This window comes from Confluentibacter citreus (assembly GCF_002807055.1).
In the GTDB taxonomy this organism is placed as follows: Bacteria; Bacteroidota; Bacteroidia; order Flavobacteriales; family Flavobacteriaceae; genus Confluentibacter; species Confluentibacter citreus.
On sequence record NZ_NIXN01000001.1, the window covers coordinates 346,029 to 403,699 of the forward strand.

56 protein-coding genes and 2 tRNA genes (1 of these 58 only partly in view) are annotated in these 57,671 nt (G+C 33.9%); 27 read left to right on the forward strand and 31 right to left on the reverse strand.

Annotation, left to right across the window (positions count from 1 at the left end; all coding sequences use genetic code 11):
• Together CDH49_RS01470 and CDH49_RS01475 are read left to right on the forward strand one after the other, a co-directional pair.
• Positions 1 to 72 carry the end of a THC0290_0291 family protein gene (locus CDH49_RS01470; RefSeq protein ID WP_100613536.1) on the forward strand. It extends 759 nt beyond the left edge of the window, so only the last 72 of its 831 coding nucleotides appear in the window; its start codon lies beyond the left edge, outside the window; its stop codon occupies positions 70 to 72.
• Positions 73 to 268: 196 nt separating this feature from the next.
• Positions 269 to 877 carry a DUF3298 and DUF4163 domain-containing protein gene (locus tag CDH49_RS01475; RefSeq protein WP_239970538.1) on the forward strand — a complete coding sequence of 203 codons (609 nt, stop codon included), beginning with the start codon at positions 269 to 271 and terminating at the stop codon, positions 875 to 877.
• Here CDH49_RS01475 and CDH49_RS01480 read toward each other — a convergent pair.
• A complete protein-coding gene (locus CDH49_RS01480) occupies positions 854 to 1,318 on the reverse strand; it encodes a DinB family protein (RefSeq protein WP_100613538.1) in 465 nt (154 codons plus the stop codon). The genes CDH49_RS01475 and CDH49_RS01480 overlap by 24 nt on opposite strands.
• Before the next feature lie 110 nt (positions 1,319 to 1,428).
• On the opposite strand from CDH49_RS01480, the gene CDH49_RS01485 reads away from it, so the two are divergent.
• Positions 1,429 to 1,782 (forward strand): arsenate reductase family protein, encoded by a 354-nt coding sequence (locus CDH49_RS01485; protein ID WP_100613539.1) that lies wholly within the window; start codon positions 1,429 to 1,431, stop codon positions 1,780 to 1,782.
• Here the strand turns inward: CDH49_RS01485 and CDH49_RS01490 are convergent.
• From CDH49_RS01490 to CDH49_RS01505, 4 genes are all read right to left on the reverse strand, one after another.
• Positions 1,779 to 1,925 (reverse strand): FeoB-associated Cys-rich membrane protein, encoded by a 147-nt coding sequence (locus CDH49_RS01490; RefSeq protein WP_317044362.1) that lies wholly within the window; start codon positions 1,923 to 1,925, stop codon positions 1,779 to 1,781. The two genes, CDH49_RS01485 and CDH49_RS01490, sit on opposite strands and share 4 nt — an antisense overlap.
• 26 nt (positions 1,926 to 1,951) lie before the next feature.
• Complete coding sequence (gene feoB, locus CDH49_RS01495; RefSeq protein ID WP_100613540.1) at positions 1,952 to 4,051, reverse strand: ferrous iron transport protein B; 2,100 nt, start codon at positions 4,049 to 4,051, stop codon at positions 1,952 to 1,954.
• Complete coding sequence (locus tag CDH49_RS01500; RefSeq protein WP_100613541.1) at positions 4,048 to 4,281, reverse strand: FeoA family protein; 234 nt, start codon at positions 4,279 to 4,281, stop codon at positions 4,048 to 4,050. The genes feoB and CDH49_RS01500 overlap by 4 nt, the downstream gene beginning before the upstream one ends.
• A 149-nt stretch (positions 4,282 to 4,430) precedes the next feature.
• The gene (locus CDH49_RS01505; RefSeq protein WP_100613542.1) at positions 4,431 to 5,099 is read right to left on the reverse strand and encodes an SCO family protein; all 669 of its coding nucleotides are present in this window, start codon (positions 5,097 to 5,099) and stop codon (positions 4,431 to 4,433) included.
• Between the two features lie 168 nt (positions 5,100 to 5,267).
• On the opposite strand from CDH49_RS01505, the gene rseP reads away from it, so the two are divergent.
• Both rseP and CDH49_RS01515 read left to right on the forward strand, forming a co-directional pair.
• Entirely contained in the window at positions 5,268 to 6,608 is a 1,341-nt protein-coding gene (gene rseP / locus CDH49_RS01510) for an RIP metalloprotease RseP (protein WP_100613543.1), read from the forward strand.
• A gap of 74 nt (positions 6,609 to 6,682) precedes the next feature.
• Positions 6,683 to 6,756 (forward strand) — tRNA-Asn (locus CDH49_RS01515).
• 268 nt (positions 6,757 to 7,024) lie between these two features.
• On the opposite strand, the gene CDH49_RS01520 is transcribed toward CDH49_RS01515, so the two are convergent.
• Entirely contained in the window at positions 7,025 to 9,097 is a 2,073-nt protein-coding gene (locus CDH49_RS01520; protein WP_100613544.1) for an HAD family hydrolase, read from the reverse strand.
• A gap of 472 nt (positions 9,098 to 9,569) precedes the next feature.
• Here CDH49_RS01520 and CDH49_RS01525 point away from each other — a divergent pair, with 472 nt between their 5' ends.
• Together CDH49_RS01525 and CDH49_RS01530 are read left to right on the forward strand one after the other, a co-directional pair.
• Entirely contained in the window at positions 9,570 to 11,090 is a 1,521-nt protein-coding gene (locus CDH49_RS01525; protein ID WP_100613545.1) for a DUF2271 domain-containing protein, read from the forward strand.
• A 1-nt stretch (position 11,091) separates the two neighbouring features.
• The gene (locus tag CDH49_RS01530) at positions 11,092 to 11,682 is read left to right on the forward strand and encodes a PepSY-associated TM helix domain-containing protein (protein WP_100613546.1); all 591 of its coding nucleotides are present in this window, start codon (positions 11,092 to 11,094) and stop codon (positions 11,680 to 11,682) included.
• A 114-nt stretch (positions 11,683 to 11,796) separates the two neighbouring features.
• On the opposite strand, the gene CDH49_RS01535 is transcribed toward CDH49_RS01530, so the two are convergent.
• The 5 genes from CDH49_RS01535 to CDH49_RS01555 form a co-directional block, all read right to left on the reverse strand.
• On the reverse strand, positions 11,797 to 13,884 hold the full coding sequence (locus CDH49_RS01535) for a prolyl oligopeptidase family serine peptidase (protein ID WP_394344559.1): 2,088 nt from the start codon (positions 13,882 to 13,884) through the stop codon (positions 11,797 to 11,799).
• A 160-nt stretch (positions 13,885 to 14,044) separates the two neighbouring features.
• Positions 14,045 to 15,034 carry an aspartate-semialdehyde dehydrogenase gene (locus CDH49_RS01540; RefSeq protein ID WP_100613547.1) on the reverse strand — a complete coding sequence of 330 codons (990 nt, stop codon included), beginning with the start codon at positions 15,032 to 15,034 and terminating at the stop codon, positions 14,045 to 14,047.
• 134 nt (positions 15,035 to 15,168) lie between these two features.
• Complete coding sequence (gene mscL / locus CDH49_RS01545; protein ID WP_198513441.1) at positions 15,169 to 15,576, reverse strand: large-conductance mechanosensitive channel protein MscL; 408 nt, start codon at positions 15,574 to 15,576, stop codon at positions 15,169 to 15,171.
• 75 nt (positions 15,577 to 15,651) lie between these two features.
• Complete coding sequence (alr, locus tag CDH49_RS01550; RefSeq protein WP_100613548.1) at positions 15,652 to 16,761, reverse strand: alanine racemase; 1,110 nt, start codon at positions 16,759 to 16,761, stop codon at positions 15,652 to 15,654.
• A complete protein-coding gene (locus CDH49_RS01555) occupies positions 16,754 to 17,401 on the reverse strand; it encodes a thymidine kinase (protein ID WP_100613549.1) in 648 nt (215 codons plus the stop codon). The genes alr and CDH49_RS01555 overlap by 8 nt, the downstream gene beginning before the upstream one ends.
• Positions 17,402 to 17,588: 187 nt before the next feature.
• On the opposite strand from CDH49_RS01555, the gene CDH49_RS01560 reads away from it, so the two are divergent.
• The 3 genes from CDH49_RS01560 to CDH49_RS01570 are packed head-to-tail and all read left to right on the forward strand — an operon-like array spanning position 17,589 to position 19,360.
• Positions 17,589 to 18,323: a hypothetical protein gene (locus CDH49_RS01560; RefSeq protein ID WP_100613550.1), complete on the forward strand. Its 735-nt coding sequence runs from the start codon at positions 17,589 to 17,591 to the stop codon at positions 18,321 to 18,323.
• A 3-nt stretch (positions 18,324 to 18,326) separates the two neighbouring features.
• Positions 18,327 to 19,001, forward strand: a complete 675-nt coding sequence (gene rsmI / locus CDH49_RS01565) for a 16S rRNA (cytidine(1402)-2'-O)-methyltransferase (protein WP_100613551.1) — start codon at positions 18,327 to 18,329, stop codon at positions 18,999 to 19,001.
• 2 nt (positions 19,002 to 19,003) lie between these two features.
• Positions 19,004 to 19,360 carry a HopJ type III effector protein gene (locus CDH49_RS01570; RefSeq protein WP_100613552.1) on the forward strand — a complete coding sequence of 119 codons (357 nt, stop codon included), beginning with the start codon at positions 19,004 to 19,006 and terminating at the stop codon, positions 19,358 to 19,360.
• 49 nt (positions 19,361 to 19,409) lie between these two features.
• Here CDH49_RS01570 and CDH49_RS01575 read toward each other — a convergent pair whose 3' ends face one another.
• Positions 19,410 to 20,198 carry a toxin-antitoxin system YwqK family antitoxin gene (locus tag CDH49_RS01575; protein ID WP_100613553.1) on the reverse strand — a complete coding sequence of 263 codons (789 nt, stop codon included), beginning with the start codon at positions 20,196 to 20,198 and terminating at the stop codon, positions 19,410 to 19,412.
• Positions 20,199 to 20,257: 59 nt separating this feature from the next.
• On the opposite strand from CDH49_RS01575, the gene CDH49_RS01580 reads away from it, so the two are divergent.
• Genes CDH49_RS01580 through CDH49_RS01595 form a run of 4 tightly spaced genes read left to right on the forward strand, consistent with a single transcriptional unit; the run spans position 20,258 to position 24,269 of the window.
• Complete coding sequence (locus CDH49_RS01580) at positions 20,258 to 20,680, forward strand: OsmC family protein (RefSeq protein ID WP_100613554.1); 423 nt, start codon at positions 20,258 to 20,260, stop codon at positions 20,678 to 20,680.
• Between the two features lie 3 nt (positions 20,681 to 20,683).
• Positions 20,684 to 21,289, forward strand: coding sequence for a GNAT family N-acetyltransferase (locus CDH49_RS01585; RefSeq protein ID WP_100613555.1), 606 nt, complete (start codon positions 20,684 to 20,686; stop codon positions 21,287 to 21,289).
• Positions 21,290 to 21,306: 17 nt separating this feature from the next.
• Positions 21,307 to 22,998 carry a single-stranded-DNA-specific exonuclease RecJ gene (gene recJ, locus CDH49_RS01590; RefSeq protein WP_100613556.1) on the forward strand — a complete coding sequence of 564 codons (1,692 nt, stop codon included), beginning with the start codon at positions 21,307 to 21,309 and terminating at the stop codon, positions 22,996 to 22,998.
• A gap of 2 nt (positions 22,999 to 23,000) precedes the next feature.
• Positions 23,001 to 24,269 carry an MFS transporter gene (locus CDH49_RS01595; RefSeq protein WP_100613557.1) on the forward strand — a complete coding sequence of 423 codons (1,269 nt, stop codon included), beginning with the start codon at positions 23,001 to 23,003 and terminating at the stop codon, positions 24,267 to 24,269.
• A 16-nt stretch (positions 24,270 to 24,285) separates the two neighbouring features.
• Here CDH49_RS01595 and CDH49_RS01600 read toward each other — a convergent pair whose 3' ends face one another.
• The 3 genes from CDH49_RS01600 to CDH49_RS01610 form a co-directional block, all read right to left on the reverse strand.
• Entirely contained in the window at positions 24,286 to 24,753 is a 468-nt protein-coding gene (locus CDH49_RS01600) for a hypothetical protein (protein ID WP_100613558.1), read from the reverse strand.
• A 131-nt stretch (positions 24,754 to 24,884) separates the two neighbouring features.
• Positions 24,885 to 25,637 (reverse strand): UDP-2,3-diacylglucosamine diphosphatase, encoded by a 753-nt coding sequence (locus CDH49_RS01605; RefSeq protein ID WP_100613559.1) that lies wholly within the window; start codon positions 25,635 to 25,637, stop codon positions 24,885 to 24,887.
• Between the two features lie 29 nt (positions 25,638 to 25,666).
• A complete protein-coding gene (locus tag CDH49_RS01610; protein ID WP_100613560.1) occupies positions 25,667 to 26,119 on the reverse strand; it encodes a 6-pyruvoyl trahydropterin synthase family protein in 453 nt (150 codons plus the stop codon).
• 91 nt (positions 26,120 to 26,210) lie between these two features.
• Here CDH49_RS01610 and CDH49_RS01615 point away from each other — a divergent pair, with 91 nt between their 5' ends.
• On the forward strand, positions 26,211 to 26,852 hold the full coding sequence (locus CDH49_RS01615; protein WP_100613561.1) for a 2OG-Fe(II) oxygenase: 642 nt from the start codon (positions 26,211 to 26,213) through the stop codon (positions 26,850 to 26,852).
• 128 nt (positions 26,853 to 26,980) lie between these two features.
• Here CDH49_RS01615 and CDH49_RS01620 read toward each other — a convergent pair whose 3' ends face one another.
• From CDH49_RS01620 to CDH49_RS01650, 7 genes are all read right to left on the reverse strand, one after another.
• The gene (locus CDH49_RS01620; RefSeq protein WP_100613562.1) at positions 26,981 to 27,916 is read right to left on the reverse strand and encodes a 2-hydroxyacid dehydrogenase; all 936 of its coding nucleotides are present in this window, start codon (positions 27,914 to 27,916) and stop codon (positions 26,981 to 26,983) included.
• 35 nt (positions 27,917 to 27,951) lie between these two features.
• Positions 27,952 to 29,325, reverse strand: a complete 1,374-nt coding sequence (gene mgtE / locus CDH49_RS01625) for a magnesium transporter (protein WP_100613563.1) — start codon at positions 29,323 to 29,325, stop codon at positions 27,952 to 27,954.
• 57 nt (positions 29,326 to 29,382) lie between these two features.
• A complete protein-coding gene (rsmA, locus tag CDH49_RS01630; protein ID WP_100613564.1) occupies positions 29,383 to 30,180 on the reverse strand; it encodes a 16S rRNA (adenine(1518)-N(6)/adenine(1519)-N(6))-dimethyltransferase RsmA in 798 nt (265 codons plus the stop codon).
• 68 nt (positions 30,181 to 30,248) lie between these two features.
• Positions 30,249 to 30,572, reverse strand: coding sequence for a DUF4286 family protein (locus tag CDH49_RS01635; protein ID WP_100613565.1), 324 nt, complete (start codon positions 30,570 to 30,572; stop codon positions 30,249 to 30,251).
• Between the two features lie 102 nt (positions 30,573 to 30,674).
• Positions 30,675 to 32,453, reverse strand: coding sequence for a tetratricopeptide repeat protein (locus tag CDH49_RS01640; RefSeq protein WP_100613566.1), 1,779 nt, complete (start codon positions 32,451 to 32,453; stop codon positions 30,675 to 30,677).
• A 459-nt stretch (positions 32,454 to 32,912) separates the two neighbouring features.
• The gene (serS, locus tag CDH49_RS01645; protein ID WP_100613567.1) at positions 32,913 to 34,184 is read right to left on the reverse strand and encodes a serine--tRNA ligase; all 1,272 of its coding nucleotides are present in this window, start codon (positions 34,182 to 34,184) and stop codon (positions 32,913 to 32,915) included.
• Positions 34,185 to 34,268: 84 nt separating this feature from the next.
• Positions 34,269 to 35,204 carry a bifunctional riboflavin kinase/FAD synthetase gene (locus CDH49_RS01650; protein WP_100613568.1) on the reverse strand — a complete coding sequence of 312 codons (936 nt, stop codon included), beginning with the start codon at positions 35,202 to 35,204 and terminating at the stop codon, positions 34,269 to 34,271.
• A gap of 167 nt (positions 35,205 to 35,371) precedes the next feature.
• On the opposite strand from CDH49_RS01650, the gene CDH49_RS01655 reads away from it, so the two are divergent.
• Positions 35,372 to 38,122 (forward strand): zinc-dependent metalloprotease, encoded by a 2,751-nt coding sequence (locus tag CDH49_RS01655; protein WP_100613569.1) that lies wholly within the window; start codon positions 35,372 to 35,374, stop codon positions 38,120 to 38,122.
• Positions 38,123 to 38,124: 2 nt separating this feature from the next.
• Here the strand turns inward: CDH49_RS01655 and pth are convergent, their stop codons facing one another.
• The 3 genes from pth to CDH49_RS01670 form a co-directional block, all read right to left on the reverse strand.
• Entirely contained in the window at positions 38,125 to 38,691 is a 567-nt protein-coding gene (gene pth / locus CDH49_RS01660) for an aminoacyl-tRNA hydrolase (protein ID WP_100614445.1), read from the reverse strand.
• Positions 38,692 to 38,827: 136 nt separating this feature from the next.
• Positions 38,828 to 39,451 carry a 50S ribosomal protein L25/general stress protein Ctc gene (locus tag CDH49_RS01665; RefSeq protein WP_100613570.1) on the reverse strand — a complete coding sequence of 208 codons (624 nt, stop codon included), beginning with the start codon at positions 39,449 to 39,451 and terminating at the stop codon, positions 38,828 to 38,830.
• A 69-nt stretch (positions 39,452 to 39,520) separates the two neighbouring features.
• Positions 39,521 to 40,462, reverse strand: a complete 942-nt coding sequence (locus CDH49_RS01670) for a ribose-phosphate pyrophosphokinase (RefSeq protein ID WP_100613571.1) — start codon at positions 40,460 to 40,462, stop codon at positions 39,521 to 39,523.
• 146 nt (positions 40,463 to 40,608) lie between these two features.
• Here CDH49_RS01670 and CDH49_RS01675 point away from each other — a divergent pair.
• Positions 40,609 to 40,688 (forward strand) — tRNA-Leu (locus CDH49_RS01675).
• A gap of 123 nt (positions 40,689 to 40,811) precedes the next feature.
• Here CDH49_RS01675 and CDH49_RS01680 read toward each other — a convergent pair.
• Positions 40,812 to 41,507, reverse strand: coding sequence for a winged helix-turn-helix domain-containing protein (locus CDH49_RS01680; protein ID WP_239970539.1), 696 nt, complete (start codon positions 41,505 to 41,507; stop codon positions 40,812 to 40,814).
• A gap of 376 nt (positions 41,508 to 41,883) precedes the next feature.
• On the opposite strand from CDH49_RS01680, the gene CDH49_RS01685 reads away from it, so the two are divergent.
• The 3 genes from CDH49_RS01685 to CDH49_RS01695 are packed head-to-tail and all read left to right on the forward strand — an operon-like array spanning position 41,884 to position 44,206.
• On the forward strand, positions 41,884 to 42,411 hold the full coding sequence (locus CDH49_RS01685) for a hypothetical protein (RefSeq protein ID WP_100613573.1): 528 nt from the start codon (positions 41,884 to 41,886) through the stop codon (positions 42,409 to 42,411).
• A gap of 11 nt (positions 42,412 to 42,422) precedes the next feature.
• Positions 42,423 to 43,460, forward strand: coding sequence for a ligand-binding sensor domain-containing protein (locus tag CDH49_RS01690; protein WP_100613574.1), 1,038 nt, complete (start codon positions 42,423 to 42,425; stop codon positions 43,458 to 43,460).
• A gap of 53 nt (positions 43,461 to 43,513) precedes the next feature.
• On the forward strand, positions 43,514 to 44,206 hold the full coding sequence (locus tag CDH49_RS01695) for a YceI family protein (RefSeq protein ID WP_157805257.1): 693 nt from the start codon (positions 43,514 to 43,516) through the stop codon (positions 44,204 to 44,206).
• Between the two features lie 138 nt (positions 44,207 to 44,344).
• On the opposite strand, the gene pyk is transcribed toward CDH49_RS01695, so the two are convergent.
• From pyk to CDH49_RS01720, 5 genes are all read right to left on the reverse strand, one after another.
• Complete coding sequence (gene pyk / locus CDH49_RS01700; protein WP_100613576.1) at positions 44,345 to 45,787, reverse strand: pyruvate kinase; 1,443 nt, start codon at positions 45,785 to 45,787, stop codon at positions 44,345 to 44,347.
• Complete coding sequence (locus tag CDH49_RS01705) at positions 45,787 to 46,272, reverse strand: IPExxxVDY family protein (RefSeq protein WP_100613577.1); 486 nt, start codon at positions 46,270 to 46,272, stop codon at positions 45,787 to 45,789. Before CDH49_RS01705 ends, pyk begins: the two co-directional genes overlap by 1 nt.
• Positions 46,273 to 46,392: 120 nt before the next feature.
• Positions 46,393 to 47,133 (reverse strand): ribonuclease III, encoded by a 741-nt coding sequence (rnc, locus tag CDH49_RS01710; RefSeq protein ID WP_100613578.1) that lies wholly within the window; start codon positions 47,131 to 47,133, stop codon positions 46,393 to 46,395.
• Between the two features lie 7 nt (positions 47,134 to 47,140).
• Complete coding sequence (fabF, locus tag CDH49_RS01715; protein WP_100613579.1) at positions 47,141 to 48,391, reverse strand: beta-ketoacyl-ACP synthase II; 1,251 nt, start codon at positions 48,389 to 48,391, stop codon at positions 47,141 to 47,143.
• A 12-nt stretch (positions 48,392 to 48,403) separates the two neighbouring features.
• The gene (locus CDH49_RS01720) at positions 48,404 to 48,637 is read right to left on the reverse strand and encodes an acyl carrier protein (protein ID WP_007647141.1); all 234 of its coding nucleotides are present in this window, start codon (positions 48,635 to 48,637) and stop codon (positions 48,404 to 48,406) included.
• Positions 48,638 to 48,909: 272 nt separating this feature from the next.
• On the opposite strand from CDH49_RS01720, the gene purN reads away from it, so the two are divergent.
• The 7 genes from purN (at position 48,910) to CDH49_RS01755 (ending at position 57,326) form a co-directional block, all read left to right on the forward strand.
• Complete coding sequence (purN, locus tag CDH49_RS01725; RefSeq protein WP_100613580.1) at positions 48,910 to 49,488, forward strand: phosphoribosylglycinamide formyltransferase; 579 nt, start codon at positions 48,910 to 48,912, stop codon at positions 49,486 to 49,488.
• Between the two features lie 34 nt (positions 49,489 to 49,522).
• Positions 49,523 to 50,164, forward strand: coding sequence for a ribonuclease H1 domain-containing protein (locus CDH49_RS01730; protein ID WP_100613581.1), 642 nt, complete (start codon positions 49,523 to 49,525; stop codon positions 50,162 to 50,164).
• 306 nt (positions 50,165 to 50,470) lie between these two features.
• The gene (locus tag CDH49_RS01735; protein ID WP_157805258.1) at positions 50,471 to 50,755 is read left to right on the forward strand and encodes a hypothetical protein; all 285 of its coding nucleotides are present in this window, start codon (positions 50,471 to 50,473) and stop codon (positions 50,753 to 50,755) included.
• Between the two features lie 72 nt (positions 50,756 to 50,827).
• On the forward strand, positions 50,828 to 51,649 hold the full coding sequence (locus CDH49_RS01740; protein ID WP_100613583.1) for a GLPGLI family protein: 822 nt from the start codon (positions 50,828 to 50,830) through the stop codon (positions 51,647 to 51,649).
• A 26-nt stretch (positions 51,650 to 51,675) separates the two neighbouring features.
• Positions 51,676 to 54,336, forward strand: a complete 2,661-nt coding sequence (locus CDH49_RS01745) for a hypothetical protein (protein WP_100613584.1) — start codon at positions 51,676 to 51,678, stop codon at positions 54,334 to 54,336.
• Between the two features lie 99 nt (positions 54,337 to 54,435).
• Positions 54,436 to 55,362 carry a PfkB family carbohydrate kinase gene (locus CDH49_RS01750; protein ID WP_100613585.1) on the forward strand — a complete coding sequence of 309 codons (927 nt, stop codon included), beginning with the start codon at positions 54,436 to 54,438 and terminating at the stop codon, positions 55,360 to 55,362.
• A gap of 65 nt (positions 55,363 to 55,427) precedes the next feature.
• Complete coding sequence (locus CDH49_RS01755) at positions 55,428 to 57,326, forward strand: amidophosphoribosyltransferase (protein WP_100613586.1); 1,899 nt, start codon at positions 55,428 to 55,430, stop codon at positions 57,324 to 57,326.
• Positions 57,327 to 57,671 lie beyond the last annotated feature (345 nt).

The following is a 57,671-nucleotide window of genomic DNA, read 5'->3' on the forward strand; positions in this document are numbered from 1 at the left end:
GAATTTAAAGACTATAATAAATATAACGATTGGCTTATTTGGCTTAATTTCGGATATATTCTTTACCTCTAGAGCCTAAGTATTCTTTTATTAGCAAAAATTCCACTTAATTTTAATAGTGCTCAAGAGTAATATTCATACCTTTAAGGTTATCATGTACAACACAAAATTTATTTTAACACTACTTTGTTTTTTGTTGCTTTTTTCTTGCAAAAAAGACCCTAAGCTGGTTTTTAAAGAATCTAGTTTTACTACAGACAAAAATAAAATGGTTGAAGTTATAATCCCTGTCGCAACTGGGGATTTAAGTATTATTGACAACATAAATTCGGTTGTTAACAATCATGTTATAAAAATGCTCCGTTTGGACCCTTCTGAACCTGTATCGATAAAAACCATTGAAGAAGGTATTGATGCTTTTAATGAAGAATACAATCGTTTTGATGCCGATTTTCCGGATACCACCCAAGATTGGGAGGCACAAATAGATGGCGAGGTTATGTACCAATCGCCCGAATTAATAAGTATATCCCTTACCTCCTATTTATATACAGGGGGCGCCCATGGAAACTTAACCATCTCCTTTTTAAATTTTGACACCAAAACAGGTAAGCTTATTAAAAACTCAGATTTATTTAAAAATATGGATGAGTTTAATGCTTTGGCAAACCGCTATTTTGAAAATACCATTGAAGACAAAGATGTTCTCTTTGATCCTCAATCATTCCAATTACCTGAGAACATAGGGTTTAATGACGAAGGCGCCGTATTACTTTATAATGCTTATGAAATAGCAGCTTACTCAGAAGGTATCATTGAGTTTATCATCCCTTTTGAAAGTATAAATGCCCTTTTAAATTTTAATAGCACGCAATAAAGCCATGATGTAACCAATGTGCAATCCTTCATGAAAAGCAGTAAATTGAAGGGCATCTTCAACATTTTTAAGCGTATTACCTGTTGTAACAACCATATATTCTTGATATTCTTTAAACACCCCTTTAAAATAATCCTCTTGGGTCTTTTGAATTGGAGTAAATAACAATCCTTTAATTTCTTCAACTTCAGATGGTGTTACTGGAGCTTCTGGTTTAGAACCTTTTCTATATTTTTCAACAAACTCATCACTCACCATAAGTGGTAATCCAGATAATTTATAAACAAGAATTTGCTGAGACACTATAAGGTGCGCAACGTTCCAAATAATGTTATTATTAAATCCTTGGGGAATTTTGTTTAAATCTTCTAACGAATTATTTTCTAATACGTCTTTTAAATATTTTCTAGTATTTGGTAAAACTTCAAATATAAAATCCATGAATTTTTGTTTATTAATTTTCGATAAATATACTTTTTTATGGAATCATTTCTTTTATATTGTGGTTAAATTTTCTAGATTTCAATCTTGAAAAATGATAAAATCATACAATGAAAAAGGTATACTATTTAAAAACTTGTAGTACATGCATTCGGATATTAAAGGAATTAAATCTTCCAGCAGACTATATTTTACAGGATATTAAAAATGAAGAGATTACAGTGAAGCAACTAGAAGACATGAAAGCATTAGCAGGCAGTTATGAAGCGCTTTTCAGTAAACGGTCGAATCTTTACAAAGAAATGGATTTAAAAAACCAGGATTTAACCGAACGCGATTATAAACATTATATTTTGGAACATTATACGTTTTTAAGCAGACCGGTCATTATTAGTGATGATGACATTTTTATTGGGAATTCTAAAAATGTTGTCAATGCTGCTAAAAAGAAACTCAACAATTAGTGACAGCCACAACCATCATCGCCTCCACAAGCCTTTTTTGATTTGGTTGGTTTCCAAATAAACTTTCTAACTATAAAGATTATAGCGAAAACTAATGCAATAACAACTAATATGTTTTGTATTAAAGTATTCATAGTTACCATTTAGTCGTAAACCTTTTAGTTCATTACTATTTTAATAATTGAAACGCCAATAATGCTACTACATAAGCAAAACTACTCATAATTATCAATTGCAACGTAGGCCATTTCCAACTGTTTGTTTCACGTTTAACAATGGCCAAAGTACTCATGCACTGCATCGCAAATGCATAAAACAGCAGTAGCGAAACGCCGGATGCAAACGTAAATAAGGGTCCGCCTAGAATAGGGTTTACTTCACCAGCCATCCTATTTTTAATGGTCTCTTCTTCATCACTTCCTACACTATAAATAGTTGCTAATGTACCCACAAATACTTCCCGAGCAGCAAAACTACTCACGATGGCAATACCTATTTTCCAATCGTAACCCAAGGGTCTTATCGCAGGTTCTATCGCACGCCCAGTGATACCAATAAACGAATATTCCAATTTTTGCGACGAAATTTTACGTTGCAATTCATCTTCACTTAAATTTTGGGAAGCGTATTCTTTTTTCACAATGGCCTCTGCATCATTGAATTCGGGACCTGGACCATAGGACGCCAACACCCAAAGTAAAATGGAAATCGCTAAAATTATTTTCCCTGCACCAAAAACAAATGATTTCGTTTTTTCAACAACTGTTAACACCACATTTTTAAATAACGGCAGCTTGTAATTAGGCATCTCAATAACAAAAAATGTTTTGCTTTTAATCTTCAATATTTTGTTTAAGATGTAAGCAGAAATTATAGCTGCACCAAATCCAATCAAATACAAAAGCATGAGTGTTAGTGCTTGATAGCCCAACCCGAAAAAGCGTCCTTCTGGAATCACTAAAGAAATAATAATTAAATATACTGGAAGCCTAGCAGAACACGTTGTAAAAGGTGTTACCAAAATGGTGATTAAACGTTCTTTCCAGCTTTCAATATTTCTCGTTGCCATAATAGCCGGGATAGCACAAGCTGTACCTGAAATAAGTGGCACTACGCTTTTTCCGCTTAGTCCAAAACGTCTCATAATTCTATCCATTAAAAAGACAACGCGACTCATATAGCCACTCTCCTCAAGAACAGAAATAAATAAAAACAAAAATGCTATCTGTGGAATAAAAATCACAATACCTCCAAGACCTGGAATGATACCTTCTGCTAATAAATTAGTAAAAACGCCTGATGGCAATGTATCTTTCACCCATTCACTTAAAGAAGCAAAAATGCTATCAATAAAATCCATAGGCACACTGGACCAATCGTAAATAGCTTGAAAAATGGTAAGTAAAATGATAAAGAAAATAAAATAACCCCATACTTTATGGGTTAAAACCCTATCTAATTTTGTTCGTAAATCCTTAGCTTGCGAAGCATCTATAGTTTGTCCGTTTTTAAGAACACTATTTATAAATTGGTATCTTTTAATAGTTTCCTTTTGCTGTAATCGTTTTAAATCGGCTTTACTTTTTGTTTTAAAATTAGCTATGGCATCAATTTCATTTCTGTCTATTTTTCCGAAGTTAACATCTTGCGTAATAACCAACCAAAGCTTATAAACAAGTTGATTAGGGAAAGCTTTTCGTAAATTATCAAAGTATTCTTTATCAATTTCAGACGTATCTAAACAAGGCGTTACAGATATGTCTTTATAATTGGTTATTAAATTTTTTAAATGATCAATGCCTTCATTTTTCCGAGTACTTATTAAAGCCACTCTAGTGTTAAGGCGCTCTTCTAAATGATCAATATCCAAAGAAATACCTTTATATCGCATTCTATCTGCCATGTTAATGACAAGAATCGTTGGTATCTCTAAATCTTTAATTTGAGTAAAAAGTAATAGGTTTCGTTTTAAATTTTCTACATCACTAACCACAACCGCAACATCAGGAAAATCTTTATCGTTTTTATTAAGCAATAACTCAATCACTACACTTTCGTCAAGTGAAGACGCATTTAAACTGTATGTTCCAGGTAAATCGATAATATGGGCCTTAACGCCACGAGGTAATTTACAAACACCTTGTTTTTTTTCGACCGTAATGCCCGGGTAATTACCAACTTTTTGATTAAGCCCTGTTAAGGAGTTAAAAACAGATGTTTTCCCCGTATTTGGGTTACCAATTAAGGCCACATTTATTTGCTTACTCATAGTTCAATTTTATCGATTAGGATATGAGAAGCCGTTTCCTTTCTGATGGCTAAATGGGTGCCATTTATATTTAAATACATGGGATCTTTAAACGGTGCCAACTGAACGAGTTCTACATAATTACCTGGTAAGCAACCCATTTCAAGTAACTTTAAAGGTATGTGAATTGAAGAAACATCAGTAATAATACCGCGTTCGCCACGTTTAAGATGTGCTATTGTAATTTGCAAGCTTATTTAGATTGATTTTAAAGAAGCAAAAGTAAGGTAAAAGTTTATAGTTACAAAGTTTAAGAGTTGCAAAGTTTCTAAGCCTAAAAATCGCCTATAAGAAAATTTACAACTTGACGAATAAACAACATACAACTAAACAACAAACCTTACTTTTCTTCCTTAAGAATTTTAATATCGTCAAGCAAGCGTTCAATATCTTCAGATTTTGTGCCATCATAAAAGCCTCTTATTTGTTTCTTTTTATCGATTAGCATAAAATTTTCGGTGTGAATCATATCAAAAGCACCCCCATCACCATTGTCTTTTACTGCTAAATAGCTTTTCCTTGCCAGCTCATAAATCTGTTTTTTATCACCAGTCACTAAATTCCACTTCGCATCATCAACTCCTTTTTCCTTTGCATAGCGTTTTAATTGCTCCACAGTATCTATTTCTGGTGTAACGGTGTGTGATAATAACATGACTTCACTATCATTTATAATTTCTTTTTGAATATCGGCCATATTATTGGTCATTATAGGGCAAATGGTTTGGCAAGTGGTAAAAAAGAAATCGGCCACATAGATTTTATCTTTATAATTGTCTTGAGTAATGGTTTTACCGTTTTGATTAATAAGCGAAAAATCAGCTATTTTATGATATTTTCTTTGGCTTTGAATGGTACTGTCTACTAATTCCGGAGTAACCATTTCAGGTTGATACACAGGTAAAGGCCTATAAACATTAAGCGTGTTATAAATTATGGTCACAATTATGATTGAAATAACCCCAAAAACAATAGCAAAAATTTTATAATCTTTAAAAAACGATAACATTTAAGATGGATAAAATTAAATTAATGCAAAAATACAATGAAATTGAAAGATGCACTATTCTATAATAGCTTAATTTCTTGTTAAAACACCTCACTATTTATAATTCGCTTTTTAAAGTTGGTTTAAAAGATTACTTTTGTGCGGTTATAAAAAATCGATTGCAGATATATGGAATTTGTTATTAAAATATCACAGTTTTTATTAAGTCTTTCTTTGCTGATTGTCCTTCATGAATTGGGACATTTTATCCCTGCAAAATTGTTTAAAACAAGGGTAGAAAAATTCTATTTGTTTTTTGATGTTAAGTTTTCTTTGTTTAAAAAGAAAATAGGCGAAACCGTTTATGGCATTGGCTGGTTACCATTAGGCGGCTATGTGAAAATATCCGGGATGATCGATGAAAGTATGGACACCGAGCAAATGGCACAACCAGCACAACCTTGGGAATTTCGTTCTAAACCTACATGGCAGCGTTTAATTATTATGTTGGGCGGTGTTAGTGTTAATTTTGTATTGGCGCTCATTATTTACATTTTTATGGCCTATGGTTATGGAGATGAAGATATTTCTGCCGCAAGTATTAAGGATGGTTATTGGGTTGAAAACCCATTACTTATTGATTTAGGATTTAAAACTGGCGATAAAGTAGTTGCTGTTGGAGGCGTTAAGGTAGTTAATGAATCTGATATAAAATCTAATTTTTTAGCTGCTAAATCAATAACAATAGAGCGAGATGGTGTAGAAAAAACCATTGATTTGCCACAAGACTTTTTGGGCCAACTTTCTACAAGTAAAGACCGTAGTTTATTTGAACTTAGGGTTCCCTTTATGGTAGGCCAAGTTATTGACAGTTCGAAAAACAAAAGTGTAGATTTAAAACAAAGAGACGTTATAACGGCTGTTAATGGGAATGAGATAAAATATTTTGATCAATTTTCTACTGTTTTAGCTTCACTAAAAGGACAAACCGTTACTGTCACGGTTTTACGCGATAATGAAACGCTATCCAGAGAATTGTATGTAGATAAAAATGGTAAGTTAGGTATTTTCCCCGCTAACAGCCCAAGACGTTTTAGTGAATTAGGCTATTTTGATATTGTGAAAAAAGAATATTCGTTTGCTGAAAGTTTTGGTGTTGGATATGATAAATTTATTGGTCAGATTACCTCTTATTTCGGACAATTGAAATTAATTTTTAGTCCAAGTACAGGAGCTTATAAAGGGGTAGGTGGTTTTAAAGCCATTTTTGATATTTTTCCCGATACTTGGAGCTGGCAGGCATTTTGGTCTATTACAGCTTTCTTATCTATCATGCTTGCTGTTTTAAATCTATTGCCAATTCCGGCTTTAGATGGCGGACACGTTATGTTTTTATTATATGAAATGATATCAGGTAGAAAACCTGGAGACAAGTTTATGGAATATGCACAAATGGTTGGTTTCTTTATACTTATAGCCCTGGTCCTTTTTGCTAACGGAAACGATATTTTTAAAGCTATTTTTAATTAATATTTTTTTGATTTTTCTATTGCAAAGTATAAAAATATATATATATTTGCGCTCGCAAAAGCGAAAAGTAACACTCCTCCTTAGCTCAGTTGGTTAGAGCATTTGACTGTTAATCAAAGGGTCCTTGGTTCGAGCCCAAGAGGGGGAGCAAAAAAAGAAAAGACTTTACAGAAATGTAAGGTCTTTTTTGGTTTAAAGCTTATTATTAGTGAATTATCTGCTCTCTTGATTTTCTCCTAAAACTCAACTTGACACGTTTTTTCTATGAAAAAGGCACACTTTTCGGTAAGCTCCAATCGGAGCGGGTATTTATTTTTATCAACAAATCGTCTAAAACAGTATGCCTATTATAATTAAAGGACATTTTATTTATTCTAAACAATATTGAAAAAGAACTTGCTGTTTTAAAGTTGGCGCTATTGAAAATAATTGAATTTTAATAGAAAATGTGATTTTAATATTTTGAATCTCACCCATTTATTGAACTTGAAATATACATATATAAGGTATGAAGGAAACAAATAGGCTAAAACTTTGTTCTTACTATATAGGGTTGGCTTTATTTTTACTAAGTATCTAAAAAAGCGCTCTGGTCTTAATAAAAAACCAATAGTATATTTTATTGGACTCCCCAATTTTGTCGGTTGATAAGAGATCCCCACTTTATTTTCTCCTATATTTTGATAAAAACCAGAACTTAATGTTTGTAAAAAAGCTAGTTTTCTGTGATTTTGTAGAAGGCCAGTTTTTAAAGCAAAATCATTAAGAGCGTCATTTAGCATTTGGTCTGAATAGCAAATGGGGGCCATCGTTTTTAAGAGTTCTTGATGTATTGTAAACATTTGCTCTTGATGCAATTTAATATAATTATCGTAAAGCCACTTTTCTTCTGCTTTATGAACTTCTATTGTGAAGTCTTTTGCTTCTTCACTATATCCTAAAACGCATCCATGACTAGCCGCTGAAAATTGTTCGTACAACTGTGTATTTGCCATGAGTATATGATCTGAATAGGTGGCATAAGGTAATATTGAAAATAATAATCCAGATCGTTTGGTTTTCTCTTCGATTGTGTAAATTTCTTTTAAACCTAAATAATATCCAGAAATAGCTTTCTCTTTCTTGTAAAATTCATAAATTGACTCTTGCATGGTACCTCCCCAGCCAACATCTACCAAAACCATTTCATCATGTGTATTACCATCTAACAAACTATTAACATAGTTGTTGAATACTTCCTTATTAGAAGTCCTATTAGTATCGTAAAATATTTGAAATTTACTATTACCCTTCAAAAGCTCGAAGGCTTGAGAATTAAAGAAATCTTGAATCGTTTTATCAATATCCAATTGAAGCTCTTGAGCTATATCCATTTTAAAATTTTCAGTACAATTAAATGTGTCTAGAAAACGACTAACGGATAAATCTTGATAGTTCTTTTTTAAGTAATTAAAATTTTCTTCTTCTAAAGGTTTAAATGAAATTTGTAAAGATGCCTGTCTGGAAATTTTAAGATAGTGTGTTTTAATAGCATTATCTTTTGATAACAATATGGAATCTTGATAAGAATCGAATAACTTCTTTAAAAATTGACCTTCACGAGATAGAAAAAAGAGGTTTTTAATACCTTCTTTAGAGCAGTTCTCGAACAGCCGCATAATGAAAACATGATAAAAAATAATGTATTCCGTAAATGGCATATATTGCTCTTCCCTAGTTTTCTTTCTAATGGACTCTATGGCGTTATTAAGATTTGTTTTATCGCTGCCTAAATTGTTGATTTTATTCTTTAACAAATATTTTTTATGAGGCAATCTATAGGCACTCATGCCTGCTTCTTTGGCTTTTAAAAAATCGCTACGCTTGTTGTCCCCAACCATCATCGTTTTATGGGGCTCTAAACCCAAACGATTCAAAATATCTAGATAAATGTTCCCACGGTGCTTACTTTTTCCTAGTTGAGAAGACGTGTAAATATCTTCAAATAAGTGCTTTATACCATGATGTTCTAAAAGATTCTCAAAAAGTGATTTTGGCCCATAAAAATCAGATATTAAAACAATTTTGATTCCTTGGGATTTAAGGGTTTTTAGGAACTCAAGGGTATTTGGATTAAGATATTGAACCATTTGTTCCGATTTTAAATCGGCAAGCTCAAAAATCCGTAAAAAAGAATCCCTTTTACTAGGAGGTAATAAATTAGAATTAATCAGTCGTAGTGCGATTTCATTTTTTAAAACCTCATAAGACAGTTCTACATCATCTAAACCATATTTTTTTGCAAGGTATTCTGAACTTGAAATCCTTGTGAAATAGAGATTTTCTATTGTTGTATTTAAGCCAAGCTCTGTAATAATGAGTTTGGACCAAATCCTTAAGGCTTGGTTTGGGTGCACTTTTCTGTGGACTATGGTGTCGTAATAGTCTGTAAAAAGTGTTGTAATGTTTTTCTCTTTAACCTCAGAGAGTATGTTATCAAATGATGCCAATGGTCATGATATTAGGTTGATCTTTTAAAATTCGTATCATTTATTCCAAACAATTGTTAAATTAAATCTTTCTGCCTTTGCTAAAACTTTTTCTGACAATAACAACTCCCGTACGAAAATTAAAAGCGAATTTACAATCCCACACAAAATGTATGAATTTTATTTCTTCAAAAATAACCAAAAAACCATCATCAAACATTAAGTTCTCGTTAAACTAAGATATTTAAACGTTTACATAAATTTTATCTGTTAAATATTCTACCATTTGAATAGCATTGGTGAAGATGCCATTTTTCATGCTTAAATCAGGCTCCTGTGAAATATAAAGTAAGAAAATACTTTTTAAAAGTATAAAGCTTTTTTGTTGCCTATAACTCTATCAAAATCTTAAAAAAAAGATTATAATAATATATGGCATTCCCTTTAAACCTTTGTTCTAAATCTTTATCTAAGTGTTATAATCATTAAGGATATGTATACTACTCTAAAAAATAAGACATTGTTTTTATTGTTCTTATTTGCAATTATCACATTATCTAGTTGGAAAATTCCAATTAAAAATAAAGAAAAAAATAGCACTGTTTTTATTTCCCATTTTGAAAATATATTGGGAACCTCTTTTGAGATGAAAATAAAAACAACGTCTAACAAACAAGCCCTCATTGCAGAAAAAATTGCTTTAAATGAAATAAATAGACTTTCTCAAATATTAAGTGCATATGATGCACAAAGTGAATTCAGCATTTGGATGCGTACCCAAAACACTCCTGTAAAAGTATCCAAAGAAATTATAGAGGTTTTGAGTTTATTTGACACCTGGAAAAACAACACCGATGGTACCATAAATCCTGCTTTTGAAGTGGTAAGCGATGTATGGAAAACTGCCGAAAACACACAAATTTTACCTTCAAAAAACGATTTGCAAACGGCTACAAATACGGCCAATCAAACACACTGGAGTATTGATTATAAAAACGGTACCATTACACATCTTACAAATGTGCCCTTAAAGCTAAATACCTTTGTGAAAAGTTATATTATAGATCACGCTACAAAAAAAGTAATGGCAAATACCGATGTGGAAGGTATTGTTATGAATATAGGAGGTGATATTTTTGTTTCAGGCAATCAAACTGAAACGATTGAAATTGCCAACCCAAAGGCTAGCGCCATTAACGATGCTGCTTTAGATGTTGTTAAAATTCAAAATAAATTTATTGCAACCAGTGGAAATTATAAAAGAGGCCATCTCATTAAAAATCATTGGTATTCACATATCATTAATCCAACAACTGGTATGCCGGCAGATAACATTATTTCGGCCAGTGTTATTGCCAATAATGCCACGGATGCCGGGGCATTAGCCACTGCTTTTAATATCATGACCCTTGAGGAAAGCATGCAACTGGCTAAACAGTTTCCCGATGTAGCATATCTGATCATTAACAAAGATGGTAACCGAATTGAAAGTGATAATTGGGAATCGGTTGAAGCAATAAAACAAAATAATACTGATATCACTGTTGTCAAAGATGGTCAGTGGAATCCAGCATACGAGTTAACCATCAATCTAGAATTGGCTCAATTTAATGGCCCTTATAGAAGACCATTTGTTGCTATTTGGATTGAAGATCAAGACAAAACCCCTATAAGAAACCTACTGGTTTGGTATAACAAACCCAAATGGCTGAGGGATTTGAAAGCTTGGTACAGAGCTAATTATGCAACATTTAATGTGGAATCTCAAACCATTAATTCCATATCGAGTGCCACAAGACCTCCCGGTAACTATGCTATTAAATGGGATGGCAAAAACGATAAAGGCGAATACGTAAAAGAAGGTACGTACATCGTAAATATTGAAGTTGTTAGAGAACATGGAACTTACCAATTAATAACCCAAGATATTAAGATAAATAATAAAGCGAATAAAATAGAATTGGCTAAAAATCCTGAAGTAGCTTCTGCTTCTTTAGAAATTAAAAAGAAATAAAATGCCTAAGAAGTTTATAGCCAAATATTCAAGATGGCTACATATTTACCTTTCGATGATTAGCTTTATAATTGTATTGTTTTTTTCAATTACAGGGCTAACGTTGAACCATGCCGATTTTTTTCAAAAAAATACTTCCATTACACAACATAAAGGCACATTAGAACCTAGTTGGGTAAATGCTCCGGACACATTAAAAATTAAAAAATTAGACATTGTAGAACACTTCAGAAATACATATAAAGTAAAAGGTGCCGTTGCCGATTTTAGTATATATGATAGTGAAATTAGTGTTACTTTTAAAGCACCGGGTTATGCTGCGGATGTGTTTATAAATCGCTCTGATGCTAGTTATTCTTTAATGGAAACCAATCAAGGATTGATGGGTTTTATTAATGATTTACATAAAGGAAGGGATACTGGTAAAGCATGGCTTTGGGTCATTGATATATCTGCTATTTTAATGACCATAATTTCGCTATCCGGTCTCATCCTATTGTTATACATTAAGAAAAAAAGGTTGGCTGGAATTGTATTGCTTTTTACTGGATTGGTTATAATTTATGTCATCTATCATTTTTGGGGGCAATAAAAGCCTTATAAATAAGACTCAAAAAATGTAAACAACATGACATAAACACTAAATCTGGTAAAGCTATAGTGTTTTTTGCTATTTAATATTCCTTAGAATATCTTGGTTTACTTTTTAATTATCCTTTAATTTTTCATTTACTTTACTAGGCAATACTTTGAAACCCATATTGAAAAGTGTAAATCCAAAAACATCGGCATATTCCTCAATGATTTTGCTTACAGGCGTTCCAGCCCCATGACCTGCATCGGTTTCAATACGTATTAATGTTGGATTATTACCCGATTGTTTGCTTTGTAATTCAGCCGCAAATTTAAAACTATGCGCTGGTACCACACGGTCATCATGGTCTCCGGTTGTAATTAAAGTCGCAGGATATGCTACACCAGCTTTCACATTATGAACTGGGGAATAGCCTTTTATATATTCAAACATCTCTTTGCTTTGTTCGGCTGTACCATAATCGTAAGCCCAACCTGCTCCTGCGGTAAATGTATGATAACGCAACATATCTAAAACCCCAACGGCTGGCAGTGCCACTTTTGCTAAATCAGGACGCTGAGTCATAACGGCGCCAACCAACAAACCGCCATTGGAACCACCTCTTAAAGCCAAATAATTTGAAGATGTGTATTTGTTTGTTATTAAATATTCTGCCGCGGCAATAAAATCATCAAACACATTTTGCCTTTTCAATTGTGTTCCTTCATCATGCCACTTACGACCATATTCGCCACCGCCTCGTAAATTTGGTATGGCCAGTATGCCCCCTTGTTCCATCCAAACAGCATTTGATATACTAAAGGTTGGTGTTAAACTGATATTGAAACCTCCATATCCATAAAGGATTGTTGGGTTTTTTCCATTAAGTTCTAAGCCTTTTTTATAAGTTATCATCATAGGGATTTTTGTCCCATCTTTTGAATTATAAAAAACCTGTTTGCTTTCATAATCATTACTGTCAAAATCTATTTTTGGCGACCAATGTAAAGTGGCTTTACCTGTTTGCGTATTTAACGAATAAATTCTAGAAGGTGTGTTGTAATTGGTAAATGAATAGTATAATGTAACATCTTCTTTTTTTCCATAAAAACCAGACGCTGTTCCTAATCCCGGTAACTCTATATCTCTTATCAATTTACCATTGTAATCGTATTGTTTTACTTTAGAGATGGCATCTACCATATATTCAGCAAAAAAATAACCCCCTCCAACGGAAGCATTCAATACATGTTCTGTTTCAGCTATGACATCAACCCAATGTTCTGGCGTTGGATTCGAAGCATCGACTTTAACAATCCTTTTATTGGGCACATTTAAGTTTGTTACCAAATATAATGTGCTGCCATGGTTTTCAATGATGGAAGTATCGCTCTCTGTATCATTCAAAATGGTTATAAACGGACTATTATTAACTGATAAATCTTTAATTAAAAGTTTATTACCTGATGTTGAAATTCTAGGTGTTATAATTAAATACTTATCGTCTTCAGTAACATGAGCATATATATAACGATGTTTCTCTTCTGGAGTGCCTCCAAAAATCAATGTATCTTCTTTTTGGGGTGTTCCTAATTTATGGTAATATACTTTGTGTTGATCTGTTTTTGCTGAAAGCTCACTACCCATAGGTTTATCATAACTAGAATAGTAAAAGCCTTCGTTCTTGTACCAAGATATCTGGGTGAATTTTACATCAATAAGTGTGTCTTCTATAATCTTTTTAGTTTCAGCATCCATGACTAGAATTTTTCTCCAATCACTACCCCCTTCAGAAATAGAATAAGCGACAATATTGCCATCTTTTGAAAAGCTTAAAGTATCTAAAGAGGTTGTCCCATCTTTCGAAAACGTGTTTGGGTCTAAAAATAGTTCTTCATCTTCACTACCTATTTTTTTCCTATAAACCACATATTGATTTTGTAAGCCATCATTTTTGGAAAAATACATGTAGTTTCCTTCTTTAAAAGGGGCGCCGATTTTTTCGTAATTCCATAAATTAGAAAGACGTTCTTTAAGTTCTTTTCTAAATGGAATATTATCAAGGTAACTATTGGTAACCACATTTTGGGCTTTTACCCAAGCTTCAGTTTCTTTGCTTCTGTCGTCTTCCAACCAACGGTAAGGATCGTTAACTTTAACATCAAAATAGATATCAATACTGTCTACGGTTTTAGTTAGAGGGTAGTTTATTTCAATCACTTTTTCGTTTGATATTTCTTTATTACAATCTAATAATATTATAAGGGCAAAAAAACAGATAGGATTATCTTTTTCATATAAGTAGGTTAACAACAAAAATAGGCAAAAAAAAGCTCCTATGTAACATAGAAGCTTTGGTTTAACTAAGATAAATAAAGGTTTACACTAATTTTTTAGCAATTAAATATTCTGCAATTTGAATGGCGTTGGTTGCGGCACCTTTTCTCAAATTATCGGCAACAATCCACATATTTAATGTATTGGGTTGCGATTCATCCCGACGCAAACGTCCCACAAAAACCTCATCTTTATCATGCGCGAACATAGGCATAGGATAGGTGTTGGTTGCTGTGTTATCTTGTAAAACAACACCAGGCGTTTCACTGATGATTTGTCTCACATCTGCTAAATCAAAATCGTTTTCAAATTGAACGTTAACAGATTCTGAATGTCCTCCAGACGTAGGGACACGAACAGCCGTAGCGGTTACCGAAAATGTTTTGTCGTTAAATATTTTTTGAGGCTCTCTAGCCAATTTCATTTCTTCTTTAGTGTAGCCATTTTCTAAAAATACATCGCAATGCGGTAACACATTTCTACTAATTGGATACGGATAAGCCATATCTCCTTCTATACCTGCAATCTCGTTTTCTAATTGTTTTACGGCTTTAACACCAGTTCCTGAAACGGATTGGTAAGTTGAAACCACAATACGTTTCATTTTATATTTTTTATGAAGTTGGGATAATGCCAACACCATTTGTATCGTTGAACAATTTGGGTTTGCAATAATCTTATCGTCTTTGGTCAATTCATTGGCGTTAATTTCTGGAACTATTAATTTTTTAGTTGGATCCATGCGCCATGCAGACGAATTATCAACCACAGTAGTTCCTGCTTCGGCAAACTTAGGCGCCCATTCCAAAGAGGTATCGCCACCAGCAGAAAAAATAGCAATTTGAGGTTTTGCCGCCACAGCATCAGCCAACCCAATAATGGTGTACTCTTTATTTTTATAGGTCAATTTTTTTCCAACTGAACGCTCTGAAGCTACCAACAATAATTCAGTAACAGGGAAATTACGTTCTTCCAATACTTTTAACATCACTTCGCCCACCATTCCAGTGGCGCCAACAACAGCTACTTTCATTTCTTTACTTTTTAATAAATTACTCGGCAAAACTAATTATTAATTCTGTTTTAAAATCAAAAAAAAGCCCCTGTTTTCAATAAACAAAGGCTTTTTAACAAAAAATAACACGTTGTTATATATTTAACATATTGTTATTTTTTTAACAAATCTCTGATTTGAATTAATAATTCTTCTTGGGTTGGACCCGCTGGAGGTGCAGGAGCAGCCTCCTCTTTCTTTTTCATTTTGTTAATCGCTTTTATAATCATAAACATGACAAATGCCACAATAATAAAATCTATTAAACTGGTTATGAAACTTCCATATAAAACAGCTATTTCACCCGTCACATTTCCTGCTTCATCAAGAGTTCCTGGGGTAATGACGTATTTTAAATCGTTGAAATCGGATTGGAAAATCAATCCAACAAGTGGTGACACAATTCCTCCTGTAAATGTTGTGACCACTTTATTAAAAGCGGCACCCATTACAAAAGCAACGGCAATATCTACCAAGTTGCCTTTCATTGCAAATTCCTTAAATTCTTTTAGCATTCCCATAATAAAATTGGTTTTATAGTTAGTGAACTACTAAAATAGTTAAAAATCGGCAAATGTTAATATCTACTAATGTTATTATTTTAACAAAACACGTTTAACTCTTTGAGATATGGAGGTTATGAGTTCGTACGAAATAGTGCTAGCAGATTCGGCTAAAGTTTCAGCTGAAGTATATTCGGGTCCGAAAACAATCACCTCATCACCTTCTTGACAATCAATATTGGTGATGTTCACCATAATCATGTCCATACACACATTCCCAACAATAGGTGCTTTTTTTCCATTGATGGTAACAAATCCTTTTCCGTTGCCATAAATTCTATTAATACCATCGGCATGACCAATTGGAAGCGTTGCCGTTTTTAGTGAAGACTCACTTTTAAACGCCCGATTATAACCAACAGACTCCCCTTTTTCAATCGTATGAATTTGTGAAATAATGGTCTTTAAAGTCGCTATAGGCTTCAGGTTTCTACTTTCCTTTTCAGAATTTCCAAAACCATACAATCCAATGCCTGTTCTAACCATATCAAAATGTGCTTCCGGATAATTTAAAATTCCCGAAGTGTTACACATATGGCGAATAGGGGCATATCCTATTAAATTAATAAGCTTTTCTGAATAGGTTTTAAATTTATTAATTTGGTTTACCGTAAATTCCCTTTCGTTTAAATCTTCGCTAGCGGCTAAATGTGAGAACAAAGATTTGACTTTTACAACTGATGTTTCCTTTAATGTTTTGGCAATAAAATCAATATCGTTTTCATCAAAACCCAATCGGTTCAATCCAGTGTTGAATTTTATATGTACAGGATAATTGGTTTGATTTTCTTGAGTAGCAACTTCAATAAATGTTTCTAAAATTTTGGAACTATATAAATTTGGCTCAAGACAATATTTAATCAACGTTTTAAAATTAACCGCTATGGGGTGTAGCACCAATATAGGTTTTGTAACACCAGCTTCTCTTAAAGCAACCCCTTCATTTGCATAGGCTACCGCAAAATAATCAACGTCTAGGGTTTCTAAATATGTAGCTATTTCGCAAGAGTCACTTCCGTAAGCAAAAGCCTTAACAACCGCTAAAATTTTGGTGTGATTTTTAAGTTTGGATTTAAGGTGCTCAAAATTATGTTTTAGGGCGTTTAAATCTATTTCTAAAACGGTTTCTTGTGCTTTAGGCATTCGTATCTTTTGGTTTATTTGGGATTTCTTCTGGATCGTTCACTTTCATGTTTCTAACTTTGTCGAGCGTCATGGCTTTATAAAAAGCGGCTCTGCTTAAAGGCTCATATTCATCGGTTTCGCCTAAAAGCACCAAATTGTCGTTTTTAGATTTTCTATAACTATACTGTGCCAAATTGCCAGTTCTGGTGCAAACCGCATGCACTTTGGTAACATAATCGGCTGTAGCCATTAAATTAGGCATGGGGCCAAACGGATTGCCTTTAAAATCCATGTCCAATCCTGCCACAATAACGCGTACGCCTTTATTGGCCAAATCGTTGCAAATGCGAACAATTTCATCATCAAAAAACTGGGCTTCATCAATGCCAACTACATCACAACCATCGGCTAGGATAGGAATGTTAGCTGCTGCTGGAACGGCCGTAGAACGTATTTCATTGGCATCATGCGAAACCACTTTGTCTTCGTTGTAACGCACATCAATAGCTGGTTTAAAAATCTCAACTTTTTGTTTTGCAAATTGTGCACGCTTAAGCCTGCGGATTAATTCTTCCGTTTTTCCAGAAAACATGGAACCACAGATAACTTCAATCCACCCAAATTGTTCTTTATGATTTACCGTATTTTCAAGAAACATTTCGTAATTTTAACACTAAAATAAAGCCTTTTTTCGTTCGTATAAAGGTGACATAAATTTATTAAAAATCAAAAGCCCAAATAGTATTAATTTGAAAATAAACATCCATTGCTAAAAACAGCATATCACTTGCAAAAGATTATATGGATGTAGCCTGTGACCATTAAAAAACAATAAATAAAAACACATGAAAAAGAAGCTAGAATCTGAGCTTGTTAGTATTGCACACAGAATTCTTAAATTAAAAGGAAAGGAAGATGTTATTAAAATGCATGATGAAGCCAAAGTGCTTTTTGAAAAACTGTCGGTTTTAAAGTTTGCCTATGAAAATTTTGAAAATAGCATGCCAACTATTGGTAGTGATACCTCATTTTTTGGTATGTTGGATGAATCTTTTAACAATAAAATAAGTGACTCTATTGAAATAGAAGATAAAATATATATCAATTTGGATGAGATTGAAGACGATAACATTATGGAACGAGGCATGGAAACCATTAAAGACATGGTATCGCAAATGCCCGATAAACCAGAACATGTTGATGCTGTACTAGAATCCCTTACTGAAAAAAAAGATCCTTTAAAAAACGATTTTGATGATATTACGGCCGACTTTAGAAATATGCCCATTTTTGAGCCTGTTTCAAAAATCCAAAACGGCACAGAAAAAAAATCTTTAAACGATAAGCTAAAAATTGGCGGCATACATATTGGACTGAATGATAAAATTGCCTTTATTAAGCATTTATTTAATGGCAAACATGAAGATTATGAGCGCGTATTATCACAATTGAACACCTTTAATTCTTTAGATGAAGCTTCGAATTTCATTCGTAATATTGTAAAACCCGATTATAATAATTGGACAGGCAAAGAAGAATTTGAAGAACGTTTTATGGGCATTATTGAGCGTAAGTTTTAAATAATGGGTAAACTTTACATTGTACCAACGCCAATTGGAAATTTAAAAGACATCACGCTTCGGGCCTTAGATGTTTTAAAAGAGGTTGATTTAATTCTTGCGGAAGATACCCGAACCTCTGGAAAACTTTTAAAGCATTTTGAAATTTCCACACACATGCAATCACACCATATGCACAACGAGCATAAAACGATTGAAAATTTAATTAATAAATTAAAAGCTGGAACTACCGTTGCATTAATCAGCGATGCTGGAACACCCGCTATTTCCGATCCTGGATTTTTATTAACCCGGGCTTGTATTGAGCATGGTATTGAAGTCGATTGTTTGCCAGGCGCGACAGCCTTTGTACCTGCATTGGTAAATTCAGGATTGTCAAACGATAAGTTTGTTTTTGAAGGCTTTTTGCCTGTTAAGAAAGGGCGACAAACCCGATTGCAATTCCTTGCTGAAGAAACTAGAACCATTATTTTTTACGAAAGTCCGCATAAACTAGTCAAAACGTTAGCCCATTTTTGTGAGTATTTTGGTGAAGATAGGCAAGTGTCTGTATCCAGAGAACTTACCAAATTGTATGAAGAAACCATCCGCGGCACAGCCAAAGAAGTTTTAGATTATTATACCAATAAGCCACCCAAAGGAGAGATTGTTATTTGTGTTGGTGGAAAAAATAAATAATTATGACATTAGAAGCATTTTTAAATAAATTAAAAACAGCTCCAAAAGACATTGACTTTACAGACACCATAAGTGTTATTGAATCAAACTACATGTTTAAACCTACCGCTTTTAAAAATGGTGAGTTATATAATAAAGTTGGTGAAAATTCAGGTTCCTGCAAATTATTGGCATTTGCAAAACTACAAGGATTTACTAAAAATGAGACTTTAGCATGTTTTGGCAAATACTATTTTGAAGAAGTTTTAAATAATTTAAATGGCACAGGACACCAAAATATTAGAAACTTTATGAAAACGGGGTTTGAAGGATTGGTGTTTGATAGTATGCCTCTTAGAGAGAAGCAACAATGTGTTTGATGTGTTGCTTAATAACATAATGAACTTTAAAACAGTATCACAGTAGAATTTAGAAACTTTTAAGGTATTCTTGATATTTTAAAGCTTCTTGTGGATTCGTTTTTAAGTTTATTCTATTCATCTCATTACCGATATTATCCATCTCTATTAAGTAGAAATTATCTTCTTCTTCAAGCATTCTTAAATAAGCTTTAACACTGCCACTATCATTATAAAACTTTATAGCTTCAAAATTATCATAATTAGAAGAAATCCGCTCAGTCAAAATTTTTCCATTTAAAATACTTTGTGTAATTGTTTTACCATCTTTAATAAATGTTTGAGCATTAATTTGTCCTATGTTATTATAGATTATAGACTCCACTACCTTTCCATATTCAATTTTAAACTCTCCCATTACGTTTCCATTTTCAAAGTACTCCATGCTTTTGCCATAAAGAACATTGTTATTATAAAAATTAACCCTCTTTAATTTTCCAGATAAATAATTTGTTTTTTCCTCTCCATGTAATTTTCCCATTTGATAAACGGAATGGGTAAAAATTTCTCCGTTTGAATGAAACACAATATAATCACCATTTAAAATTCCTTTTTCTACTCTAAATTCTTCCCATTTAGAAAACTTATCCCCTACAACATAATAGCCATCCATTAACTCTCTTGTTTTGTCTAGTCTATAAATACCAATTCCGTTATAAGAATCAATTGTATAGGAGTTTTTGGAGATTAAAACAAAATTTGAACCGCTTTTTTCCGTTTTTTCAGCACAACTAAGCACTAAAAAAATGAAACAGAAAATATAATTAAAAGGGTTTTTAGGATGTATATTCATAACCATAATTAGTGAATTAATACGTAATTTTGTGTTACAAGTAACGAAAAAAAATTCAGAAAATAATGACAAATCATATTACAACAACCTGGTTGGGCAACATGAAGTTTGAAAGTACAAACCCTTCAGGAAACAAATTATATATTGAAGCAACTCCAGAAAATGGTGAACAAGCGGAAGGCTACAGACCAAAAGCCTTGATGCTTTCTGCATTGGCGGGCTGTTCTGGATTGGATGTGGCATCGCTTATAAAAAAAATGAAATTGGAGGTTGCTGATTTTAAAATTGAAATCGATGCCAATCTAACCGAAGAAGACCCAAAATATTACGACAAAGTTGCTATGCATTTTCACTTTTTTGGAAGTGATTTGAATGAGAAAAAATTGCAGCGCGCTGTCGATTTATCGGTAGAAAAATATTGTGGCGTTATGGAAATGTTTAGACAATTTTCTGAGTTGAAAGTAGAAACACATTTTCACAAAAAATAACAAATGAGTGCTTTCGATTTTTCCAAAGACTATATTCTTGAAGATCATATTGTAAGTTTAAGACCTTTGCAAATGGAAGACGTCTCCAACCTATTACAAATTGCGAATGAATCAGGAATTTGGAAATATTCCTTCATAAAAGGAGATGGTGTTGAAAATTTGACCAAATATATTCAAGAAACTATTCAAAATAGAGAAAACAAAAAAGAATATCCCTTTATAGTTATTGACAGGAGGACTAACGAATTTGCAGGTTGCACAAGACTTTCGGATATTAACTTTAGTCTTCAGGCAACCCGATTGGGTTATACTTGGTATGGTAAAAAATTTCAAGGCACAGGATTGAATAAACATTGTAAATATTTATTATTTGAATTTGCTTTTAACCAAATGGGAATGGAACGAATTGGATTAGCGGCTTATGCTGAAAATAGTAGAAGTATTAATGCCATGAAAAGCGTAGGTTGTGTTGAAGAAGGTAAATTTAGAGGAATCTTCCCTTCAGAAGACAATAAAAAGAGAAGTGACGCCGTATTATTTAGTATCTTGAAAGAAGAATGGACTGCTTCAAAGAAAGACATTTTAAAATCTAAATTAATTTCCTTTTAGGGCAATAAAAAAGGATTATGCGTTGGACACTTAAACCAAAACCAGATGCCACAAAACTGGCAGATTTAAAAAAATCGCTTCAAGTCGATGATGTGATTGCTACGCTATTATTACAGCGAGGCATTGAAACTTATGAAGATGCTAAACGATTTTTCCGACCGAGTTTAAGTGATTTACACGATCCATTCTTAATGAAAGATATGGACAAAGCTGTTGAACGCATTGAAAAAGCCATCGCCAATAAAGAAAATATTTTGGTGTATGGCGATTATGATGTCGATGGCACCACAGCCGTAGCCTTAATGTCTTCGTATTTAAAAACAATCCATCCCTTAATTTACACCTATATTCCCAACAGATATGATGAAGGTTACGGTGTTTCATATAAAGGCATCGACTTTGCTTTGGAAAATGATTTTACGCTTATTATTGCACTGGATTGCGGTATAAAAGCCATTGAAAAAGTGGATTATGCTAAAAATTTAGGAATCGACTTTATTATTTGTGATCACCATAGACCATCGGCTGAACTCCCAAATGCCGTTGCTGTTTTAGACCCAAAACGAGACGATTGCAACTATCCTTATAAAGAGTTATGTGGTTGTGGTGTTGGTTTTAAACTCATTCAAGCATTGATTTTAAAAGAAGGTAAAACCGCTGAGGATTTAACCGAATATTTAGATTTGGTTGCCACTGCCATTGGTGCCGATATTGTCCCAATTACCGGAGAAAACAGAACCTTGGCTTATTTTGGTTTGGAAGTAATCAATACAAATCCGAGACCTGGGATTAAAGCTATTTTAAATCAGATTGAAAAAACAGAACTTACAATAACCGATGTTGTTTTTATTGTGGCACCAAGAATCAATGCGGCCGGCCGTATGGAACATGGTAATTTTGCCGTGGCTTTATTAACTGAAAAAGATGATACATTAGCCGCCCAACAAGCCTCAGGAATTAACACTTATAATTTAGACCGCCGTGAAGCAGATAAACTTATTACACAAGAAGCTCTTAAACAAATTGAAGAACAAAAAGAACAGGAACGCCTTACTACTGTTGTTTATAACGAAAACTGGCATAAAGGTGTTATTGGTATTGTGGCTTCTAGATTAACAGAAACTTACTACCGCCCTACGTTGGTCTTCACCAAAAGTGGCGATAAACTGGCTGCTTCGGCACGGTCAGTAAGGGATTTTGATATATACAATGCCTTGGAAAATTGTAGCGAATATCTTGAACAATTTGGTGGTCATAAATATGCTGCTGGGTTAACCCTTAAGAAAGAAAACTACGAAGCCTTTAAACAAGCTTTTGAAGATGAGGTTTTTAAAACCATCGATAGAAACTTACTGATTCCCGAAATCAAAATAGATGCCCAAATAAATCTAGAAGATATCACACCTAAATTTTATAGGGTTTTAAAACAATTTGCGCCTTTTGGTCCAGAAAATATGACGCCTGTTTTTATGACCGAAAACTTGAAAGACACCGGTTATGGGAAATGTGTGGGCGAAGACAAAACCCATTTAAGAATGACGGTCACTCAACCACAATCCAATAGTTTTGTCGCCATTGGTTTTGGCATGGGAGATAAAATGGATATCATCTGTGATAAAAAAACATTTAAAGCCGTTTATTCCATTGATGAAAATACATGGCAGGGCAATGTCTCTCTTCAACTTAAATTAAGGGATATTAGAGAGTAAATATGTCAAAAATAGATCCTTACGCTGCACTGCGCTTTAAAGAATTCAATATTTTTTTATTGGTCCGATTTGTTCTAATATTTGGATGGTCTATGCAGTTTATAGTTATAGAATGGCAAGTATATTCTTTAACTAAAGATCCTCTATCTTTAGGTATGATTGGTTTAATGGAAATAATCCCCGCATTTACCATGGCATTATTTGCTGGTCATATTGTAGATCAAAAAGAAAAACGAAATCTGTTGGCCTTGTGCATTGCTGCTTTTTCATTAATCAGTTTGGGGTTGTTTTTACTTACTTGGCCTAAAATAGTAGCAGATTGGTCTACAAAAACCATTTTATACAGCATTTACGCACTCGTTTTTTTTGGCGGTTTTTTGCGTTCCTTTTTTGGCCCGACGATTTTCTCTCTAATCGCTTTAATTGTTCCAAAAAAAGCCTATCCAAATGCCGCCACATGGAACAGTTCTACATGGCAAATGGCATCGGTTTTAGGCCCAGCTTTTGGAGGCTTCTCTATTGGATGGATGGGTGTGCACTGGTCGCTTTGCATTATTTTCGGGTTGGTTGTTTTATCCTTAATCATATTGCTTCAAATAAAACGCAAACCTATTTTAAATCCCAAAATTGGAGAACCTGTGATTGAAAGTTTAAAAGAAGGTGTGCGTTTTGTTTTTAAATCTAAAGCCATTTTGGGGGCGATGACTTTGGATATGATAGCCGTTTTATTTGGAGGAGCCATTGCTCTTTTGCCCATATTTGCCCAAGATATTTTGAAAGTCGGCAGTGAAGGTTTTGGTATATTACGAGCCGCTCCTGCAGTTGGTGCTTTTATAACCTTAATGATTACGGCGCATATTCCGATTAGCAAAAATGCTGGCATGAAATTATTGGTCGCCGTTTTTGGGTTCGGACTTAGCATTATTGTATTTGGGTTGTCCTCTATATTTTGGATTTCGGTAGTTGCCTTGTTTTTTAGTGGTGTCACCGATGGCGTGTCTATGGTGGTGCGACAAACCATTCTGCAAATTAAAACGCCAGACCACATGCGCGGACGTGTATCATCTGTAAATTCTATGTTTGTGGGGTCTTCAAACGAATTAGGTGCTTTTGAAAGTGGCTTAACCGCCAAACTTTTTGGAACTGTCAATGCCGTGGTTTTTGGTGGTACGATGACGCTAATCACCGTTTTAACAACAGGCATTGTATCGCCTTCCTTTAGAAAATTGGATTTAACAAAAGATATTGAGGAACATCAAAGAGAAGCTTAATCTTTGTGATATCACATCACTTAACCTTAGTTAATACCTTTTTAGTCTCTATTGGAGAATCCGCTGGATATGTTGTATAAGTTAATTCTAGGGTGTCATTTATTATTTTATAAGTACAATTCTCAAATACTTGGGCATTTGATGCCTCCGATATTGGTGTCATATCATAAAAATCATCCCACCAACTATATTCTCCCGCTTTTAAAATTAAAGTATTAGGGGGTTTTTGTTCAAAAGTTCCCGAAAACTCGGTCCAAGCTGATATGTCTTGATTGCTTTGGGTTGGATAAATACCAAATTGATTTATTTTTAATATGAATGTAGAATTGGTATTTAAAGTAAGCTCATAAATTAAGAGCCCTTGAGGCTTTGCTTCAATAATTTCTGTCCATTTTCCAATTAAACTTACATCTTCAATTGGATTAATATCTTCCTTTTGACAAGAAAGAAAAAGAAGAATAAAAACACAGTATATTACTTTCATAATTATTGAATTAGATATTAATACTATTCCACTAACTAATAGATGTTAATAAATTAAAAAGGTTGCGTCATCAATTGCAGATTAATGTATGCTGTTTTGAAAAAAGCTATGCTAAATGAGTAAACGAATACTTAATATTGCTTTAGCAAAAATTCTTCCCCATCAAAAACACCGTACGTATAATACGTAATCCAATCCCCAAGATTGATGTATTTAGAAGTGTCATTTAATTGAATTTCCAAAGGTAAATGACGGTGACCAAACACAAAATAATCGCGATGTTTGCTTTCTAATTTCTTTTTGCTGTACTGTACCAACCATTCTTTATCCTCGCCTAAAAAAGTAGCATCATCTTCACCCGAAATCAGTTTGTTTTTTACAGATAAGTATTGTGCGATTCGCATACCAATATCGGGATGGCCCCACATAAACACCCATTTAAAAAACGGATTGGTAAATACTTTTTTCATGCGCTTGTACCCTTTGTCCCCAGGGCCTAAACCATCACCATGACCAATAAAAAAAACCTTGTCATTAAACGTGAATTCTTGTGGTTTATGGTAAACGGGAATGTTAAGTTCTTCTTCAAAATAGCCGTGCATCCATAAATCATGGTTGCCGACAAAATAGTAGATTGGGATTCCTAAATCGCTAATTTCTGCCAATTTGCCTAAGGTTCTTGTAAAACCTTTTGGCACGACTTTTTTATATTCAAACCAAAAATCGAATAGATCCCCTAAAAGGAAAATAGCTGCTGCATCTTGTTTTATGGTGTCTAACCAAGCGACAAACTTTTTTTCACGTGGTCGTGAAGCTTCTATAGTTGGAGCTCCTAAATGATTATCGGATGCGAAGTATATTTTCTTGCCTTCAGGTATTTGCATGATGTAAATATAGAAAATGTTTTTTTGCGTTAAGCATTATCTGACGCATACCATTCGGCAAACGATGTTTCGGTTTCTTGAAGCTTTAATGAATGTAATTTTATATGATTTGGTAATCGTTTGGTTATTTTATTTGAAAAATCAATCACCATCATTTCGCTGGTTGGCTGATAATTTACCAATAGTACGTTGTGCCCCCTATTTTCCAATTCTTTGGCGAGTTCTACGTGGGGCGTGTTTTTATTAAAAACAGTGGCATGATCAAACACATCTACAATCTCTTCCTTCACGATTTTTTTTAAATCGCTAAAATCAATCACCATTCCAAACTTAACGTGATTAGTGTCTGTAATGGGTGTTCCAATAACAGTTACCGAAAGCTTATAACTATGCCCATGCACGTTTTTACACTTACCATCGTAACCATAAAGGGCATGCCCCGTTTCAAAAGAAAATTGTTTTGTAATGCGTATGTTACTCATCAAAGTTGTATTTGTTTTGCAAAGATATTCATTTTGTAAAAGCAATTTGTTTTTAGATTACTTTTGACTACTAATTGATATTTATTATTGGATGAGTCATCTTTTTGAGAATATTGAGTTTGTTGAAAATCCGCTTTACGAAGCTATTATTACTGATATTTTATCTAAGAAATATAGTATTGTGGAGGATTTTTTCTCTGCGGAAGACGTTGCTATTTTAAGGCAATCGTTGCTTAAAAAACATGAAGAGAATGCTTTTAAAAAAGCCGCTATTGGTAATCGTTTTGAAGAAACCATTGTAAAATCTATTAGAGGCGATGTGATTTTATGGATGGATGAAACTCAAGCAGATGCTTCTGAACTCTTGTTTTTCAACAACATAAATAATCTAATAAACTATCTTAATAGAACTTGCTTTTTAGGTATTTTACACAAAGAATTCCATTATGCTTTATACCCAAAAGGGACTTTTTACAAACGGCATATTGATACGTTTCAAAATGATGACCGACGCAAACTATCGTTTGTATGTTATTTGAATGAAGATGGATGGCTACCTGAAAATGGTGGTGAATTGGTGTTGTATCTAGATGAGAACGGCGAACAAACCGAAAAAATTATTTATCCACTTCCTGGTCGCGTTGTTATTTTTGAAAGCCAAATTATTGAACACGAGGTAAGACCTGTCAATAAGGAGCGATTAAGTATTACTGGTTGGCTAAAAACCCGATAATTATCTTCTTTTTCTACGGTTTATAAAGTAAACCACAATTAGTACAATTCCTAATAAAAGAAAAAGACCGTTTCCACTTATAAAACTTAAAATATCCATAGTTTATTTTTTTGATTTAGTTGGCAAAGTTAACAAAACTTAGCTTTGATTTTATCTACAATAGTTTGCGCCAATTTTTCTTTGCTTTCAACAGTCCAACCCGCTACATGAGGTGATAAAATAACATTTTTTGCGTTTATTAAATATTGGAAAGCTTCTGGCATTTCAGAAGAAAACAGGGCTTCAAACGATGTTTTTTCATATTCCAACACATCCAATCCGGCACCAAGAATTTTTCCAGATTTTAATGCCGAAACCAAATCGGCCGTCACCACACTTTTACCACGCGCTGTATTAATAAACCAAAAGGGGTTTTTAAATTGATTTATTAATACAGTATTTATCATATTCAGCGTTAACACTGTTTGTGGAGTGTGTAAACTGACCACGTCTGCTTGTTCTTGTAATTCTTGAAGCGACACTTGCTTGGCATTTTCATCGGCTACGTCGTCTAAAATATCATAACACAATACTTCAACATCAAACCCTTTTAATTTTTTCGCGAAGGATTTTCCTGTATTTCCATAACCAATAATGCCAACGGTTTTTCCATCCAATTCCACGCCACGATTGGCTTCCCGCAACCATTTACCTTGTCGCACTTCGGCATCAGCCTTATTTAGTTTATTAAAAAGAGACAACAACATACCTAGAGCATGTTCACCAACGGCATTTCTATTGCCTTCCGGTGCTGCAATCAACTCCACGCCTTTGACTTTTGCGTATTCAACGTCTATATTTTCTAATCCGGCACCAACACGTCCAATGAATTTTAGGTTTTTAGCTGCATCCAGAAATGATTTGTCTATTGTGAATCTGCTTCTTAAAATAATACCATCATAATCTGAAATTCTAGCTTCAATAGTTTCTTTTGAAGACGTGTAATCTTCATGATTAGTGAACCCTAAATCGTTTAACTGATTTATTAAAAGTTCATGATTGGTATCTAGGTGAAGGATTTTCATGTGATGCTGAAACAAGTTTTGATTGACAAAGAATATTAAAACCCTAAAATAAGTTTAGCAATTAAAAAGTACATTAATATACCAAATACATCGTTGCTTGTCGTAATAAATGGCCCTGTGGCTACGGCGGCATCTATCCCGCGTTTGTCTAAAAATATTGGGATAAAGGTACCTACTAATGCTGCCATAATAATAACCGAAATAAGGGCTACACAAATGGTTAAAGACTCTAAATAGGTTGTTTGAAATACAAAGTGACTAATGATTAATACTATAAACGCAATGGCAAGTCCATTTACCAAACCTAATAAAAATTCTTTCAGGAGGCGTTTTAAAATACTGCCATCAATAGAATCGTTGGCGAGACCTTGCACTATAATGGCTGAGGATTGTACCCCAACATTTCCTGCGGTTGCTTGTATTAACGGAATAAACATTAAAAGTGCTGGAAATTTTAACATAGCATCGCTAAATCCGTTGATAATACTTGCTGCACCAATGCCCCCAAACATCCCAATAAGCAACCATGGCAAACGTGCTCTTGTAAGTTCCCAAATGGTATCATCAGCTTCTACATCGCCCGTAATACCTGCCGCTAATTGGTAATCTTTATCGGCTTCTTCTTTCATGACATCCACAATGTCATCAATGGTGATTCTTCCCAATAAAATCATGTTTTCATCGACTACGGGAATGGCTTCCAAATCGTATTTTGCCATCACTTTTGCAACATCTTCAACATCATCATGAACGTTTACATAATCGAAACTAGGAATATAAATCTCTGAAATTTTTTGATCGCTTTTGGCAACAATAAGGTCTTTTAAAGAAAGACGCCCTATCAATTTGTTTTTTTTATTAACTACATAAATAGAATGCACTCGGGTAACTTCCTTGGCTTGCCCTCGTATGCGTCGCATGCATCCAGCAACCGTCCAGGTTTCGTAAACCTTAACTAACTCTTTTGCCATGAGTCCGCCCGCCGTATCTTCATCATAAGCCAAAAGCTCACGGATTTCAGCTTTATGCTCTTCGTCCTCAATGTGTGAAATAACTTCTTGTTGACGTTCTTCAGGAAGTTCGGAAATAATATCGGCAGCATCATCGGTATCAAGCTCTTCAATTTCTTCGGCAATTTCTTTTGAAGACAGATTTCTTAGAACCCTTTCCCTATTGTCTTCATCAAGTTCCATTAAGATTTCTGAAGTCGTTTCAGAGTCCAGTAACTTGATAATATACACGGCCTCTTCTAGATTAAGTTCATCTAAAATTTCGGCAATATCGGCGTAATGAAACTCATCTAATAACTTTTTGAGCTCCTTATCTTTTCTGGCTGCGATAAGTTGCTCCACTTGTTGAATGAGTTCATCAGTAAGCTCGAATTGTATATTTTCTTTTTCTTCTTGCATTCTATTAAAAACTTCTCGATACTATTTTGAATGCTTCAAAATCACTCGAAGTGACAACTAGTTTAAATCCTTTTCAATACGTGTTGTAAGCTCTAAAAATTGCTGAACATTTAACTGTTCCGGACGCTTGTCAAAGATACTATCTTCTCTTAAATTATCACTTAAATTGAATGTTTTTAAACTGTTACGAATTGTTTTCCTGCGTTGTTGAAATGCTGCTTTTACAACTTTAAAAAATAACCCGTCATCACATGGTAATGAATAATCGTCTTTTCTTGTGAGTCTTAAAACACCTGAATCTACTTTTGGCGGCGGACTGAATACATTTGGTGGCACCGTGAATAAGTATTCCGCCTTATAAAACGCTTGGGTTAGAACCGATAAAATACCATATACCTTACTACCTTCTTTAGAGCAAATACGTTCTGCGACTTCCTTTTGAAACATGCCTGAGAACTCTGGAATTTGATCTCTCATTTCCAATACTTTAAAAACGATTTGTGTGGAGATATTATAAGGAAAGTTTCCAATAATGGCAAAAGGCTGTCCTTTAAAAATAAGGTTTAAATCGTACTTTAAAAAATCTTTTTCTATGATTCTGGAAGCTAGACTAAGGTAGTTTGCTTTAAGATATTCTACAGATTCTGGGTCTATCTCAATAACATGCGTCGTAACATCTTTTTCTAACAAATACTTGGTTAAAACACCCATACCGGGGCCGATTTCCAGAACGGTTTTATAGTTTTCTAAAGATAAGGTGTCAGCAATTTTTTCTGCAATGCTTTCATCATTCAGAAAATGCTGTCCTAAATGCTTTTTGGCTTTTACTTGATGCTGGTTGGGGTTGTTTGCCACGGATTCATGAATTTAGATGCTAAATTACATTTTAAAATGGATTCCAACCGCAGCAAGATTGACAAAAGCTATTTGAACGTCACCGAATATTCATCTATAATTTCCAGTTCGGTTCTAAATGCCAACATTTTATCTCCAAATTTTTTTGAAATTTCAGATCTAAAAGCAGGAGCATCCTCCCTATAAAATGCATCTAACGCTTCTCGCGAATAGGATTTATATTGAACCGAATAGGTAACACCACCCATCTCTTCATCAACCAACACTTTGGTGAGGGTTGCTTTTTCAAACTTTCCTGTTGCTAATACTTGCGGAATATGTTCTTTAATCCATGTAAGCCATTCGTCGTGAATGGTTTCATCTATATTGGATGTGACGTTGTATATAATCATGGGTGTTGGTTTATGGTTGATGGGTATTAGGTGCTCGGTCTTGGGTGCTGGTCTAACTGTCTAAAAATCTAATTGTCTAAGAAAGTCTAACTTTCTAAAAATCTAATTAATAGCATCACCCCGCAAAGCCCTATATTTTTTTCTGGCCTCCACAAAGTAAATACTGTCGGGATGGTTAAAAATAATTTGTTCGTACAAGGCTTTTGCTTTTTCGGACTGGTTTAAATGGTTCTCATACAACTCTGCCAAAGCATAATAAGCATTATCGATTAAAATACCATCACTATAATTTTCTATAATGGCATTGTAATTGACTTCTGCTTTTGTGAGTTCTTTTGTAATTTCAAATAATTGTGCTTGTTTAAATAAGGCTTGAGCTACAATTGGCTCGGTTTTGTGTTCTTGCAATATTTTTTCTAAAAGTGAAATGGCTTCATCATTTCTGTTTTGAAACGCTAATAAATCGGCTTTAGAATAGAGCTTTAATGCCGTTTGAAGTGAATCTTCATATTTATAATCACTAATAAGTAATTTTAAATCTAATGCGTCATTGGCAATAAGCTGTGACGTTGATGCTTTTAATATTTTAAGCTGGGATTCCGCCCATTTAAAATCGCCCTTATAATAACTCGCTTTAGCCACTTTAAATCTAGCTTCTTGAGAAATAGTGCTGTTTTTTAAGTTTCGCTGAATTTGGGTATAATATATTAAGGCCTTATTGAAATTTTCCTGTAAAACAAGAATATCTCCCAACTCTAACTTCACTTCTGCTTGCTCTAGTTCGGTTAGTGGAAGTTCTAGGGTTTTCTCTAAAAATGCGATGGCTTTATCGGTTTCATTCATGTAAAACGCTAGAAAATGCCCATAAGCGATTTGAAGGTTTAATGTTTGGGCAAAGGTGCCAAACTTTTTAAATAACTCTAAATATTGATTGTTAATGGTTTGATAATTGCTTTTTGAGCTTAATTCAGTTTCTAGTTGAAGTAAGTTATAATAGGCATTAAGCAAAGTATCTGTGTCTTGCGCGGTATCTATAATATAAGATAGAATCTCTTTAGCAATGTCGTTTTCATTTTCACTAAGTGCTATTTGAGCCAATTCTTCAATTCTATTTAAACTTTCTGGTTGCCTGTTAAAAATGGCTTTTTCTTGAACAAATGCCTTACCAAATTCTTTTTGTTGAATAAACATCCAACTAAGCAAATCGTTCCAAATCAAATCTTGATCTTGCTGCAGGTTTTTGAGTAAAATTTTTCTTAGCAGTACATTATTTTCATTCGTGCTGTTTTCACTTATAAAATCATTGATAGAGCGTTTTATAATACTCAAAGCTGCTTGATTACTTTTAGCAAATTCTATATAGCTGGTAAACATTTTTTCAATGTTACCTTGCTCTCCATATATTTGGGCCAATTGTAATTGAAAATTGAGGTCAGGCTTTAAAACCATGGCTTTCTCGTATGCTGCAATGGTTTCGCTTAAAAGCGAGTGGCTTTGAAAACTTCTGGCTATTGAAAAAACACTATTAACATTCGCATCAATGCTTGATAGTGCTTGGTTATAATAATTGGTTGCATTTTGTAAATCGTTTTTTAACTGATAATTATAGCCCAGTTCAACTAAAAAGGCTGGATAATTCAATCTTTCCAATAGTTTCAACAAAAAGGTTTCCGATTCATCATACTGTTCTAGCTGCTGATACGTGGACACCATTTGGCTTATGTAATTAATGTTTGATGGCGATTGCGCATATAGTTTTTTATATTCTAATAATGCTTTCTCGAAATCGCCATTTTTATAATATTCGTTCGCCAAGGCATCATTTTGCGAAAATGCATTGGTACAACATACTATAAAACATATTATTAAAATACCCCTCATGTTGTAAAGATAAGAAATGTGGCTTGTAGAAATTGTGAATCTTTTTATAAAAAATGCCCGAATAAAATTCGGGCACTAACCAATCAAAATAAATGTCTATTAACTATTTATCCATCATTATTAAAAACGATAGCGTGAATCGATTGGGGACAATCTTCTAATAAACTTTTTATTTACTTACAATTGCAGTTATTTTATTTTCAGTTTTTGTGGCTTCAAAATCTGAAAACAAAACCTTGCTAGCGAAGAAAATTAATGTAATTAAAAGAACAATTCGCATAAGATTTTTCATGGTTAGTAGGCTTGTATATGTTTGGTTCAGCTAACTTGAGAAATATCTTTTAAAACTCCAAGAAAAGTTAATAAAAATCGTTAAACAACGTTAATATATCGCACTTAATCGTTGAAATATGTTTTTTACAACAAAATATGTAAGATTTATGTTCTTTTTTAGGGTGATTAATCGATTATTTTAAAACCTGTGTACGGTTGTAAAACGTCTGGTATAACGATGCCTTTTTCGGTTTGATAATTTTCCAAAATGCCTGCCAAAACCCTTGGAAGTGCTAACGAACTTCCGTTAAGTGTATGCGCCAATTCATTTTTACCATCACTATTTTTAAAACGCAATTTTAAACGATTGGCTTGAAAGGTTTCAAAATTTGATACAGAAGAAATTTCCAACCATCTATCTTGTGCTGTGGAAAACACTTCAAAATCGTAAGTCAACGCTGAAGTAAATCCTAAATCGCCACCACATAATCTTAATATTCTGTAAGGTAATTTTAGTTCTTGCAAAATGGTTTTTACATGGTTCACCATGCCATCTAGTGCTTTGTAAGATTGTGTTGGATGCTCAATTCTTAAAATTTCAACTTTATCGAATTGATGCAATCTGTTTAATCCTCTAACATGTGCGCCATAACTTCCTGCCTCCCGACGGAAACATGGTGTATAACCTGTAATACCAATGGGTAAATCGCTTTCATTTAGCAAAACATCCCTAAAAATATTGGTTCCAGGCACTTCTGCCGTTGGTATTAAATACAAATTGTCTTCGGTAACATGGTACATTTGCCCTTCTTTATCGGGCAATTGGCCCGTACCAAAACCAGACGCTTCATTAACCAAATGTGGCAATTGATATTCAGTATAACCTGCTGCTGTATTTTTATCTAAAAAATAGGTGATTAATGCCCGTTGTAATTTGGCGCCTTTGCCTTTGTAAACAGGAAAACCAGCACCTGTAATTTTATTGCCAAGTTCAAAATCGATTATGTCATACTTTTTTGCCAGTTCCCAATGGGGTTGAGCACCAGCGTATAGAACAGGAATATCACCTTCTCTATACACTTCTTCATTGTCTGTTTCTGAATTTCCTTTAGGGACAAGACTATTTGGAACGTTTGGTATTTTATAAAGTAGTTGGTTTAACTCTTCAACTTTGTTATTAAGCGAATCGTTAAGCTCTTTTGAAACATCTTTTAGCTGAACGGTTTTCTCTTTCAAAAGATTGGCTTTCTGTGTTTCACCAGATTTGTACAAAATGCCAATTTCTTTTGAAAGCGTATTTGATTCCGCCAAGGTATTATCTAACTCGGTTTGAATACGTCTTCTATCTTCATCCAAAGAAATGACTTGATTAATGCTACTTGTAGCATCTATATTTCTTTTTGCTAATCCAGCAATAACCAAATCTTTATTCTCTCTTATAAAAGGAACCTGTAACATCTATTGAATTTTTAAGCGACAAATTTAATGAATTGCGACTATAATTGATCTTTATTTTAAATGTAAAATAGCAAGATATTCCAGTTAAATATCTTGAGACTTGATATAATCGATTGATGCTTGTTTGTCTTTTAATAATTGGTTTTTTAAAGCATCAACCGATTCAAATTTTTGTTCGTCACGAATACGATTCAATAAATTAATTTGAATTTTTTTATTGTAAATAGTGTCATCAAAATCAAAGAAATGAACCTCTATGCTTTCTGTTTCGCCATTAACGGTTGGATTCATGCCAATATTCATCATACCATAAACCAATTGTTCATTAACCAGGGAACTTACTATGTACGATCCGTATTTAGGAATTAATTTATAATCTTCTTCAATAATTATATTCGCTGTGGGAAACCCTAATTTTTTGCCCAGACCTTTTCCTTTGTTTACTGTACCCGTTAGCATAAAACTATAGCCTAAAAACATATTTGCTTTGGTAATGTTTCCTTCGTTTAAAGCGGTTCTTATTTTTGTAGAGCTAACCGACACATCGTTAATATCTTTTGCTGAAATTTCTTCAACATCAAAATCGTATTTTTCACCAAACAGTTTTAAATCTTCAATATCTGCATTTCGGTTTCTTCCAAATCTATGATCGTAACCAATAATCACTTTTTTAGCGTTCAGTTTGTCGACCAAAATTTTCTTCACAAAGTCTTCTGCTGAAAGTCTAGAGAATTCCTTGGTAAATTTTTTAACCAAAAGGTAATCAAGTCCTAACGAATTTAAAATCTCGCTACGTTCATCAATCGTATTAATCAGTTTTATGCCTGTATCTTTTTGCAAAACCATTCGCGGATGCGGAAAAAAGGTAAGTATAACAGATTTTAACTGAGCATTAATGCCAGCATTCACTAAGCGTTTAATGATTTTTTGATGCCCTACATGAACACCATCAAACGTGCCTATGGTTACTACGGTTGGTTCTTTAGAGTTATAAGTTTTAATATTTTGGAGAATTCCCATGTAAAAGAATAAATTGCTAATCTGAATTAAAAAAATTAGATTTGTTTGACAAAGGTTAAAAAAATTGCCCTAATTATTTTTATGAAATCGCCATTAATAAACGTTTTAAAAAACACCAGTAAATAAAAGGCGGTACCAATTACCTTTGAAAACAATAATTTCTACTTATGAAAGCAAAACTACATTATGTTTTTTCAATAGCAATGTTTTTGTTTGGCTTTTCAGTAATAGCACAAAATTCTTCTTGGAAAAAATTACAAAATGTTAAGAATCCTGAAAAGATTTCTAAATATCATTTAAACGAAAACAGGGTTGGGTATTTTGAACTAAATGCCGTTTTGCTGAAACAATCCATAGCGGGTGCATCACAAAGAACGGCTAAAACGAAACGAAATAATACGATTGTAGCCATTCCAGGGCAACATGGTGAATTAGAATTATTTAACATTTTTGAAGCTTCTGTATTTTCCCCAGAATTGGCTGAAAAATTTCCAGATATTAAATCGTATGTTGGTTACAGTCTTGAAAACCCCGATACAAGAATACGAATGAGTGTCTCGCATCTAGGTATCAAAACCATGGTTTCTTATGTAGATAAGCCAACTATTTTTATGGAACCAACTACTAAAAATTCCAATCAGTACATTTTATACAGTAAAAACTCTAAAAATAATAATATTGACTCCTTTGAATGTCAAACTATTGATGACTTAAACGAAACACTCAATAAAAATAGCAACGTTTCAAAAACAACGATTAATGAAGGGGGCGCAAATAACCAAACCCTTCAAAAATTTAGAATCGCTATTTCTGTAACAGGAGAATATACTAATTATTTTGGCGGAACGGTTGCTGATGCGCTCGCTGGTATCAATGCTACTTTAAATAGGGTGAATGATATTTTTGAAACCGATATGGCGGTTACTTTCGAACTTGTAAATGCCCCTCAGTTAATTTACACTAATCCTAGTACAGACCCATACTCTGATGCCGATATTGGAACCGATGAAGATAATGCAAACAATTCCAATGGATGGAATATTCAGCTTCAGAATACTTTAACCACTGTTATTGGTGAGCCGGCTTATGACATTGGGCATTTATTTGGAGCTTCTGGTGGTGGTGGAAATGCAGGATGTATAGGTTGTGTTTGTGTGAATGGTTCAAAAGGCAGTGCCTACACATCACCTGCGAATGATATTCCCGAAGGCGATACGTTTGATTTAGATTTTGTAGTTCATGAAATTGGACATCAAATGGGAGCTAGTCATACTTGGTCTTATACAAATGAAAGTTCTAATAATGTTCAATCTGAACCTGGAAGTGGAAGTACCATTATGGCGTATGCTGGAGTTACCGATTTAGATAACATTCAATTACATAGCGACCCATACTTCCATTACCAAAGCATCAAACAGATATTAACTAATTTAAGTACCAAAAACTGCCAAACAACTACGGCAATTTCCAATAATTCCCCCATAGCAAATGCTGGAAATAATTATACCATTCCACAAGGAACACCTTATGTTTTAAAAGGAAGTGCCACCGATTCTAATAGTGGTGATAACCTAACTTATACTTGGGAACAAATCGATAATGGTATTGTAACTAGTGCCAATTTCAGCTCCAGTTTGACTTCTGGCTCTATCAATCGTTCTTTACCGCCATCTATCTCGCCAAATAGATATATTCCAACTCTAAAAAGCGTGCTCAACAAAAAATTAACCGAAACAAATCCAACTATTGGAAGCGCTTGGGAATCTGTCTCTTCCGTATCAAGAACCCTCAATTGGGCTTTAACGGTTCGTGATAGAAACCCGCAAACCGTTCTTCAAAATGGCCAAACAAGTTATGACACCAAGAGTATTACAGTAGATGGCAGTTCAGGTCCTTTTAGAGTGACCTCTCAAAATGTTACAGGTTTGAACTTAACTCCTGGAACCATTGAAACAATTACTTGGGATGTTGCCAATACCAATACAGGCGCTGTTAATGCAGGCAATGTAAACATCCTTTTATCAACCGATGGCGGTTTAACCTTTCCAACAACATTAGCTGCAAATACGCCTAATGATGGTAGCCAAAATATTAGTGTGCCCTTTATATATGCTCCTCGTTGCAGAATAATGATAGAAGCTGTAAACAATATGTTTTATGCTGTAAATGATGAAGAATTTGCTATTAATTATACTGTAAACACTACGTGTCAACCAACCTATGCTTCTGCTTTGAACTTAAATTTACCTGTAAGTGATAGTCAAGAGGCAAATCATACTATAAATGTTCCAAATTCTGGGTTTATTAGCGAAGTGAAAGTCAATGTAAATATATCGCATACGTATGTTGAAGATTTGATTGTTACAGTAACACATCCAAACGGAACCTCTGCCTCTAAACTTTGGAACCGCAATTGTTCTTCTCAAAGTAATATTGTGATGACTTTTGAAGATTGGACAAACAATATAAACTGTAATTCTACAGGAGTAGGAAATACGTATGCCCCTTCTGAATTATTGGATGTTTTTAATGGCTTGGATGCCGCAGGTGCTTGGAACATTAATGTGAAAGATTTAGCTAGTGTTGATAGTGGCACTTTAAATTCATGGTCTTTAGATATTTGCACCCAAACCGACACGTTGACAAACCCAAATATTGAAGACATTATTATTGGTGTAAAAGTATATCCAAATCCTACTAATGGTCCTTTTTGGATCGCTTTCAATTCTGAAACCAATAACGATGTTACCTTGACGCTATTTGATATTAGAGGCCGATTGGTATTCAGTAGCGTTTACGCTAACTTGGGAGGTAATTTTAGGGAAGAAATAAAACCCATGGGGCTTCAATCAGGGATGTATGTGCTGGCTATTAGTGACGGAAATATAACAACCAAACAAAAAATTATTATTGAATAATATTATTTACCATTAAAGGCATTCATGGTATTATTTACTCCTGAAAGGGCAAAAGATTTAATCAGTTCTACAGATTTGTCCAAACGTTCCTTAAGAAGTTTGCTTTCTTCCTCTGTCCATTCTCCTAAAACATAATCTATTTGCTTTCCTTTGTTAAAAGCATCACTAATACCAAATCTAAAGCGGTTATAGTTTATAGTGTTCAGCTTATCTTGAATATCTTTTAATCCGTTATGTCCACCATCGCTTCCTTTGGTTTTAAGCCGAATACTTCCAAAAGGCAAGTTTAAATCGTCTGTAATAACCAATAAATTTTCTAAGGGAATATTCTCCTTTGTTAACCAGTACAACACAGCCTTTCCACTCAAATTCATATAGGTATTCGGTTTTAACAGGATGAAGGTTCTCCCTTTTAATTTATAAGTAGCCATATCTCCTAGTTTTTGGGTTTCAAAAGTTAAACTTTCTTGTTCTGCTAAATAATCCAATACTTTAAAACCAATATTATGACGCGTATTTTTATAATCGTCCCCAATATTTCCCAAACCTGCTATTAAATATTTTTTCATGGAATCATTATCCTCTATGTGGCTTCTTTTCTTAAAAAACTTATTTATAAACCTAAACACACCTTTTAATTTGTAAAAATAAAAAAGCATCCTGAATAATGCAGGATGCTTATTGTAATTAATTTTTAGAATAAATTTACTCTTGTGTTGCTTCAGCTACTGGAGTTTCTGCTCCTGCTTCTGCACCTTCTTCTTCTTCGTCTTCAGTAACAGCAGCTCTAGAACGTCTTACTTGACAAATAACCGTGTTATCTGGGTGCATGAATTTATAGGCTTTATTTTCTAAAGCAGTAATATAAAGTTTGCTGCCTATTTTAAGAGGCGTAATATCGGCCTCTACAAAATCCGGTAAATTAGCTGGTAATGCTTTTACTTTTAAGCTACGGTAGTTTTTACGCAATACACCACCATTTTTAACACCTCTTGAATTACCTACATATAAAACAGGTATTTCCATGGTGATTTCTTTGTTTTCAAATAACTGATAAAAATCTATGTGTAGAATTCTATCTGTTACTGGGTGAAATTGAATGTCTTGTAAAATCGCATTATACGTTTTACCGCCTTCTATAGCAATCACAACTGTATGCGCATTTGGTGTGTATACAAGTTTAGAGAACGCTAGTTCGTTCGCTGTGAAATGAACTGGTGTATCTCCTCCGTATAATACGCAAGGAACCTGACCAGCATTACGTAAGGCCTTTGTTGCTTTTTTGCCCACGCTTTCTCTTTGAGATCCGTTGATTGTAATTGACTTCATTTTTAAAATATATAGTTATTAATAATTATTCTTTTTTTAGCCCCTTTTCTTTGGTAAGGTTGGGAGGGATTACATCACAAATTTTGAACTTATGGATTTATTGTGGTGTACCTTATGCATAACATCTGCAAATAAGTTAGCACAACTTAAAACCCTAAGTTTATCGCTATGTTTTTTTAGTGGAATAGAATCGGTAATGATTAATTCCTCTAGTTTTGATTTTTCAAGTCTTTCATACGCACTGCCAGATAAAAGGGCATGTGTGCATATGGCTCTAACACTTAATGCGCCACGTTCCATCATTAAATCGGCCGCTTTGGTTAATGTACCTGCGGTATCAACCATATCGTCTACCAATACCACATTTTTACCCGTTACATCGCCTATAAGCTCCATGTGCGAAATGGTATTGGCAATGGCGCGTTGCTTATAACAAATAACTACATCACACTCCAATGCTTTTGAATAAGCGTAGGCTCTTTTAGAACCTCCCATGTCTGGTGACGCAATGGTTAAGTTATCCAGTTTTAAACTTTGCAAGTAAGGGAGAAAAATGGTAGATGCAAATAAATGATCTACTGGTTTTTCAAAAAATCCTTGAATTTGGTCAGCATGCAAATCCATTGTTATAATACGTGTTGCTCCAGCCGCTTCCAGCATTTTAGCTACCAATTTAGCTGCTATAGGTACTCTTGGTTTATCTTTTCTATCTTGTCTTGCCCAACCAAAATATGGCAACACGGCTGTAATGTGTCTTGCCGATGCGCGCTTAGCGGCATCAATCATCAACAACATTTCCATTAAATTTTCTGGACCTGGATTTGTAGAACCTATAATGAATATTCTCGTTCCACGAATGGACTCTTCATAAGAAGGTTGAAACTCGCCGTCGCTATACGTGGACGTTATCACATTGCCTAATGTGGCACCAAAAGCTTTGGCAATTTTTTCACCAAGCACTTTACTTTGTGTACAAGCAAAAATTTTAGCTTCGGTAATAACGATAGGCATAGTTAACTTGTTGTTTAGTAGCCACAAAGACTACCCTGATTTTAAACGAGGTGCAAATTTATACATTTATTTTAACCTAAAAAGGATATTGTCTTGTATTTTTGTGTGAATTAAAGAAAATATTCTATTTTTGCTGTCCAAAACAAGCTCAAGTGGCGGAATTGGTAGACGCGCTGGATTCAAAATCCAGTTCTTCGGAGTGTGGGTTCGATTCCCACCTTGAGTACAAAAAACCCTCTTTACATTGCGTAGAGAGGGTTTTAGTTTTTAGTGAATATGCCTTTATTGTTTGAAAAGTTATTTTTCGCTCAATCTCCAATAGGATTAATTTCTAACCAGAAGATTCTTCTTAAGAGCCAACTTCAAGCTTATAGCCTTTTCCGCGTATAACAACAATTTTGATATTCGGGTCAATCTCCAGTTTTTTCCTAAGTTTTGATATGAACATATCCAGACTGCGCCCTACAATAACACCTTCATCTTCCCATATTTCTTTTTGCAATCGGCTTCTCTCTATGGTCTTGTTAGGAGACAATGCGAACATATGCAGTACCCGGGTTTCAGTTCCTGTCAGGTCTATGGTCTTTTCGTTAATAATGAGCTTCCGATTCTTGAAATCAAACAACACCGCACCTAAAGTTAACACATCAGTATGCTGGACGTCTGATAAAGCTTTCCGAGGCTTAACAGATCTTAATAAAATAAAACCAACAAATGCTAAAAAAGGCAATCCGCCTAGCAGAAATTCGTTCTTTATTATATTGGTGCTTGTCGTTTTAAATTTAATGTTGATTATGTAATGTGCTGCGGGTTGCTCTCTTCCTATGCAGGCTACAATATCATCTTTCTTGTTTTTAGATATAGCATATCCATAAGCTACACTGGAGTTGCCGCTATTCAGAACATTAACAACATAATCCCCTGCGAGCGGGTCTTTGAACAGCAAACGCCTAATGGTGTTCACTAGAGAGTCCGGTTGAAAAGTAAGCTCATTCTCAAACCTGATTTGGTATTCATTTTCGGCTATCTTTTTTATCGGGAGCACTCTTGATGTACGGTCGCCCGACTGTAAAAGTAATTCATGTCCAATTCTGCGGAGTAAAACTTCCCTTCTGGCGATATCAAAATCGTCACTATCCTTGATATTGAAAGCGACACAGATTATATAGATACATAAGAATAGTACAAATGCGAAAAGGTATTTGCGTTTTCCGAAGAGAAAATCTAAGCTATCAAGCATAGTGTCACGTTTTTATTTACAAAGTTTACATTTTTATTTACAATCTAAGTTCTTCAAAATGAAAGATATCAAATAGTTTCGCTGAATCAATTAGATAAAATTATGAAAAATAAAAGAAATACCTTAAACAAACCTGATTTATCAGGAGATATATTTATTGTTAATTAAACCTATAAAAAACATGAGAAAAGTTATTTATGCACTGGTTTTGGTAAGCGGACTAGTATTTGCTAATCGCGAAATCAAAAACGAAGCTTCTAAAAAACCAACCCCACAGCTACTCTCTACTGTTGAAAGGAAAGACGAAATGAAAAAATGGAAGGCTACCCCTGATGGTAGAAATTACAAAAAATGGGAAGCGTCTCCCGAAGGCGAAAAAGTGCTTAGCGGCGTCGCTAAAATAAGCAATCATATAAATGCTTTTACCAATATGGAGGCTGTTGTAACCTCTCTTTCTCTTCCGCTAGGCTCAAGATTAGGTTTCGGAGTGATGGTCAGGATTAATGGCGTCGATTATATTGTAAAATTTGAGCCTGAAAAGTCTCAACTTGATCAATTGCAAAGCCTGAAAGTTAACGACAAAATAATTATAAGAAGCCATACCGTATCGCATGCGCCCAAGTATTCATACCCAATAATATGGGGAGACTATATAGAACGAGATAGTAAAGTAATTTTTAAATGTGTACCTCCCAAAGGCGGTTGCTGAGTAAATAAATTATGAAATATCCCCACGCATATCCTTTGTTCTTGATATTCATTTTTTGCACCTCATGTGGACAAAACAAAACAGATCTCCCAAAAGATAATATCAACTCCGAAACTAGAGACACCGTCACTTCATACGGGCCTAACACGATGGTTCGGAATGTAAAGCAAGCTAGAAACGGAGACATTTTGATAGCTTCATGGAATGGTGTTTTTCGATACGATGGAAAATCGTTTACAAATATCACGAGCAAAATACCATCGCCCAGCTTTTGGGATGTTCTGGAAGATAGAAAAGGAAATCTTTGGTTAGGCTCTAGAGATTCAGGTGTCTATCATTACGATGGGAAATCTTTTCAACATTTTACAACAAAGGATGGGCTTGCTAGTAATATGGCGACAAATATTTACGAAGACAGAGCCGGTAATATCTGGTTTGGAGCAAGCCGTTATGATGGGAAATACTTTCGGAATTTTAGCATAAAAGATGGATTTCCCAGTAACAATATTCGTTTACTCCTTGAAGATAAAACCGGTAAGCTTTGGTTTGGTGCGCACCTAGAAAATATGTTCGTTTATGACGGGAAAACATTTACCGTTTTAAAAAACAAAGATGGCAAGGCATTTAACAATGTTTGGTCAATAATCGAAGACACAAAAGGGAATATTTGGTTCGGTGCGACGACAATAGAAGATAAGAGAGGCGATACGTCGTTCGTTTCACAAGGTCTTTGGCGCTATGACGGCAGCATCTTTACTAAGGTATCCCAGAGGGGAGCTTATGCAATAATCCAAGATAAAAAAGGAAACATCTGGACTACGGGCGAAGTAAATTCTAATGTCTGGGCACTTTCACGTTATGATGCAGATTCCTTATACAATACAAATCCCACTGTAACTGAAATTGTGTCAGGAGGACCAGCTCTTTTGGGCATTTTGGAAGCTAATGATGGAAGTATTTGGTTTGGAGGCCTGGGATCTATGACAGGAGTGTATCGTTATGATGGAAAGACCATCACGGACTTTAAAAGTGAAGAGGATAAGAAATAATGGGGTTTCGAATTTTAAAATCAATTATTATTAATCAATATAATTTCTGTAATATGAACAACAAGTTATTAATCACTTTAATTTTAATTATTGGTTCTTTCTTCTTCGCTTGCCGTGGACCTATAAAAGAGGAACATAAAAACAATGTATCGGCAAACCCAGTATCCCTAGGGCAAAAATATAGTATAGACATAAAGGAAAGTGTTATAGCTTGGAAAGGCTCAATGCTATTAGCTTCTGATGAGGAACATATAGGGTACGTATATATATCAAAAGGTGAATTGATGATCGAAAAAGGTCAACTTATAGGAGGTACAGCTGAAATAGATATGCATACAATTGAATATAAAGATAAGGAGCATAAAAATAGCCCCATTAAACACTTAAAATCAGCTGATTATTTTGATGTTGAAAAATTCCCCATTTCTACATTCTCAATTATCAAGACTGAATCAATAAATGGTAAGGCTGAATCAATAAATGGTGAAAATATAAAAGTTACAGGGAACCTAACGATTAAAGGCATCACCCGCCCTATTACTTTTCCAGCCAAAATCAACGCTGAGGACGAAATTGTCAAAATGAATGGTCAGCTGATTATTGATCGAACAGATTGGGGTATCAGCTTTGCTTCAGGGAAGTTCTATAATATTGTAGCTGATCAAATCGTTTCGGATGACGTTGAATTCAATATAAATATTGTAGCATCTGAATCTGCTTTTAGGTTATTTACAACTCCTAAGTAATCAAATAGAGCTTTAAGATAGATCCATTATGAAAATAGTGGTATTGTAATTTAGAACCTAATTTTTATATGTTGCTGAATAAAAATAAGCCCAAAAATCTTTAGATCTTTGGGCTTATTTTATGTTAAAACTGTATTATTAAAAATTACAGTTTTTTATCTCAGTAACACGTAACGTGTTTACCATCCCCTTATCTTGAATAGGCATGGCTGCTAAACTGATGAGCATATCGCCTTCTTCTAAATAACCCATTTTGCAGGCTATTATGTTAACATCTTCAATGGTTTCGTCTGTACTTACAAACTTATCGTAATAAAAAGCACGAACGCCCCAAAGTAAACTCAACCTTGTTAGTATGCGTTTGTTTGATGTAAAAACCAATATGTGTGATAACGGCCTCCAAGCTGAAATTTGAAACGCTGTATAACCACTGTTTGTTAATGTAGAAATGGCTTTGGCATTAATTTCGTTTGCCATATTGGCCGCATGATAACAAATCGATTTTGTAATGTAACGGTTGGTACGGATATGCGGTGGTAATTGTGGCACTTTAATTAATGGTGAGTTCTCTACACTTCGTAAAATATTGGCCATTTGCCTAATAACTTGTACTGGATATTTTCCAACAGACGTTTCTCCTGAAAGCATGACAGCATCTGCTCCATCCATCACTGAGTTTGCAACATCATTTACCTCTGCTCTTGTGGGTGTTAAACTATCAATCATAGTCTCCATCATTTGAGTGGCTATAATGACTGGTATTCTAGCTTTTTTAGCTCTTAACACTAATTGTTTTTGGATTAAAGGAACTTCTTCAGCAGGAACTTCCACGCCCAAATCGCCTCTTGCTACCATCAAACCATCACAATGTGCTACAATTTTATCTATGTTTTCTACAGCTTCTGGTTTTTCAATTTTTGCTATAATTGGTATTTTTTCATCACCATGCTCAGCTATTAAATCACGCAATTGAATTAAATCTTCAGCATGACGAACAAATGATAAGGCGATCCAATCTACATTTTGCTTTATGGCAAAAATAGCGTCTTCAATATCTTTTTCTGTAAGAGCGGGTTGAGATATATCGGTGTTTGGCAGATTAACGCCTTTTTTAGATTTTAAAGGGCCTCCCTGAACAACACGTGCTTTTACCTCTTTTTCTCCATCAGTTGAAACAACTACAAACATTAATTTTCCATCATCTAAAAGAATGCGTTCTCCTGGTTTTGCATCTTGTGGAAACCTATCATAAGTCATATAAACACGGTCTTTGGTGCCTTCAAAGCGCTCTCCTGTGGCAAAAATTATTTCATCACCTGGATACACGATAACATCTTCTTTCATTACGCCCACGCGAAGTTTAGGGCCTTGTAAATCTGCTAAAATCGCAGCGGTAAAACCAAATTCTTCATTAAGTTCCCGTATCATTTTTATGCGAGCGGCTACATCATTATAATCGGCATGCGAAAAATTGATTCTAAATACATCGGTACCTTCCTCAAGCATTCCTTTTAAAACTTCTTTGGTACTTGTTGCTGGCCCTAATGTGGCTACTATTTTGGTTTTTTTTCTTAATTGCATTAGCTAAAAATTAAATTGTTTTTAGATTTTAATTGATTCCCATCAATACGATAGGAGGTTGATATTTGGGGTATTTTTAATATGGTATCTATAATTAGTTTTTCTTGGTCGTCGTCAAATTCATTATCAATCTTTAAAAAATAATTAACCTGTTTGTATTCTGGAATAAGGTAAAATGTTTTAGTGATTTTTTCTTCTGAATCGAATAATGATTGCTGACTTGCTTTTTGATAAGATTCTGATTTACAAACATTATGCACTAAATTCCATATTGTTAAATATTTCGGGTCTTCCCACTCAAAAATAGAAAATGTTGATTTTCCGTTGTTATAATCTAGGTCAGATGGCTTTCTAGTAAGGTGTATTTTTAAATACTTATTTAGAAGGTACGCTAGCCTATAATCTTCAACAGCACAATAGATTGCTATTAGAGTATATGGAGCTTCTTCAAAAAAATCATCAAGAATAAGCTTGTGTACAGCCATAAATTATAAATTGATGTAAATATAGTATTAATAATAAAGAGTCATGACATCTTTTGCTTAATCTTAATTAGGAATGCCCACTAAAACGTTATAGTTGATTAATAATAATCAGGATTACTTTTAAATTAATTTAGACATTCTATTTTGAAAAACAAAAAAAGCGCGCTTTGATGCTTTTTCTTCTGCCTTTTTCTTGGAGGTTGCCCTAGCTTTTGCAACAACCTTTCCGTCTATGGATAGTTTCACGGAAAAATGCCTGACCTCATCATTTCCTGTGTCTTCATAAACATTGTAACCAAAGGTTTTCTTTTCTTTTTGGCACCATTCAATAAGCAAACTTTTATAACTGATAACCTTGCCTTCAAGCGTTTCAATATCTACATAAGGAATAATAACACGGCGATATATAAACCTTTCGCAATATGTATATCCTTTGTCTAAAAATATAGCGCCAACCAAAGCTTCAAACAAATTACCGTGAATGTTATCTCCAAATTGCCCTGTTGGAATTTTACTTTCAACCAGTTTTATTAAGTTTAATTCTCTGCCTAATTCATTTAAATGTTCTCTACTAACTATTTTTGAACGCATTTTTGTTAAATAGCCTTCATCCCCGCTAGGCACTTCAATAAATAAATGTGATGCAATAACGGCACTAAGCATGGCATCTCCTAAAAATTCCAATCGTTCGTAATTAATAACATTTCCAATACTGTCTTTAATATTCATGGAACGATGCGTAAATGCTGTTTCGTAGAATTTAATTTGTTTAGGTTTAAAACCAAGTATTTTAGTTACTTCCATAAAAAAATTCCCGTTGCGTTTAAAACGGGAATTTAGTATGTTACGAATGTAATTCATTCGGGATTTAATCTATTTTCTTGAACAATACACAGGCGTTGTGACCGCCAAATCCAAATGTATTACTCATGGCTACTTTAACGTCTCGCTTTTGAGCCTTATTTAAAGTTAAATTTAATTCAGGATCAATGTTTTCGTCGACTGTTGAATGATTAATTGTTGGTGGCACAATGCCATGCTCTATTGCTAAAATAACCGAAATGGCTTCAATAGCTCCTGCAGCACCCAATAAGTGACCAGTCATTGACTTTGTTGAATTAATATTTATTTTTTTAGCGTGGTCTCCAAATATTTCCGATATAGCCTTAAGTTCTGCAACATCTCCAAGAGGTGTTGAGGTTCCATGCGTGTTAATATGGTCTACATCTTCGGCTTTGAGTCCAGCATTCTCCAAACAATTTTTCATTACAGCAATAACTCCAATACCATCTGGATGCGGTGCTGTCATGTGGTAAGCATCAGATGACAATCCACCTCCAACAAACTCAGCATAAATTTTAGCTCCTCTTGCTTTAGCATGCTCATAGTCTTCTAAAACCAGTGCGCCTGCGCCTTCACCAAGAACAAACCCATCTCTTGTACCATCAAATGGTCTAGATGCTGTTTCTGGGCTTTCATTTCTGGTTGATAAGGCATGCATGGCATTAAAACCTCCCATACCCGCAATGGTAACAGCCGCTTCACTTCCTCCAGTAACAATAACGTCGCAATGGCCTAAACGAATCATGTTTAGAGCATCAAACATAGCGTTTGCCGCAGAAGCACAGGCAGAAACCGTGGTATAGTTTGGCCCCATGAAACCATACTTAATAGAAATGTTGGCAGGAGCAATATCTGCAATCATTTTAGGAATAAAGAATGGATTAAATCTAGGGGTTCCGTCACCCTCAGCAAAGTTTAATACTTCTTGCTGAAACGTTTCCAATCCCCCAATACCAGCGCCCCATATAACACCTACTCTTAACTTGTTTACCTCGTCTAGATTTAATTTGGCATCGGCAATGGCCTCATCGGCAGCAACCATAGCATACTGCGCAAACTTGTCCATTTTCCTGGCCTCTTTTCTGTCTATAAAGTCAGTAACTTCAAAACCTTTTAATTCGCAAGCGAATTTGGTCTTAAATTTTTCAGTATCATAATATGTTATAGGCGCAGCACCACTTTTTCCACTAACTAGGCCTTCCCAATATTCGTCTATGGTATTGCCAATTGGTGTTAAAGCTCCTAATCCTGTGACTACAACTCGCTTTAATTCCATAAAATGTAATGCTTATTTTGCTGCTTCTATATAAGAAATAGCTTGACCAACTGTTGCGATGTTCTCAGCTTGATCGTCTGGAATTTGGATGTCAAATTCTTTTTCGAATTCCATGATTAATTCTACAGTGTCTAATGAGTCTGCTCCTAAATCGTTAGTGAAGCTAGCTTCCGTTACAACTTCGTTCTCATCAACTCCCAATTTGTCTACGATAATCGCTTTTACTCTTGATGCAATGTCTGACATAATCTTTTAATTTTAAGTTTTAATTAGTTGGCAAAAATAAAAAACTTTATTCTCAAAACATATCTTTAATTTAAAAATATGATTGTAATTTACTAAAATAACTTTTAAGTAATTTTATTTTAACCATCAAATGTTAATAATTATTCTTTTTTTTGTTTTTGAATTTTTAAAGTCCGAATCTGTTTCTTAAAAATAGACTCATAAATTTTACGGAGCAATCTATTAAATTAAATACGAATAACATCAAATAACTTAAAATATAAAAGCAATAAATGAAACGTATTGTGATTTTTGCGTCTGGAAGTGGGACTAATGCTGAAAATTTAATTAAATATTTCCAAAGCAAAGACATGGTTTCTGTTGATCTTGTGCTTACAAACAACCCACACGCTAAAGTTCTAGACCGATGCAAACGACTTAAAGTAAGTGCCTTCTCTTTTAACAAAATAGCACTTACCGAAACTGGGGATGTACTTAATCTTTTAAAAGCATCAAAACCAGACCTTATTGTCTTGGCGGGTTTTTTATGGAAATTTCCAGAGGCTATTTTAAATGAATTTCCCAATAAAGTAATTAATGTGCATCCGGCTCTTTTACCTAAATATGGGGGCAAAGGCATGTATGGTATGCACGTTCATGAAGCCGTTGTAGCCAATAAAGAAACCGAAACGGGTATAACCATTCATTATGTTAACGAACATTATGATGAAGGTGCCATTATATTCCAAGCAAAATGCGACGTAAGACCTTCCGACTCTGCGGACGATGTTGCTGCAAAAATCCATCAATTGGAAATGGAACATTTTCCTATAGTTGTAGAAAAGTTGCTTTCTAATAATGATTTGAAATGAAATTAAAAGATTCCCACTTTTGTGGGAATAAAAAATGAGTAAGAAGAAGAAAAAATATTATACTGTTTGGAAAGGACACCACACAGGGGTTTTTGAAACTTGGACCGATTGTAAAGCACAAATAACAAACTTTGAAGGTGCTCAATACAAATCTTTTGAAACTTTTGACGCTGCTAAACTGGCTTTAAAAGGCAATTACTTTGATTATATTGGAAAGAAAACAGATTTTAAAAGCGGATTATCCTCTGAACAACTTAAGAAAATCGGACAACCAAATTATAATTCCATTGCAGTTGATGCGGCATCAAGTGGGAATCCCGGAATTATGGAATATCGGGGCGTTGACACCCAAACAAAAAAACAGTTGTTTATTCAAGGTCCTTTTGAAGAAGGTACCAATAATATAGGCGAATTTCTTGCCATAGTACACGGATTGGCCCTTTTAAAAAAACATGATAGCGATAAACTTATTTACACTGACTCAAAAACTGCCATGAGCTGGGTAAAAAAGAAAACTTGCAATACTAAATTAGAACGTAACCCAAAAAACGAAAAGCTTTTTGAATTGATTGAAAGAGCTGTTAATTGGTTAAAAACCAACAGTTACAAAACAGTCATTGTCAAATGGGAAACTAAAGTTTGGGGAGAAATTCCAGCCGATTTTGGGCGAAAATAAAGAATTTAATTATATAAATATCTTACAAATAATTAAAAAAAAGCGAAAAATCTTTCTTAGTTATTTTATTTTTTTTACATTTGGCCATCTAATGTTTTAGACTTAATAGAAAAGCCAGTTAAGTTTTAGCTTTAGATAAATGTTGCAACAAATCAGCGCTGATTATTTTTCTCTCTTAATTAAATGATAGCCGTTAAGACAAGTTTTTGGCTTTACTTGTTTTAATGAAAAATGGCTTTAGAATTTTGGCTTAATAATATTAACATCTTAATGTATGAATGATACATTATGTTAAATTTTAAGAAAATGAAAAAAATAATTTTAAGTCTAAGTTTATTAATCACGGGTGCAATTTATGCGTACAATCCATCAATAGAATTTAGAACTACAGAAACTTTACAAGTTAGTAAAACCAATGATAGAGAATCTGTTGCCTGTAGAGTGTCATGTTATGCAAGAATAACACATGCTGACACTGGAGAAAGTCACACTTTTTATGCTTCTGCCACCAATGACCTCTGTGGAGTAGCTAGTGCAATGTGCCAGTCTAGAGCTTTAGCGAGAGCCATGGCATATATTAGTACTCATTAAAAAATATTATTAATCTAAAACTTGAACTGAATCTTCATACTTTAAGATTCAGTTCATTTAAAAATTAAGAAAATGAAAACCATTCTCTTTTTATTCTTTGCGACACTATTTGTTAATGCCCAAAACGACTCTATTCTAGTTTATAAAATTGAATATGAGCGCAAGATAACACCCGAAAATTTCACTAAGTCTTTAACAGCGTCCCTAGAGCTTAAAACCTACCCAGATTTAAATATTTCGGTATTTGATATAAGTGATTCTGCAGAAAATTCTGCTAGTGGAGGTGTAAAAAATGACCCGGATGATGATCAATCGCTTATTTACACTCCAAAAGGAGAAAACTTACGCTGTGTTTTTAAAGATTACAACAATAACCAAATGTTTAATAAGCAAGACATAGCATTTAAGTACTTTACCATAAAAGATTCCCTGACTATTTTTAACTGGCAAATAAAGGAAGACACTAAAGAAATCTTAGGTTATAAATGTCAATTAGCTGTAATGACATTTAGAGACCGTAATTATTCAGCATGGTTTAGCCCAGACTTGCCCATTGGTGGCCCATGGAAATATGACGGTTTGCCTGGAATGATTTTATCCATTAAAAGTGACAAAGCCTTTATTGAATTTGAAGCTATAGGAATTATTAGCCGAAAAATTGAGGCTACCGCTATAAAAAACCCATTTGAAAAAGATAAGACAGTAAGTTGGTCTGAATTTAAAAATCTTTATAAAAAGAAAGCTATTGAACTAAGCATGTATTCTCCTGAAAAAGAAGATGATGGCGGAATTATTTTAACAAGAAAAGGAATTGAGCGCTACATTGAAGAAAACGACACCGACTTTACCGCTGATAAGGAATTTGAAAAACAGCTTTTACAGAATAAAAACTAATAAGGCGCACTTTAAAAGAAACCGTCTTGATTACAAAAACCCCCCTTTCTGTAATTTTCTTTTTTGTTTTTAATTTGATTGTTCATGCTCAAATTAAAACTATTGAAGGCACTGTTTACAATGAAACCTTTTCGCCGATTAATGCAAAGCTTTTAATTAGAAAATCTTCTGAACCACAAATTATAAAGGAATTTCACATTATTAGGAAGGGGAGTTTTTCATATACTTTAAGCAGTCAATATGAAGATGACTTTATTTTAGAAATAGCTTCAGATGGGTATGAGTCCTACACAGAAATTATAGATATAATGAACACACCCGATGTGATTCATAGGGATATTTATTTGGATAAAACGAAGTTAACCGAATTAAAAGAAGTTGTTATAAAAGGAAATAAAAGACCTTTTGAAATAAAAAAAGACACCTTGTCTTTTGATGTTGAAGCATATAGAGACGGCACCGAGCGAAAGGTAGAAGATTTGCTTAAAAATCTTCCAGGAATAGAGGTTAATAGTAAAACAGGAGCTATAAAATACAATGGAAAGTCTATTGAAACTGTGATGTTGGAAGGCGATGATTTATTTGGATATAATTATAGCATAGGTACAAAAAATATTAATATAGACATTATACAATCTGTTGAGGCTATTGAGAATTATTCTGAAAACAAGTTGCTAAAAGGCATCGAGAACAGTGAGAAAGTAGCCTTAAATTTAAAATTAAAGCCCTCTAAATTGGATTTTTCTGGCAGCTTAAACGCGGGCTTAGGCTATTCAGATAATGACAAACCAGCTTCTAATTCTTCAATTAATGCATTAGCTATAAATAAGTCGTTCAAGTCATATGGGATTGCTTCCTTTAATAATATAGGGATTAACTCCTCGTCTGCAAATTACACAAATAATGTCATGGACAATCTCGAGTCAATTAAGGAAATGAACTATTCCGCAAGGGGAATTATACCTGAAACTGTTCTGTCACAAACATTCGATGAAAAACGCACATATATCAATGAACAACTTTTTACTAACTATAACAACCTCTTTAATTTAGCACCGTTTTTAAAAGCAAAAGTTAACTTTTACTATCTTGATGATTCTATTTCAAACTTTGAAAGTTTGAACAATAATTACTTTATTAATAACGTCCAGTTTCAAACATTTGACAATAACCAAGTTACTAATAACCCCAAGCACTACAGAGGTGACTTGAAGCTAGATATATCACCCTCAAAAACTTCTCTTATAGAATACAACCTAAGTCTTAGAGACAAAACAACAAAAACAAATAGATTTATATTTTCAAACATATTGGATAACATTAATTCCATCCAACATTCAGACAATTTTTTCCTAATTCAAAATTTATTATACACAAAAAAACTATCTGATAAAAAAGCTATGCAAATAAATTTTATGGGATCAACGAATTCTATTTTGCAAAAATTAGAAATAACGCCTTCAATATTTGCTTTAAATTCAGATATACAAGATATATCCTTGAAAAAAGACTACTTTAAATTTAATACTACTTTTTTGGGATCCAGTTCAATAAATAAATACTCGCTATCTATTGGTAGTAATCTAATTGAAGAACCTTTAAAAACTAACTTTATAAGTTTGAGTGGCAATAATGATACAATTTCTAATGGTTTAAATAACATGAGATATAATAAGAAAGAGGTTTATGCTTTCGCTGAAAACGTCACAAAATGGAACAAGTTCTCTTTAAAATATAGTTTTAACCTACGGTATTTGAATCAAACCATCGTTGATAAAACCATCCAGAATTCAAAAGTTTCAGAACGAGTTATTTTTGAGCCTACACTAACATTATCACATAATATTAACAGTAATTCATATATTCTAACTGGTTTTTCCATAAATAAAAACACCTTTGATTCCAGTAAATTCTTAGGCAATAATATCCTTATAAGCCATAGAAACATATTAAAAAATGAACCAGCATTAAGATTGCAGAACAATCAAATCTATAATCTTTCTTATAATAACAACGATCTATTTAACCAGTTTCATATGGGGCTTGGAATTAATTATCTCAAGCAAGAGGGCAATTTTTTCGAAAATTCCCAAATAACAGAGAATACTATTTTAACCAACTATTTTTTCCTTCCAAAGAGTTTTGAAACCATAGATTTAAATTTAAACTTCACTAAATATATCCCTTTTTTAAAGCTTAACGTAAAGACCAATACATATTATTCTATTGATAACTACAAGAATGTTATAAATGGTTCGGACATAAGAAACAATAAATCACATTCCCTAAATAGTGAACTCTTTATAAAAACGTCTTTCAAAAGTTACTTTAATGTTGAAAATGAAATCTTTTACAGGCTCATCAAAACCACAAGTGAAGTTGAATTTGAAAACTCTTATTTACACAATAAACTAAAATTAATTTTCAAACCTACTAATCAATGGCTTAGCACATTCTCATTTGATTACTTTATTCCAGATTTAAATAGTAAAAAAAGTTTTTCTTTACTAGACACCACATGGTCATATTCTCCTAATAAAAAAAAATGGGGTGTTGATTTTATTGGCGGTAATTTAACAAACGTAAAGTATTTCACAACGTTTCAGAATGATGATACTTCAATAAATTCTTATTCTATTGGATTAATCCCAAGGTATCTTATGTTCGGATTTCATTGGGATTTCTAACATCAATTTAAACAAAGCCCGCTTCAATTTTGGGAGAAAATAAATTCGGTTTTTAGCGTTTAAAAAACTTATATTTGCACAAAAATTTAAAACTCCTTCATGGGTAAATTAGTAATTGTTGGCACCTTAGCTTTTGATGCTATTGAAACGCCTTTCGGAAAAACTGATAAGATTCTTGGTGGTGCTGCAACTTACATTGGTTTATCTGCTTCTCAATTTAATGTAGATGCCGCGATTGTGTCTATAGTTGGGGGTGATTTTCCTAAAGACTATTTGGACCTTCTTTCAAATAAAAACATAGATATTTCTGGGGTTGAAATTGTTGAAAATGGTAAAACATTTTTTTGGAGTGGTAAATACCACAACGACATGAATTCCCGAGACACTTTGGCAACAGAGTTAAATACACTTGCTGATTTTAATCCTGTTGTTCCCGAAGGTTATCGTGATGCAGAGATTGTTATGTTAGGAAACTTGAATCCGATCGTCCAATTAAGTGTTCTAAATCAAATGACGGTTAAACCAAAATTAGTGATTTTAGATACTATGAATTTTTGGATGGATTGTGCGTTGGATGATTTACACAACGTGATAAAAAAAATAGACGTTATAACCATTAACGATGAAGAGGCCAGACAACTTACTGGGGAATATTCCTTGGTTGTGGCTGCTAGAAAAATTCATACTATGGGTCCAAAATATGTGATTATAAAAAAGGGGGAACATGGAGCGCTTTTGTTCAACAACGACAATGTGTTTTTTGCACCGGCCCTTCCATTGGAAGAAGTGTTCGATCCAACAGGCGCAGGTGATACATTTGCTGGAGGTTTTGCTGGATATCTTGCAAAAACGGGAGATACCTCTTTTGAAAATATGAAGAATGCCATTATTCATGGTTCTACACTGGCTTCATTTTGTGTTGAAAAATTTGGCACGGAGCGTATGCAAGATTTATCAAATAAAGAAGTTCATAAAAGGTTACTGCAATTTAAACAGTTAACCCAATTTGAAATAGAATTAACATAATGTATCGCGCCCCTAAAAAGAGCGCGTTTTTTAATTAATAAACATTTATTTTAAGAATATAAATAATGAGTGATGCTTTAAAACACGAGTGCGGAATTGCAGTTATAAGACTTTTAAAACCTCTTGAGTTTTATAAGGAAAAATATGGCAGTGCTTTTTATGGGGTAAACAAAATGTACCTCATGATGGAAAAACAGCACAACCGTGGTCAAGATGGTGCTGGTTTTGCGAGCATTAAACTAAATACAAAACCAGGAGAACGTTACATTAGTAGGGTGCGTTCTGTACAGCAGCAACCCATTCAAGATATTTTTGCTCAAATTAATCAAAGAATAAACAAAGATTTAACAGAGCATCCCGAGTATGCAGATGATGTTGCACTTCAAAAAAGACATATCCCATATATAGGTGAAGTATTATTAGGCCACGTACGATACGGCACGTTTGGCAAGAATAGTGTTGAAAGTGTGCACCCTTTTTTAAGACAGAACAATTGGATGCACCGAAATTTAATTATGGCCGGTAATTTTAACATGACCAATGTTAAAGAACTCTTTAGAAACCTTGTTGAACTTGGCCAACACCCAAAAGAATATACCGATACCATAACCATTATGGAAAAAATTGGTCATTTTTTGGATGACGCCGTAAGCAAAATTTATAAAGAAGTAAAAAAAGAAGGTTACAATAAAATGGAAGCGTCTCCATTAATTGGCGAGCGTTTAAATGTTGCCAAAATTTTAAAACGAGCCGCTAAAAATTGGGACGGTGGCTATGCTATGGCAGGGCTTATTGGTCATGGCGATTCCTTTGTACTTAGAGATCCTGCGGGCATTCGTCCAGCCTATTATTATAAAGATGACGAAGTGGTTGTTATAGCTTCTGAAAGACCTGTGATACAAACGGTTTTTAATGTAGAATATAAAGATGTAAAAGAATTGGCTCCTGGGCATGCCATCATCACAAAAAAATCTGGAGACACAAAAATTAAAAAAATACTAGAGCCTCTAGAGAGAAAAGCATGTTCTTTTGAGCGTATTTATTTTTCAAGAGGAAGTGATGCGGAAATTTATCAAGAACGAAAAATGCTTGGTAGATTATTGATGCCAAAAGTTTTGGATGCTATTGATAAAGATACCAAAAACACCGTTTTTTCATATATACCAAATACAGCTGAAACATCGTTTTTTGGAATGATTGAAACTGTTGAAGATTTTCTTAATGAAAAGAAAACAGCTGCCATTTTAAAAGGCAACTACAAATTATCCGCCGAAAAAGTAACACAAATTCTATCTGAAAGGCCTAGAATAGAGAAAATTGCTATAAAAGATGCTAAGCTAAGAACTTTTATTACAGAAGATAGCAGTAGGGATGATTTAGTGGCGCATGTTTACGATATTACATACGGTGTTATTAAGCCTACTGATAATTTAGTAATTATTGATGATAGTATTGTAAGAGGCACTACTTTGAAAAAAAGCATTATTAAAATGCTTGATAGGCTACATCCTAAAAAAATTGTGGTTGTCTCTTCTGCTCCCCAAATACGCTATCCCGATTGTTATGGTATTGATATGGCAAACTTAGAAGGGTTAGTGGCTTTCAGGGCTGCTTTAGGGTTACTAAAAGATATTGGTAAATACCACATTATTGAAGAAATATACCAAAAGTGTAAATCTCAAGAAGATTTAGAAGATATAGATGTACAAAACTTTGTAAAAGAAGTTTATGAGCCTTTTACAGATGAACAAATTTCAGATAAGATTGCCGAGTTATTAAGTGATGATGGTGTAAAAGCTAAAGTAAAAATAATTTTCCAATCGGTTGAGAATTTGCATAAAGCTTGCCCTAAGCATTTAGGGGATTGGTACTTTACAGGAAACTACCCAACTATTGGTGGAAATAGGGTTGTAAACCGTGCATTTATAAATTTTTATGAAGGCAATAAAGAACGTGCTTATTAATTATATTATTTTCAAAAATTTACATTTAATCCTAAAAAATCGCATTTAGTCTGAAATAAATGCGTTTCGTCTAAAAAATAATTAGGTTTTCATAAATACATATAAATTGGTCTCACCATAACATAAGTAGGTTAAGTTCATGGTAGATTTGGGGCAAAAAAAGGTGAACATCTGTTCGCCTTTTTTTATGTTTTTATATGTCGGTTTCAGATTCTATTTTAACATCATCTTCGCCTTTTAAAAAAACTATAATTTCGCTTAAGCCAATATATATGTAGTTTAACTAAAATATTTCTTGAAACTATTGTACCTCTATATATTTGACCCACCATAACATAAGTAGGT

Excerpts from the sequence above, each read along its gene's own strand:
- CDH49_RS01475 (WP_239970538.1), top strand. The coding sequence starts at position 269 with ATGGTTGAAGTTATAATCCCTGTCGCAACTGGGGATTTAAGTATTATT.
- CDH49_RS01480 (WP_100613538.1), bottom strand. The coding sequence starts at position 1,318 with ATGGATTTTATATTTGAAGTTTTACCAAATACTAGAAAATATTTAAAA.
- CDH49_RS01485 (WP_100613539.1), top strand. The coding sequence starts at position 1,429 with ATGAAAAAGGTATACTATTTAAAAACTTGTAGTACATGCATTCGGATA.
- CDH49_RS01490 (WP_317044362.1), bottom strand. The coding sequence starts at position 1,925 with ATGGTAACTATGAATACTTTAATACAAAACATATTAGTTGTTATTGCA.
- feoB (WP_100613540.1), bottom strand. The coding sequence starts at position 4,051 with ATGAGTAAGCAAATAAATGTGGCCTTAATTGGTAACCCAAATACGGGG.
- CDH49_RS01505 (WP_100613542.1), bottom strand. The coding sequence starts at position 5,099 with ATGTTATCGTTTTTTAAAGATTATAAAATTTTTGCTATTGTTTTTGGG.
- rseP (WP_100613543.1), top strand. The coding sequence starts at position 5,268 with ATGGAATTTGTTATTAAAATATCACAGTTTTTATTAAGTCTTTCTTTG.
- CDH49_RS01525 (WP_100613545.1), top strand. The coding sequence starts at position 9,570 with ATGTATACTACTCTAAAAAATAAGACATTGTTTTTATTGTTCTTATTT.
- CDH49_RS01530 (WP_100613546.1), top strand. The coding sequence starts at position 11,092 with ATGCCTAAGAAGTTTATAGCCAAATATTCAAGATGGCTACATATTTAC.
- CDH49_RS01540 (WP_100613547.1), bottom strand. The coding sequence starts at position 15,034 with ATGAAAGTAGCTGTTGTTGGCGCCACTGGAATGGTGGGCGAAGTGATG.
- mscL (WP_198513441.1), bottom strand. The coding sequence starts at position 15,576 with ATGGGAATGCTAAAAGAATTTAAGGAATTTGCAATGAAAGGCAACTTG.
- alr (WP_100613548.1), bottom strand. The coding sequence starts at position 16,761 with ATGCCTAAAGCACAAGAAACCGTTTTAGAAATAGATTTAAACGCCCTA.
- CDH49_RS01555 (WP_100613549.1), bottom strand. The coding sequence starts at position 17,401 with ATGTTTCTTGAAAATACGGTAAATCATAAAGAACAATTTGGGTGGATT.
- CDH49_RS01560 (WP_100613550.1), top strand. The coding sequence starts at position 17,589 with ATGAAAAAGAAGCTAGAATCTGAGCTTGTTAGTATTGCACACAGAATT.
- rsmI (WP_100613551.1), top strand. The coding sequence starts at position 18,327 with ATGGGTAAACTTTACATTGTACCAACGCCAATTGGAAATTTAAAAGAC.
- CDH49_RS01570 (WP_100613552.1), top strand. The coding sequence starts at position 19,004 with ATGACATTAGAAGCATTTTTAAATAAATTAAAAACAGCTCCAAAAGAC.
- CDH49_RS01575 (WP_100613553.1), bottom strand. The coding sequence starts at position 20,198 with ATGGTTATGAATATACATCCTAAAAACCCTTTTAATTATATTTTCTGT.
- CDH49_RS01580 (WP_100613554.1), top strand. The coding sequence starts at position 20,258 with ATGACAAATCATATTACAACAACCTGGTTGGGCAACATGAAGTTTGAA.
- CDH49_RS01585 (WP_100613555.1), top strand. The coding sequence starts at position 20,684 with ATGAGTGCTTTCGATTTTTCCAAAGACTATATTCTTGAAGATCATATT.
- recJ (WP_100613556.1), top strand. The coding sequence starts at position 21,307 with ATGCGTTGGACACTTAAACCAAAACCAGATGCCACAAAACTGGCAGAT.
- CDH49_RS01595 (WP_100613557.1), top strand. The coding sequence starts at position 23,001 with ATGTCAAAAATAGATCCTTACGCTGCACTGCGCTTTAAAGAATTCAAT.
- CDH49_RS01600 (WP_100613558.1), bottom strand. The coding sequence starts at position 24,753 with ATGAAAGTAATATACTGTGTTTTTATTCTTCTTTTTCTTTCTTGTCAA.
- CDH49_RS01605 (WP_100613559.1), bottom strand. The coding sequence starts at position 25,637 with ATGCAAATACCTGAAGGCAAGAAAATATACTTCGCATCCGATAATCAT.
- CDH49_RS01610 (WP_100613560.1), bottom strand. The coding sequence starts at position 26,119 with ATGAGTAACATACGCATTACAAAACAATTTTCTTTTGAAACGGGGCAT.
- CDH49_RS01615 (WP_100613561.1), top strand. The coding sequence starts at position 26,211 with ATGAGTCATCTTTTTGAGAATATTGAGTTTGTTGAAAATCCGCTTTAC.
- CDH49_RS01620 (WP_100613562.1), bottom strand. The coding sequence starts at position 27,916 with ATGAAAATCCTTCACCTAGATACCAATCATGAACTTTTAATAAATCAG.
- mgtE (WP_100613563.1), bottom strand. The coding sequence starts at position 29,325 with ATGCAAGAAGAAAAAGAAAATATACAATTCGAGCTTACTGATGAACTC.
- CDH49_RS01635 (WP_100613565.1), bottom strand. The coding sequence starts at position 30,572 with ATGATTATATACAACGTCACATCCAATATAGATGAAACCATTCACGAC.
- CDH49_RS01640 (WP_100613566.1), bottom strand. The coding sequence starts at position 32,453 with ATGAGGGGTATTTTAATAATATGTTTTATAGTATGTTGTACCAATGCA.
- serS (WP_100613567.1), bottom strand. The coding sequence starts at position 34,184 with ATGTTACAGGTTCCTTTTATAAGAGAGAATAAAGATTTGGTTATTGCT.
- CDH49_RS01650 (WP_100613568.1), bottom strand. The coding sequence starts at position 35,204 with ATGGGAATTCTCCAAAATATTAAAACTTATAACTCTAAAGAACCAACC.
- CDH49_RS01655 (WP_100613569.1), top strand. The coding sequence starts at position 35,372 with ATGAAAGCAAAACTACATTATGTTTTTTCAATAGCAATGTTTTTGTTT.
- pth (WP_100614445.1), bottom strand. The coding sequence starts at position 38,691 with ATGAAAAAATATTTAATAGCAGGTTTGGGAAATATTGGGGACGATTAT.
- CDH49_RS01665 (WP_100613570.1), bottom strand. The coding sequence starts at position 39,451 with ATGAAGTCAATTACAATCAACGGATCTCAAAGAGAAAGCGTGGGCAAA.
- CDH49_RS01670 (WP_100613571.1), bottom strand. The coding sequence starts at position 40,462 with ATGCCTATCGTTATTACCGAAGCTAAAATTTTTGCTTGTACACAAAGT.
- CDH49_RS01685 (WP_100613573.1), top strand. The coding sequence starts at position 41,884 with ATGAGAAAAGTTATTTATGCACTGGTTTTGGTAAGCGGACTAGTATTT.
- CDH49_RS01690 (WP_100613574.1), top strand. The coding sequence starts at position 42,423 with ATGAAATATCCCCACGCATATCCTTTGTTCTTGATATTCATTTTTTGC.
- CDH49_RS01695 (WP_157805257.1), top strand. The coding sequence starts at position 43,514 with ATGAACAACAAGTTATTAATCACTTTAATTTTAATTATTGGTTCTTTC.
- pyk (WP_100613576.1), bottom strand. The coding sequence starts at position 45,787 with ATGCAATTAAGAAAAAAAACCAAAATAGTAGCCACATTAGGGCCAGCA.
- CDH49_RS01705 (WP_100613577.1), bottom strand. The coding sequence starts at position 46,272 with ATGGCTGTACACAAGCTTATTCTTGATGATTTTTTTGAAGAAGCTCCA.
- rnc (WP_100613578.1), bottom strand. The coding sequence starts at position 47,133 with ATGAATTACATTCGTAACATACTAAATTCCCGTTTTAAACGCAACGGG.
- fabF (WP_100613579.1), bottom strand. The coding sequence starts at position 48,391 with ATGGAATTAAAGCGAGTTGTAGTCACAGGATTAGGAGCTTTAACACCA.
- CDH49_RS01720 (WP_007647141.1), bottom strand. The coding sequence starts at position 48,637 with ATGTCAGACATTGCATCAAGAGTAAAAGCGATTATCGTAGACAAATTG.
- purN (WP_100613580.1), top strand. The coding sequence starts at position 48,910 with ATGAAACGTATTGTGATTTTTGCGTCTGGAAGTGGGACTAATGCTGAA.
- CDH49_RS01730 (WP_100613581.1), top strand. The coding sequence starts at position 49,523 with ATGAGTAAGAAGAAGAAAAAATATTATACTGTTTGGAAAGGACACCAC.
- CDH49_RS01735 (WP_157805258.1), top strand. The coding sequence starts at position 50,471 with ATGAAAAAAATAATTTTAAGTCTAAGTTTATTAATCACGGGTGCAATT.
- CDH49_RS01740 (WP_100613583.1), top strand. The coding sequence starts at position 50,828 with ATGAAAACCATTCTCTTTTTATTCTTTGCGACACTATTTGTTAATGCC.
- CDH49_RS01750 (WP_100613585.1), top strand. The coding sequence starts at position 54,436 with ATGGGTAAATTAGTAATTGTTGGCACCTTAGCTTTTGATGCTATTGAA.
- CDH49_RS01755 (WP_100613586.1), top strand. The coding sequence starts at position 55,428 with ATGAGTGATGCTTTAAAACACGAGTGCGGAATTGCAGTTATAAGACTT.